Origin of the sequence: Microbacterium sp. Cr-K20 (assembly GCF_000708325.1) — a bacterium.
Taxonomy (GTDB): domain Bacteria; phylum Actinomycetota; class Actinomycetes; order Actinomycetales; family Microbacteriaceae; genus Microbacterium.
Genome location: NZ_JARE01000059.1, coordinates 1 through 56,392 on the forward strand (window position 1 = coordinate 1; position 56,392 = coordinate 56,392).

The following is a 56,392-nucleotide window of genomic DNA, read 5'->3' on the forward strand; positions in this document are numbered from 1 at the left end:
CCGACTCGGCCTCGGCGAGTCCGGCGCGGAAGCCCTCCGCGTGTCCCTCGGCGTAGCCCCGCATCCGGGCGCGCGCATGCTCCGCGCCGTCCGCGCGTCCGTCGAGACGAGGGAACAGCACCGGAGAGAACGCGTCAGTAGACATACTCGTCCTCGTCGGTGCGCTGCACCGTGATGTCGCCCGCCGCCTCCAGGGCGCGGATGGTGCGGACGATCTCGGCTCTGGCCTCCTCGACCTGTGAGACGCGCACCGGACCGAGGGTCCGTGCCTCCTCATCGAGGTTCTCCCGGTTGCGCTCGGAGACGTTGCGGCGGATGAGATCGGCGATCGCCTGGTTGGCGCCCTTCAGCGCCAGAGCCAGCGAGCGGATGTCCATGCCGCGCAGCACCCGCTGCGTGTCGCGGTCGTCGAGCTTGACGATGTCGGCGAAGGTGAACATGCGCGAGCGGATGTCTTCGGCGAGGGCGCTGTCGCGGTCCTCGATGCTCGCGAGCAGTGCCTTCTCGACGGTCGCCCCGGAGCGGGCGATGATCTCGACGAGCGGTTCGACGCCGCCGAGGGTCTCCGGGGCGTCGCGGCTCGCGAAGCTCCCGGTGCGGGTCTTCAACGCGTCGGCCACGATCGCGATCGCCTCCTGCGACGCGGTGCCCATGGTCGCGATCGCGTGGGCGACATCGGTGCGGGTCGGGTCGGGGAGCGCTGCCAGCACGGCCGCCGCGCGGTCGGTGGGCAGGTGTGCGAGCACGAGGGCGACGGTCTGCGGAAGCTCGCCGTCGAGCAGGGTCGCCAGCTGTGCCGGGTCGGCGGAGCCGAGGAACTCGAACGACGAATTCATCGACGTCGAACCCACCCGGCCGAGCACTGCCGCGGCACGTTCCGCGCCGAACGATGCCTCCAGCAGACCGGCCGCGAGGTCACGACCACCGCGGGCGGGCGGCAGGTGTCCGGTCGCGATCCGGTGGAACTGTCCGAGCGCCTGGGCGGTGGTGGCGGCGTCCAGGTCCTGCAGCTCGATGATCTCGGCGGCGACGGCCTCGGCCTCCGACTCCGAGAGGTGCTTCATCACCTCGATCGCCTGCGCGCGGTCGAGGTTCATCAGCACGACGGCCGCCGTCTGCCGGTCGGTCAACCCGCTCATACGTGCTGCCTGTCGTCGATGAGGGTCCGCAGCAGCTCGGCTGTGCGCTTCGGGTCCTGCCGCGTGAGGGAGTCGATCTCCGCGCGGCGGCGCTCGAGGCTCACCTGCGCGGGCTCGGGGTCGGGCTCCGGCTCGGGATCGGGTGTCGTCTCGAGGAAGGCCAGCGGGGTCGTGGCCGCCTGGTCGATGGCGACGGTGGCCGCACCGGGGCCGAGGGCCGCCGACAGCGGAGCCGGCCGGTCGCCGAACAACTGGTCGAACTCGGTCGCCGAGTTGGCGCGGCGCCGCATCCGCACGAGGGCGGCGATGACAGCTAGCAGCAGGGGCAGTGCGATCGCGGCGGCGATGATGGCGGTGTTCAGGAGCACGGCCTGACGCTCGGCCGCCTCCGCGTCCTTGGCGGCCTGGAGGGCGGCCTGTGCGGCTTCGGCATCCGTCTGACTGAACGAGACGAGTTCGACGGCGATGGAGTCGCCGCGTGCGGTGTCGATCCCGGCGGCGGTCTCGACCAGCTCGGTCAGCTGCGCGGTGCTCAGGTCGCCACCGGCACCCGCGTCGACCGCGACCGAGACCGACTGGCGCAGCACGTTGCCGGCGGGGGTCGAGGTGCTCTGCGTGCTCTTGTTGACGGCGTTGGTCTTCGAGGTCTCCGTGGATTCGGAGGTGCCGTCCGCGCCGGCCGACGGCACCGCGATGTTGTCGGGTCCGAGCACACCGGCGTTGGAGCTCGAGCCGTTCTGCGTGTCCGTTCGGGACTGCTCGGTCAGCGGAGGCGCGCCCTCCGCCGGGGTGTAGGTCTCTTCGACACGCTCGTTGACCGAGCGGTCGATCTCGGCGACCACCGTCACGGTCGCATTGCCGGGGCCGACGACGGTGTCGAGCATCTGCTGCACGCTCGCGGTCACCCGTGCCTCGTAGTCGCCGGCCTGCTGGTCGACGCCGCCGATCGCCCCGACGCCGGCGGCCGAGAGGGTCTGGCCGCTCTGGTCCACGACGGCGACGTTCTCGGGCTTCATGCCGCTGACCGCGGCGGAGGTCAGGTGCACGATCGCCTCGACCTGCTTCGAGGTGAGCGACGCACTGCCCGACGTCTCCACGAACACCGATGCGGTGGCGTCGACGGTCTCCGAGACGAAGACGCTCTCCTCCGGGATGGCGAGCTGCACCGAGGCCGCCGTGACGCCCTCGATCGACGAGATGGTCGCGGCGAGCTCACCCTCGATGGCGCGCTTGTAGGTCACGGACTGCTGGAACTCCGAGGTGGTCACGCCCATGTCGTCGAGCAGTGAGTACCCGCCGGAGCTCGCACCGGGGAGACCTGCGGAGGCGGCGGCGAGCCGCTGGTCGTAGACGTCCTTCTCCGGCACGAGCACGGTGGCACCGCCGTCGGCGAGCTCGTAGGGGACGGAAGACGATCGCAGCTGCTCGACGACGGCGTTCGCATCGGAGGCGCTCATCCCCGAGAACAGCGGGGTGTAGGTCGGGCGGGTCAGCCAGCTGGAGAGCGCGACGATCCCGAGCGCGAGCACGGCCACGCCGATGATCGCGATGGTGCGCTGCGCGAGCGTGAAGCCCGCGATCACGCGTCCGATCCGCTGGAAGACGTTGGTGACGGCCTGGGGCATCAGGCTTGCATCCGCATGATCTCGTTGAACGCGTCGACGCCCTTGTTGCGCACGGCGGCGACGAGTTCGAGGGTGACCGACGCGCGCGAGGAGGCGATCATGGCCGAGTGGATGTCGTCGAGGTCACCCGTGACGGCGGCGACCTTGAGCGCGTCGGATTCGGACTGCAGGGAGCGCAGCTCGTCGATCGCCCCGGTGACGCTGTTCGCGAAGGCGGTGTCGTCGGCCGCCTTCGCCGGAGCGGTGGGCGGGGCGAGGGTGAACGCCGAGGAGATGCCCTCGACGCCGGAGAGGGGATCCATCAGCTGCGTCCGATCTGGAGGGCGGATTCGTAGGCGTTGCGGGCACGGTCCACGATCGCGGCACTGGCCTGGTAGCCGCGCTGCGCGAGGATGAGCTGGCTCATCTGGTCGCCGAGGTCGATGTCGGGGTAGCGGACGTAGCCGTCGGCGTCGGCGAGCGGGTGGTCGGGCTGATGCACGAGCCGCCCCTCCGCACTGCCCTGCACGGCGCCGGCGACATACACACCCGGCGACTGGTCGCTGGTCTGGGCGGTGATGTACCGCGCACGGAAGGCGGCGCCGTCGGTCGCCGTCACGGTGTTGATGTTCGCGATGTTGTCGCTGATGGCGTCGAGCCACTTGCGGTGCACGGTCAGGCCGGTGCTCGCGATGCCGATCGCGTCGAAGGTCATGAGGTCCTCATCGCCGCGCGCATCGACGCGAACGAGCCGTTCACGGCCTGCGTGGCGAACTGGTAGCGCAGCATCGTGTCGACACTGGACAGGGTCTCGGTGTCGAGGTTGACGTTGTTGCCGTTCAGGCGCGTGGGCTCGAGCGAGGTGCCGACCGTCGAGCCGACCCGTCCGTCACCCGCCTGGACCGAGTCCGCGAGCGCCTCTTCGAAGCGCACCCGCTTGGCGTGATAGTCGGGGGTGTTGATGTTGGCGATGTTGTCGGCGATCGCCCGCTGGCGCAGCGCGAGGCCGTCGAGCGCGCTCGTCAGCGCGTTGATGGTCACAGAATCGAACACGACCGCTCCCCGTGTGTGGTGGTGTGGCCGATCCATGGCCGAGTCTTGCGAGCCATCCGTGCTCTCCCTGTCCTATCGGCAGGGTCGCGCACGACGTTAGGGAGCGGTCTCAGCCGTCCACGTCGAGGAACGCGGGAGCATCGGGGCGACGGGTCCCCGGGATCCGGTCCACCGCGCCGAGGTGCTGTCGGAGGTCGTCGAGATCGGTGCGGGCGCGCTCCATCGCGAGGCGCTGACGCTCGACCACCCGGCGGGCGCGATCGGCGAGATGCATGGGCAGGGGAGTGGAGGGCGGCGTCCACGGTTCGATGACGGCCGTGTCGGCGGTTCCGGGGGTAGCCGTGAGGATGCGGTCGGCGTCGAGCTCGAGGCGATCCAGCAGTTCGGTCCACTCCGCCGTCACGTCGTCGGCGCTCACGACCGGGTCTCCGCGACGGTCCTGGCGGCTTCGTGCCAGGCGTCCCGCAGCGGGGCGACGATCCCGTGGCACGCACGGGTGCGCTCGGGATCGCGGCCGATGTTGGCGCCGATCAGGGTCTGCGACAGGAAGACGTACACCGAGCGGAGGCCCGCGCTGCCGTTCCAGTCGTCGGTCAACGACGAGGTCAGCTCCGACACGATGGCCTGCGCGTGCTGCAGTTGGGCATTCGCCTCGGTCCAGTCCTCGGCTCGCTGTGCGGCCTCGCCGCGCTCGATGTCGAGCAGCAGCCGGTCGTACAGCAGCGTCACGAGACGCTCGGGCGGTGCCGACAGCACGGCATCGTCACGGTAGCGCTGCTGCGCACGCAGGGCGGCGTTCATGCTCACTTCCCCGAGCTCGAGGTCGGAAGGGCGGCGATCTGCGACGACAGGTAGGTCGACTGCGACTGCAGTTGCGACAGCATCACCTCGAGGCGGGCGTAGGTGCGCTCGAGCGTCGCCTTCCGCTGGGCGAGGCGCACGTCCCAGCGCTCCATCTGCTCGCCGAGGCTCTTGACCTCGCTCTCCTGGCCGGTGATGCGGGAGGTGAGCAGGCCGTCGTACTTGTCGGAGTACACCTTCGCGGTGTCCTGCACGCGCGAGGCGACGTCGGAGAATAGTCCGGCGACCGCATCCGGGTCCTTCGCGAGGGCTTCGGCGAACTTCTCCTCGTCGAAGCTCAGCACGCCGTACATGTCGGTCTCGATGCCGATCGACGAGGGAGACACGCCGTCGACCGGATGCTGGATGGCATCGGCGATCGCCGTCCGCAGCGATCGGACGGTGCTGTCGCCCGTGAAGACGCCCAGGGTGGTCTTGTCGCCCTGGTTCGCGGCGACGGTGGCCTTCGACCCGTTGTCGATGCGCGTCAGGATGTCTTTGACTGCGGCGATGAACTCCGCGGAGGCCTTGGTGCGGGCCTCGGTGTCGATGGTCACGCCGATCGTGATCGGGTCGGCGGATGCCGCGGACACCGTCACATCGACGCCGTCGAACAGATCGGTGAAGGTGTTGCTCGACGAGGTCAGCACCTGTTCGGCGCTGGTGCCCGCCCACAGCCGCAACTGTGCGTCGGCGCCCACCGCGATCACGGCCGCCCCGGCTTCGGTGGCGATGTCGGATGCGGTGCCGGCCTCGACGGCGGCGACGTCACCGCGATAGGCGCGGAACTGGCCGCCCTCGCCCGAGTCGGCCGCGCGCAGCTGCAGGCGGTGCAGCGGGTTGCCGTCGGCGTCGCGGCCCGCGGGCACTGCTGACGCGACGACTCCGAAGCCCGCTTCGTTGATGGCCTGGGCGACCTCCTGCATCGAGGCGCCGTCGGCCTCGATCTGCAGACGCTCGCCTTTGGCGTTCTCGAGGGTGATCACCGGCGGGTCGACGGGCCATCCGTTCGACGCGGCCGAGACGATGGTGTGGTTCTTGGCGACCTTGTCGACGACGATCTCCGCCGAGACCGGGGCGGCGCCGGTGCGGGTGGCGACCGTGACGGTGTTCGACGACGACGATGTCGTGAACCGGGCGAGCCCGTCGCGCGACGCGGCCTTCTCGGCGGCGGTGGCGAGGTTCTGGATCGCGGTGTTCAGCGTCTGCAGTTGGGTGACGATGCCGTTCTTGTCATCCATCTTCGCCTTGAGCAGAGAGCGCGGGATGGCGTGCACGTCCATCAGGGCCTTGATGACCTCTGTGGTCTTCAGGCCGGAGACGAGGCCGTCGAGCGAGAGAGACATGATCGCCTTTGCAGGTCGGGAGCGGACAGGGTCCGGGCGACGGTCGCAGCCGCCGCCCGGACCCTATGGCGTGGTTCAGCGCAGGAGCTGGAGAACGCCCTGGTTGGACTGGTTCGCCTGGGCCAGCATGGCCGTGCCCGCCTGCGACAGGATGTTCGCCGAGGTGAACTTGACCATCTCGGACGCCATGTCGGTGTCGCGGATACGGCTCTCGGCGGCGGACAGGTTCTCCGCCGACACGTTGAGGCTGTTGATGGTCGACTCGAAGCGGTTCTGCAGCGCACCGTAACCGGCACGTGCGGTCGAGACCGCCTGGATCTCCGTGTCGATGTCAGCGAGCGCGGCACCGTAGGTGGCCGCATCCGTCATCGTCGCCGCGTAGTCCTTGATGTCTGCTCCGAGGGTGGCGAAGTTGGTCAGGCCGACCGAGATCTGGTCCTCGGCGGCGACCGCGCCCGCACCGACCTGGAACGTCAGCGTCGTGCCACCCGAGAGCAGCTTGATGCCGTTGAAGTTCGTGCTCTCGGCGATCCGGGTGAGCTCATCACCCAGGGTGTTGATCTCCTTCTGGATCGCTTCGCGCGACTTCGCGTTGTTCGAGTCGTTCGCGCCCTGAGCGGTCAGGTCGCGAACGCGCTGCAGGATCGAGTGGACCTCGGTCAGGGCGCCTTCCGCGGTCTGGATGACCGAGATGCCGTCCTGGGCGTTGCGCGCCGCCACGTTCAGGCCGTTGACCTGCGAGCGCAGGCCCTCGGAGATCGCGAGGCCGGCGGCGTCGTCCGCTGCACGGTTGATCCGCAGACCGCTCGAGAGCTTCTCGAGCGACTTCGACAGGTCGTTCTGCGTGCTGGACAGGTTGCGGTAGGCGTTGAGCGCCGACACGTTGGTGTTGATCTGCATACCCATAAGGGTTCTCCTCCGTGAATTTCGTTGTGCGGGAGACCATCCGTGGTCTCCCGCACACACCTATCGGCGGAGGCGGCGCCGGCGTTAGCCGGGCGCGTCGGGGAAAGCAGGCTAGGCGGGGGCCGATTCGCGGAAGACGCCGGCGATCCGCGCGCTGGCCGCGTCGGCGATCCGTGTGAAGTAGGCGTCCCGCGCTCCGGCCGACACCCGGGTCGTCGTGGCGGGGGCGGCGCCTTCGGCGAAGTACCGGTCCAGGGCGTCGCGCAGCAGGCGGATGGCCTCCGACCTCTGCTGCGACACGGCGGAATGGGTCACGCCGAGCTCTTCGGCGATCTCCTTGACGGGGCGTTCTTCGAAGTAGACGCCCTGCACGATCCGGCGCATGCGCTCCGGCAGCGCGGCGACGGCCTGCTCGAGCACCTCGCGGCGCTCACCGACGAGCGCCGATTCCTCGGGCAGCAGGATGTCGGCGGTCACATCGCGGGCGGCGGGGTCTTCCAGTGTGGTGACGGTGCGGGCGGCATCGCCGAGGGCTTCGAGGACGATGTCCTTCGCGACGCCCATCGTGGTGGCGACCTCGGCCGCCGTCGCCGTTCTGCCGAGTCCTGCGGTGAGGGTCTCGCGCACGGCGACCGTCTCTTTGATGCGCTTGCGGATGCCGCGGGAGGCCCAGTCCATGGAACGCATCTCATCGGCGAATGCCCCGAGGATGCGGCGGCGCGCGTAAGCGCCGAAGGGGACGCCCAGCGACGGGTCGAACGCGTCCGCGGCGGTCACGAGCGCGAGCGCTCCGACGGCCGCGAGCTCGTCGCGGGGGATATGGGTTGCTCGGGCGTGTGTTTCGGAGGCGAGGTAGCCGACCAGGGGGAGGTTGCTCTCGATGAGCAGATTGCGCTCAGCGCGCGACGACATGGGGGATGATCCACCTCTCTGGATTCACTCCGGAAGCTCCAAGGAGACGAGTAGATGCACGTATCACACTTCTTGTGATCTGTACATGGGGAGAACTACCCATCGCCGTTCCACATAGTAACCTTAGGGGCGCGGCAGCCGATAGTGACCTTTGGCCGCGTTAACAGGCGTGGCGATCACTGGGGAAAAGGGGATCATGGGAGCCAACGAACTATCGATACAGCTGTGGCGCGAGCGTGAACTGCTCGAGATGCTGCTCTTCAAACTAGACGAACAGCAGCTGCTGCTCGCAGCCGGGCGATCCCAATGGATTCAGTTCGCCGCGCGTGAGATCGATCAGGTCCTCGATCGCCTGCGTGGCGCGGGACTCGCGCGCACGGTCGAGGTCGCCGCGGTCGCCGAGGAGTGGGGGGCTCCGGAGGGCGCGACGATCCGCGAACTGGTCGCACACGCGCCGGAGGGCGCGTGGCAAGAGGTGTTCGCTGACCACATGCGCGCGCTGACGAAGCTCGCCGCCGAGGTCGAGCAGCTGCGCGACGCGAACACGGAGCAGCTCAGCGGCGTGCTCCGTGCCACTCAGGAGACGCTCGCCGCGCTGGGGCACGAGACGGGCGAATACACGACGAACGGTGACCGCGCGCGCGACGACGCCGCGCGCATCATCGATACCGAGATGTGACCGGAAGGGGATCATGTCGACCTTCAGCGGATTGAACACTGCGGCCAGCGGACTCGCGGCCGCCCGACGCGGCATGGACGTGGTCGGGCAGAACATCGCCAACCAGAAGACCGAGGGGTATACGCGCCAGCGGGTCCAGACCTCGGCCATCGCCGCGATCGCCCAGACCGGCCGATTCAGCGTCGGCGCTCTGCCGGGACACGGCGTCTCGATCGACGGCGTCGCCCGTCTCGGCGATGCCCTGCTCGACGCCCGCGTCCGCGATTCGCTCGCCGCATCGGGCTTCTGGTCCACGCGCGCGGTCGCCGCGACCACGATCGAGGCCTCGCTCGCCGAGCCCACCGAGAACGGACTGGCAGCGCGACTGTCGAAGTTCTGGTCCGGCTGGCAAGATCTCGCCAACACACCGGACTCCGGTGCAGCGGCATCCACCATCCTCGAATCCGCCAAAGAGCTCGCCTCCCACATCGCCGGCGGCTACCGCACCGTGGCCACCCAGTGGAGCGACGCGCGGGCCACCGCCGAGCGCACCGTCACGCAGGTCAATGCCGCCGCCGACCAGATCGCGGTGCTCAACGGCGAGATCCGCGACGCCCTCGCCTCCGGGCGCTCGGCGAACGAGCTCATGGATCAGCGCAGCGTGCTCGCACAGAACGTCGCCCGCATGTCCGGGGCGGCGGCCACCATCGAGAGCGACGGGTCGATGACCCTCCGCGTCGGCGGCAACGCACTGGTCTCCGGATCCGATTCCCGCCATCTCGTCCTCAACGGCCCGGCCACGATCGACGCGGGGCAGCGCTTCACCGTCTCGTGGGAATCCGCCCCCGATCTCCCGGCCTCGATCGACGGCGGCGAGCTCGGCGGCTCGCTCGCCGTGCTCGCACCTGCAGCCGACGGCGGCATGCTCGCGCAGCTCGCGTCGACCTACGACGCGGTGGCGACAGCCCTGGCCGGTGCGCTGAACGCGCAGCACCGCGCGGGTGTCACCTCGTCCGGGCAGCCGGGCGGCGACTTCTTCACCCTTCCGACGACCGGGTCGGCCGCGCTCGGCCTGCGGGTCGCCGTGACGACCCCGTCCGAGCTGGCGCTCGCCGCACCGGGTGCCGGTGCGCTGGATGCGACCAACGCCGACCTGATCTCGCAGATCGGGCGCGGCGCCACCTCGCCCGACGCCCTCTGGTCCGACCACGTCACGCGCTTCGGGGTGGCGACGGCCGCCGATGTGCAGCGGGCGAAGGTCTCCGATTCGGCGGCGGTCGCCGCGGTCGGGGCGCAGCAGTCCGTCGCCGCCGTCGACGGCGACGAGGAGACGATCAGCCTGCTCACCTACCAGACCGCCTACCAGGCCGCAGCCCGCGTGATGACGGCGGTGGACGAGGCGCTCGACGTCCTCATCAACCGCACGGGTCTCGTCGGACGCTGATAAAGGAGCACCGTGATCTCTCGAGTGACATCGTCATCCATGACGCAGACGGCGATGCGCCAGCTGCAGTCCAACCTCACCGAGCTGGCGCGTCTGCAGGAGCAGGCGACCTCGCAGCGCGCTTTCGCCACTCCGTCCGAAGACCCGGCAGCCGCGGCCGCGGCCCTCGCCCTGCATGCGGAGCAGCGCCGCAACGACCAGTACGCACGCAACATCGACGACGGGCTCGCGTGGGTCACGGCGGCGGATGTCGCGATCACCGCGAGCACCTCGCTGCTGGGCCGGGTCCGCGACCTCACCGCCCAGGGGGCGAACGACGGTGCGTTGGATGCCACCGCCAAGGAGGCCCTGGCCGTCGAGCTCGAGGGCATCCGCAAGGAGCTCCTGTCCCAGGCCAACACCCGACTCCTCGGTCGCTCGGTGTTCGCCGGCACCTCGGACACGGCGGCGTTCGCCGCGGACTACTCGTACAGCGGCGTGGCGGGCTCCGAAGTCAGCCGCCGCGTCTCCGACGCGGCATCCGTCCGCGTCGACACCGACGGCGCCGCGGTCTTCGGCACCGGCGACGACTCGGTGTTCGCCCTCGTCGACAAGATCGTCGCCGACCTCCGTTCCGGTACGAACGTCGGCCCCCGTCTCGCGGAGATCGACGATCGACGCACCGCCATGCTCGGAGTGCAGGGCTCCGTCGGAACCCGCCAGTCTCAGATCGAACGCGCCAAGGAGGCGGCAGTGCAGAATTCCGTGTCCCTCGAGTCCCGCCGCACGGCGGTCGAGGACGTCGATTCGATCGAGGTGCTCGTGCGGTTGCAGGCGCAGGAGCTCGTGTACCGCTCCGCGCTCGCGGTGAACGCGCGCGTTCTCCAGCCCTCGCTGATGGACTTCCTGCGATGACCGCGGCACTCAGCTTCCTCACGCCCCCTCCGGGACTCGCGCCGCACGTCGACTTCGCTCTCGCACCGGTCGACGGTGCGGACGGTCTGTTCTCGATGCGAGCCGTGGACGACGCGGATCTGCGCCTGTACCTCGTCGACCCGAGCACCGTGCTCGGCGAGTATGCGCCGATCCTCACCGACGACCAGGCCGAGAGCCTCGCGCTCGCCTCGGCCGACGATGCACTGGTCCTCGTGGTCGCCCACCCCTCCACGGAAGGCGTGAGCGTGAACCTGATGGCGCCCGTGATCGTCAATCGCACCACGGGAGCCGCGTCGCAGGTGATCCTCGAGGATCAGGACTACCCGCTCCGCGCTCCGCTGGGCTGAGGCGCGAGCCGCGGGCACTCCGGGCCTCTCTCACAGCGCGACCACGGCTACCCTGGAGACGTGATCCTTGCCGTCGACACCTCCCTGGGCACCGCTGTCGCCCTCATCGATGCCGACGGGGCGCGACGCGCCGAAGCCGCCGCCACCGACCCGCTGGGCCACGCCGAGGTGATCGGCGACCTGCTCGTCGCAGCGCTCAGCGATGCGGGTGACGGCGAGGTGACGCATGTCGTGGCAGGCATGGGCCCCGGACCCTTCACCGGGCTCCGCATCGGCATCGCCGCGGCCCGCACCTTCGCCCTCGGACGCGGCATCCCGATCGTCCCGGTCCCCAGCCATCTCGCCGCCGCGCTCACCGCGCTCGAGACCGAGTCGCAGCCGTTCGCGATCGTCACCGATGCCCGCCGACGAGAGGTCGCGATCACCGTCTTCGACGGGCTGGATGCCGATGGGATCCCGCACATCGTCGCCGACACCGTCCTGGTGCGGGCGGCCGATGCCGACGCGCACCTCGACGGCATCCGCCGCATCGATGTCGCCACCCTGTCGGCGGCGGACCTGGCGCGCGTCGGAACACGCGCCCTGGCAGCCGGTCGCACGCTCACGGGTGACGAGCCGCTCTACATGCGCCACCCCGACGTGACGGTGCCCGGTGCACCGAAGAAGGTCGGCTCATGACCCTGCGCGACGCCACCGCGGACGACCTCGACGCGATCATGGCGATCGAGGAGCGGTCCTTCCCGACCGACGCGTGGAGCCGCGAGACGATGGCCGCCGAGCTCGCGAGCGTCCACGGCCGCTACCTCGTCGACGACCACGACGGCGCGGTCATCGGCTACGGCGGCGTGCGCGCGCTGCGTGGCAGTGCCGACGCCGACATCCAGACCATCGCGCTCCTCGCTGAGCACCGCGGGCAGGGTCGGGGCCGCGCGCTCCTGCGTGCTCTCCTGGCCGCCGCGGCCGAGCGCGGTGCCCGTGAGGTGTTCCTCGAGGTCAGGGCCGACAACCCCGCGGCGGAAGGCCTGTACCTCGCGGAGGGGTTCGAGGAGATCGGCCGTCGCCCCCGCTACTATCAGCCGGACGACGTGGACGCGATCGTGATGCGTCTGGAACTGCGCCGCCACCCGGCATCGCACGACACGACCGAGGAGGCGAAGGCATGAGCGAACCGCTGGTCCTCGGCATCGAGACGAGCTGCGACGAGACCGGGATCGGCATCGTCCGCGGGCGCACCCTGCTCTCCAACACCATCGCGTCGAGCATGGACGAGCACGCCCGATACGGCGGCGTCGTGCCCGAGGTCGCCGCGCGGGCGCACCTCGAGGCGATGCAGCCCGCGATCGACGCGGCACTCGCCGAAGCGGGCGTGGGTCTCGACGACCTCGACGCGGTCGCCGTCACGAGCGGCCCCGGCCTCGCGGGCGCGCTCATGGTCGGAGTGGGCGCCGCCAAGGGCCTGGCCGTATCGATCGACAAGCCGCTGTACGCCGTCAACCACCTCGTCGGCCACATCGCCGCCGACATCCTCACGGCCGATTCCGCGCCGCTCGAGTACCCGACCATCGCGCTGCTCGTCTCCGGTGGTCACACCTCGCTGCTGCACGTCCGCGACCTCACCACCGACGTCGAGCTGCTCGGCGAGACGATGGACGACGCCGCCGGCGAAGCCTTCGACAAGGTCGCCCGGCTCCTGTCGCTGCCGTACCCCGGCGGTCCCGAGATCGACCGGGCGGCGGCCGACGGCGACCCGGACGCGATCCGGTTCCCGCGCGGTCTCTCCCGGGCATCGGATCTGGCGAAGCATCGGTACGACTTCTCGTTCTCGGGTCTGAAGACCGCCGTCGCGCGGTGGGTCGAGCGCTGCGAGGCCGACGGGATCGAGGTGCCGGTGGCCGATGTCGCCGCGAGCTTCCGCGAGGCGGTCGTCGACGTGCTGGTGACCAAGGCACTCGCGGCCTGCGCCGACCTCGGGGTGCCGCGCCTGCTGCTGGGCGGCGGCGTGATCGCGAACCGTCGGCTGCGCGAGGTCGCCCTCCGGCGTGCCGATGAGGCGGGAGTCACGGTGCGTATCCCGCCCCTCTCGCTGTGCACCGACAACGGCGCGATGATCGCCGCGCTGGCCGCCGAGCTGATCTCCTCGGGCCGGCGCCCCTCGACTCTGGCGTTCGGGGCGGACTCCACCCTTCCGGTCACCGAGATCCAGATCGCCGAGGCGGTGCCCGCATGAGCGACGTCTCCGGCTCGTCCGACGCGAAGACCCCCCGGACTCCGCCGGCGCGCGTCGAACGCGCCAGTGACGAGGTCGAGCAGCATCCCGGGGCGGCGCCGCGGCTTCCCGGCGCCCGTCGCGAGGGCTACACGAAACTGCCCACCGGCCCCGTCGGCATCGAGCCCGTGGTGGTGAGCGGGCCCGACATCGATGCCCCGGGTGAGGCGGAGTGGGAGCCGACGACCGGGGCCATCCCGGTCGACGACACCCGCCTCGCGCCGTGGGCCCTGCTCGCCGCGATCGTCGCCCTCGGAGCATCGTTCTTCGTCGGCTGGGGGATCCCCGTCGCGGTCGTCGCGGTGATCGCCGCGATCATGTCGCTGCGTCGTCCGCTCGAGAGCCGTTCCATCGCGCTGTGGGCGCTCGTGCTGGGCCTCTGCGCGACCGCGTACAGCCTGGGCTGGTTGGTCTGGGCAGGCATGCAGTTCGAGAAGCTCGGCTGACCGGATGCTCGAGCCGGAGGAGTCGGAGGAGCTGCGTTCCCTGCAGGCGCGGGCGTATGGTCGCGATTCCTCGCTGACATCGGCCGAAGCCGAACGCCTCCGCGAGCTGGAGGACCTCAGGCTCGCACCGGTCGCCGAGGCTGCCCCCGCCGCACACCCGGGCGAAGTGGAGCGGAGCGCCGCCGCCGAGCCCGATACCGCGGTCGCCGTCTCCGAAGCCGCGCCCGCCGACGAGGGCCGAGTGTCCGCGGGGGAAGACGCGGCAGACGACGCGGTCGACGCCCTCTCGCCCGCATCGTCGTCCTGGCGCTCCCTTTTCTCGCTGCTCCGCACGCGCTGGCGGCCGGTCGCCCTGGTGGCCGTCGCGGTGCTCGCGATCGGGGTGGGGGTCGGCTGGCTCGCGTTCGGCCGATCCGGAGCCGCGGCGGTGGAGCTGACCGCCGACCAGCAGGGATGGCAGAACGATCTCGTCGCGGCCGGCGTGTACGATCCCGGTTCGATACGCGCGCTCAGCGTCGAGGAGGACGTGGTCATCTGGACGGCGACGAAGGACACGAAGGAGCGCACCTGCCTGATCCTCGGCACGGGTGAGGCGACGGTTCCGTCCTGTGACCGTACGGAGATGATCGCCGAAACCGGGATCTACGGCTCGATCTCGGTCAAGGGTCACAAGGGCCTGCAGCGCGAGGTCAGCGCGCAGATGCTGTTCACCGCATCGGGCGAACCCGCTGTCGCGGTGAGCGTCTACGACTACGACCCGACGGAGAGCGGCATCACCTACGCGAACGAGGCCGAATCGGAGACGGCGGCCCGGTTGGCGGAGAACGGCTTCGACGCCGGCTCGCTCTGGGTCGTCGGCTACGACGGCGACGTGCCGATCTGGATGGCCTCGCAGACCGAGTCGCAGAACCAGTGCCTCATCTACGACGGATCGACCGATGAGGCTCCGGTCACCTGCGCCGACCCGCAGACCATGCAGGAGCAGGCCTCGAGCCTCGTGCTCAACGTCGTCGACACGGAGACGGGCGGCGTGACGCACCTGGAGATGATGTCGAATCGGGGGCCCGGGTATCTGACCATCACCCGGGAGGGAGATGCCTCGGGTGCCGTCGGAGACTGAGGCCGAAGAGTTACGGGCACTGCAGCGGAAGGCCTACGGCCGAGGAGGGCTGCTGACCGCAACGGAATCGCAGCGGCTGCGCGCGCTCGAGGATTCGCGTCGCTCGCACGCCGCGGCCGCGTCCCCGGAGCGGTCGGAGGCCGGCCACGGTACCGACGGCGGTGGCGGATCCATGAGGCGGGACCAGACGGAGGTGGCGATCGGGCCCGTCGACGAAGCGTTCGCGGCGAACACGGCCTCTGACGCGGCCGAGGTTCCCTCCGCAGCGCTCACGCAGCGTGCTCCGGATGCGCAGGCATCGCCGACGCCGCAGCCGACGCCCCCGACCCCGGCTCGAGGCTCGATGCGCCGGCAGGTGGTGGCGACGCTGGTCGCCGTGTCCGCCGTCCTGCTCGCGCTCGGCGTCGGCATCGGCTGGGGGCTGTTCGCGCCGCGAGCCGGCGGCATCCCGCTGACGGCGGAGCAGCAGCAGCGCCTCGGAGAGCTGGTCACCGAGGCGTTCGATCCCGGTTCGGTCCGCGCGGTCGCGCAGGATGGTGATGCCCTCGTCTGGTACGCGACGAAGGACGAGGGATCGGCCGCCTGCCTGGTCCTCGACGTCGGCGTGCAGTCGCAGACGAACTGTCTCGCCGCGGAGGAGTCGGAGCGCGGACTGTCGGCGTCATTGTCGCTCCCGGGGGAGACGGGCTCCGACATCATCCAGGCCACGATGCTCCTCTCGACAGCGGGGGAGCCGCTGGTCGCGATCCAACGGTGGGGCGGGGTCGATTCGCTCCTGGCCCAGTTCCCCGAAGACGTGCGCGACCGGGCGGAATCACTGACCACGGAGGGGTTCGAGCTCGGTCTCTCGCTCGTCGGTGTCTTCCGGGACGCGCCGGTGTGGCTGGGGGATCGGCTATCGGAACAGGGCGCCACCGAGCGGTGCCTGATCGTGGATGCCGCCGGGCCGGTCGTCTGCAAGGGCTTCGAGACCGCGTTCGCGGAGGGCCTCACCGTGAAACTCGAGACCGTCGACCCCTCGGGTGCGCGGGTCGCGACCGCGGCGTTGGACCTGCAGTTCACGAACCAGCAGACGCCGTACCTGACTGTCTCCGTCGACTCCGCAGCGCCCGGCGTCGAGAACGACCCCGTCGTGATCCCGGTGTCGCCGGGTGAGCAGATCGAGGTCGAGGACCCGAGCGACGGCGGCTGATCCCGGCGGGGCTCGGCGACGGTCAGCCGGCGGCAGGAACCCGATCGGCGAGGATCGCCCGCCGCTGATCGCCGATACGCGCGAGGATCAGCGTGGCCTCCTGATCACCGCGCAGCGTGAGCTTCTTCCGGAACGCCGCAGGGTCGATGTCGACACCGCGCTTCTTGATCTCGATGCGACCGACGCAGTGCGCCTGGAGAGCGGCGTTGATCGCCTTGGGGTTGGCGGGCAGGGTCTCGCGCACGCGGAACGACTGCACGAACGGGCTCGTCAGCGCGGCATCCGAGGTGAGATAGGCGATGTGCTCGTCGAGCATCCCGGCATCGAGGCTCCGGGCCACATCGCCGATCAGGCGGGCGCGGATCACGGCGCCGTCCGGCTCGTGCACGAAGGCGCCGAGCTCGCGCACGGGCTCATCGGCCACGTCGGCCGGTGCGGTCATCTCGTGCGATCGGTCGCCGCGGATCACGAGCGCCGAGCGTCGCACGCCTTCTCGGGCGAGGGCGCCGCTCCACACGACCAGCTCGACGACGCTGCCGTCGGCGCTCACCCACTGCGCCTCGGCGTCGGCGGGAAGAGCGTCGCGGTCGTGCGCGGGGCCGAGCTTGATGCCCGTCGGCACGCGCGCCGCGACGTCGAAGGCCCAGTCCAGCGAGGGGGAGTAGTCGTCTGCAGAGACGCGGCGGGTCTCACTGTGCCCGGAGGTGCGCCGGGCGGGATCCATCCAGATCGCGCGTGCGTTCGAAGCATCCGAGCCCTCGAAGGCGTCTTCCGCCGTGCTGTGCCGAACCACCGCGCCCTCTCCGAAGGGCGCGAGGTTGTAGGCCGCGATGGCGGCGGTGACCTCGTCGGCATCGACGGCGAGCACATCGAGTCCGGCTCCGGCGAACGCGAGGGCGTCGCCGCCGATCCCGCAGCCGAGGTCGGCAACGGTGGTGAACCCCGCGCTGCGGATCCGCTGGGCGTGTCGTGCGGCCACACCGAGCCGCGTCGCCTGCTCGAGCCCGGCTCGGGTGAACAGCATCCGCGCGGCGAAGGGGCCGAACTTCGCCGACGCCTTGGACCGCAGGTGCGCCTGGCCGACCACCGCCGAGACCAGCTCGGGGGAGTGCCCGGCGGCACGCAGCCGTGACACGGCGCGGGCGACGTCGGCGGTCGACCCGATCGTCCCGACCGTGTCGAGCAGTTCGAGACCGGCGGGGGTCAGCAGGGCACGCAGCTCGGACATCTCCACGTCCTCAGCCTAATTCCCGCTCGCATCACTGAATCACGGCGTGCGTTGGCACTCGCATTGCATGAGTGCCAGCCCAGCGCATAGACTGGATTAGCACTCTCGGGTTGAGAGTGCGAACAAGTCTTTCGTGTCAGTGTCAAGAAAGAAGAGGTAGACCGTGTCGGTTTCCATCAAGCCGCTCGAAGACCGCATCGTCATCCAGCAGGTCGAGGCCGAGCAGACCACCGCGAGTGGCCTGGTCATCCCCGACACCGCCAAGGAGAAGCCCCAGGAGGGCGAGGTCGTGGCCGTCGGCCCCGGCCGCATCGACGACAACGGCAACCGCGTTCCGATCGACGTCGCTGTCGGCGACCGTGTCCTGTACAGCAAGTACGGCGGCACCGAGGTCAAGTTCGGCGCAGACGAGTACCTCGTCCTGTCCGCTCGCGACGTCCTGGCGGTCGTCGTCCGCTGATCTGCGGAACCGGGTTCCGCCCCTCTCGAAGAGTGGTGCCCAGGTCCTCGAAGGGGGCTCGGATGCTTCGGCATCCGAGCCCCCTTCTGCATCCCGCCATCAGGCATCCGATTCCTGCCGATCTCCGCGCGGCGACGGGCCGCCGCTCTCCGGGCCGCCGGTGCGGGCATAGTGTTGTGCGGTGACCCCCGAGACGACCCGCGCAACGCAGACGGCCGGAGTCGCCTACGCCGGATCCGCTTACCTCCTCTGGGGCGTGCTCCCGCTCTACTTCCTCCTCCTGGTGCCGACCGGTCCGTGGGAGGTCGTCGCGTGGCGGGTGCTGCTGTCGTTCGTCTTCTGCATCCTGCTGCTCACGGTCACGCGCGGCTGGGCGCCGTTCGGTGTGATCCTGCGGCAGCCGAAGCTGCTGGGCTGGACCGCGCTCGCCGGTCTCCTGATCTACGTCAACTGGCAGGTGTTCCTCATCGGAACCCTCAGCGACAACGTGGTCGAGACGAGTCTGGGCTACTTCATCAACCCCATCACCACCGTGCTGCTGGGCGTCTTCGTCTTGAAGGAGCGCATCCGGAAGCTGCAGTGGGCCGCGATCGCCATCGCCACGATCGCGGTCGTCGTGATCATCGTGGCCTACCGTGCCTTCCCGTGGATCGCGCTCTCGCTGACCGCGTCGTTCGGTGTCTACGGGCTCATCAAGAAGAAGATCGGTCCGGCGGTGGACGCCGTCAGCGGTCTCACCCTCGAATCGTTCTGGCTGATCCCGATCGCCGTCGTGCAGCTGATCGTGGTCGCGACGACTCCCGCGGGCATCACGATGGGAGGGAACGGGTGGGTGCACGCCGTGCTGCTGGCCTTCGCCGGTGTGGCGACGGCCGTGCCCCTGCTGCTGTTCGCGGCGGGAACCCGCCGGATCAACCTCACGGTGATCGGGATGATCCAGTTCATCACCCCGGTGATGCAGTTCCTCATCGGCGTCGCGATCCTGCACGAGCCCATGCCGCCGGAGCGCTGGGCCGGGTTCGTCATCGTGTGGATCGCGATCGGGGTCTTCGTCGTCGACCTGCTGATCGCCGCCCGCCGAGGGCGCCGGATCGCCCCGCCCGAACTCGTCTGAACCCGCGGTTCTCCGGCCCGGAATCCCGGTATCGGATCGTTAACGCACCGAGATACTTGCACCCCCTGCGGACGGGTATCACGCCCTAGTGTTAGAGCACCCGCCCGTGGTCACAATCCACGTTCAGTTACGCAAGGGAGCACCATGAACGCAATGAAGGGTTCGCGCACCGCGAAGGTCTTCGCAGGGATCGCTTTGATCAGCGCATCCGCCATCGTCATCGCCGGCTGCAGCAGCACGCCGAACGCTGAGCCCAGCGAAGGTGGTGAGAAGCCGGCCGTCGATCTGACGCTCAAGCTCGGCTCGCTGCTTCCCGCGACCGGCTCGCTCGCCTTCCTCGGCGCTCCGATGGAAGCCGGCGTCCAGCTGGCTGTCAACGAGATCAACGAGGCCGACGCCGGCGTGACCATCGACCTCACCACCGCCGACGAGGGTGACCTCGACAACAAGGCGTACGAGACCTCGATCACCAACCTCCAGAACGAGGGCATCACCGCGATGGTCGGCGCCGCGTCGTCGAGCGTCACCAAGCTCATCCTCGACGGCAACGCCGGCGCGGGCATCCTCACCGTCTCGCCGTCGAACACGTCGCCGGACTTCTCGGGCATCAACCCGCTGTACTTCCGCACGGCACCGAGCGACAACCTGCAGGGCGAGGTCCTCGGCAACCAGATCGCTGAAGACGGTCACAAGACCCTCGGCATCATCTACCAGAACGACCCCTACGGCACGGGCCTGTTCGAAGCCATCAAGTCGACGTTCGAGGGCACCGGCGGCGAGGTCGTCGCGGATGCATCGTTCAACCAGGGCGACGGCCAGTTCAACGCTCAGGTCTCCGAGATCGCGGCCGCCAAGCCCGACGCGGTCGCGGTCGTCTCGTACGACCAGTTCGCGACCATCGCGCCGCTGCTCGGCAACGCGGGCGTCGACACGGGCTCGCTGTACCTCGTCGACGGCAACCTGAAGGACTGGGGCACCGACGTCTCGGTCAACCTCGAGGGCTCGAAGGGCACCCGCGCCGGCGCTGAGCTGCCGCAGGACTTCCTCGACCAGCTCAACGAGGTCTGGACCGCCGACGGCAACGACCCGATCGACGCCGTGACCTACTCGGCTGAGGCCTACGACGCCGTCATCCTCATGGCGCTGTCGGCTCTGGCTGCCGGCTCCGTCGAGGGCGCCGACATGGCCGAGCAGATGGGCACCGTGTCCGGCGGTGGCGACGAGGGCGAGAAGTGCACCACGTACGCCGAGTGCGCCGACATCATCAACGGCGGCGGCACGGCGGACTACGACGGCCTCTCCGGCGAGATCACGTTCGACGAGAACAACGACCCGAAGGGCGCCGCGATCGGCGTCTACGAGTTCGGCGCCGACAACACCACCACGCGCCTCAAGTAAGCGCACAGACGAGGCCCCGGATGCTCAGCATCCGGGGCCTTCGTCGTCCCCGCCCCGCCCCGTCCCGTCCCGGTTCATCCGTCGGGAGCTCGCACGGATGTCGGGAGAAACGCCGGGCGAGGACCCGACGGATGCACGAACTCCCGACGGATGCCCGCGCCGAGAGCCGACGGATGCCCGCCATGCACGCAGGAGGGGAATGCCGCGTGGCATCCCCCTCCTGCGTGAACGCGTTCAGGCGGCGTCGGTGCCGAGCGTGCCGAGGTAGAGGCCGATGACCTTGGGGTCGTTCAGCAGCTCGCGCCCGGTGCCCTCATAGGCGTCCTTGCCCTGATCGAGCACATAGCCGCGGTCGCAGATCTGCAGGCAGCGGCGCGCGTTCTGCTCGACCATGATCGTCGTCACGCCCGCCTTGTTGATGTCGGAGACACGGATGAAGGCATCGTCCTGACGCACGGGGGAGAGGCCAGCCGACGGCTCGTCGAGCAGCAGCACCGACGGATCCATCATCAGCGCGCGCGACATCGCGACCATCTGCCGCTCACCGCCGGAGAGGGAACCTGCGCGCTGCTTGAGGCGCTTGCCCAGCTCACCGAAGATGCTGCTGACGAACTCCAGGCGCTCGGCGAAGATCTTGGGGTTCTGGTAGAGCCCCATCTCCAGGTTCTCCTGGATCGTGAGCGACGGGAACACGTTGTTCGTCTGCGGCACGAAGGCCACGCCGCGGCGCACGAGCTTGTCGGCCTTGAGCCCGACGATACTCTCGCCCTTCACCGTGACATCGCCCGAGCGGATCTCGACCATGCCGAAGATCGCCTTGAGCAGCGTCGACTTGCCGGCGCCGTTCGGGCCGATGATGCCGATCAGCTCACCCTTGTGGGCCACGAGGTTCGCGCCGTTGAGGATGTTCACCCCGGGCAGGTATCCGGCGTGCACATCGGTCAGCTCGACGATCACGTCGTCGTTCTTGATCTCGTTGCGCTCCGCGGGAGCGGGCGCGGGCGTGGGGGCGGATGCGTCGGTCATGCCTTCTCCTCCTCGACGTCTTCGGCCTCGACTTCGGCCTCGACCTCGGTCTCGATCTGCTCCCGGATGCGGACCGCGTCCTCTTCCGAGATCACCGGAAGACGACCGGTGACGGCCCCGAGGTCGACGTCCTGGTGTGCACCGAGGTAGGCGTCCACGACGGCCGGATCCTCCATGACCTGGTCGGGCGGACCCTCGGCGACCACACGCCCCTCCGCCATCACGACCACCCAGTCGGCGATGTGGCGGACCATGTGCATGTCGTGCTCGACGAACAGCACCGTCATCCCCAGATCCTTGAGGTCGAGGATGTGCTCGAGCAGCGACTGCGTGAGCGCGGGGTTCACGCCGGCCATGGGCTCGTCGAGCATCACCAGGGTCGGATCGCTCATGAGCGCGCGGGCCATCTCGAGGAGCTTGCGCTGACCGCCCGAGAGCGATGCGGCGAAGTCCTGCTCCTTGGCGTCGAGCTTGAAGCGGGTGAGCAGCTCGTGCGCGCGCGCCTCGATCTCCTGATCCTGCTTGCGCCAGAGGAAGGGGAACAGCCCCGCCCAGAAGCCTTCGCCGCGCTGGTCCTTCGCGCCGAGCTTCATGTTCTCGAGCACGGTCAGCAGCGACAGCGACTTCGTGAGCTGGAACGTGCGCACCTGTCCCATCCGTGCGACCTTGAACGAGGGGATGCCGGAGAGGTTCTTCCCGTCGAACGACCAGGTGCCGGCGTTCGGCTTGTCGAAGCCGCACAGCAGGTTGAACAGGGTCGTCTTGCCGGCGCCGTTCGGGCCGATCAGAGCGGTGATGGCTCCGCGCGGGATCTCCAGGTGGTCGACATCGACCGCGGTGAGACCGCCGAAACGGCGCTCCACCGCATCGACGATGAGGATCGGGTCGACCTTCTTGACGCCGGGCGCGGCGGGACCGGCGGCCAGGCCCCCGGTCTTGGCGCGGGGCGTGCTCTTCGCGGGCGTGACCACCGCGTCGTCATTACTTGACAAAGGTCATCTCCCTCTTGTTTCCGAGGATGCCCTGCGGGCGGAAAATGACGATCAGCATCAGCACGACGCCGATCACGATGTACCGCACGACGTCGGCCTGTGCGCCGGACATGGGCAGGTAGCCGGCGTTCGCCATGGCAGGGAGGAGCGCACCGAGGAAGGCGAACACCACCCAGAACAGCACCGCGCCGAGCGTCGGGCCGAGCACGGTGGCCGCGCCGCCGAGCAGGAGGATCGTCCACAGGAAGAACGTCAGCGACGTGGAGTAGCTGCCGGGGATCACCGCGGACGGCAGGATGAAGACGATGCCGCCGACTGCGCCGATCACACCACCGACCACGAGCGCCTGCATCTTGTAGGCGAAGACGTTCTTGCCGAGCGAGCGCACCGCATCCTCGTCCTCACGGATGCCCTTGAGCACCCGACCCCATGGGCTGCGCATGAGCGCCCAGACCACGAGCACGGCGATCACGAGGGCGATCAGTCCGACGACCCGCACCCACAGATCGGTCGCGTTGTAGGTCCACGGGCCGAAGCCGTAGGTGCCCGGTGGGAAGGGATTCGAGTCGCGGAAGCTCTGGTGGTACCCGGAGAGTCCGCCGGCGGAGTTCGTCCAGTCCTTGAAGAGCTCGGTGACGAACATGAGCCGCACCACCTCGGCGGCGGCGATGGTCGCGATGGCGAGGTAGTCAGCACGAAGACGCAGGGTCGGAATGCCCAGGATCAGAGCGAATGCCGCGCCGCCCAGCATGCCGACGAGGACGCCGGCCCACCACGGGAACCCGAAGGTCAGGATCGAGATCGCATAGCCGTAGCCGCCGATGGCCATGAACGCGGCCATGCCGAAGTTGAGCAGGCCGGTGTAGCCGAAGTGCACGGCGAGGCCGGTCGCCGCCAGGGCGTAGGCGATCGTCGTCGGGCTGAAGAGATAGGAGGCGGTGTTGCCGAAGATGCTTCCGAAGTCCATGCGTCAGCCCAACCTTTCCTTGCGTCCGAGGATGCCTTGCGGTCGCACCAGCAGAATGATGATCAGCGCGACGAGTGCCGTGGCGTACTTGAGGTCGGACGGCACACCCAGCAGGGTCGACACCTCGACGGCGAGGCCGACGATGATCGAGCCGATCAGGGCGCCGATCGCGGAGCCGAGGCCACCGAGGGTGATCGCGCAGAACATCAGCAGCAGCATCTGCATACCCATGTCCCACTTCACACCGGGGCGGAAGTACGCCCACAGGATGCCGGAGATCGCGGCGAGAGCGCCCGCGAGGATCCACACCGTGCGGATGACCTTGTCGACGTCGATGCCGGATGCCGCGGCCAGCTGCGGGTTGTCCGAGATGGCCCTGGTCGCCTTTCCGGTGCGGGTCCTGGTGAGGAAGAACGCGACACCGAGGATCACGACGATGCTCGTCCCCATCGCGATCATGTCGATGTACGACAGCGAGATGGGTCCGAGGCGGATGGGCTCGGGGCTCGCTCCCGGAAGCTGGTACGTGTTGCCGCCGATGAAGTACTGCATGCCGTACCGGAGCGCGAGGGAGAGCCCGATGCTCACGATCATGAGCTGGACCACCCCGAGGCCTCTTCGCCGCAGGGGTTTCCAGATCCCGGCATCCAGCGCCCACCCGAGCGCGGCTCCGCCGATGACGGCGGCGATGATGCCGAGCCAGAGCGGCAGGTGCCAGAACGTCGTGCACAGCAGCGCGACGACCGCGCCCCAGGTGACCATCTCGCCGTGGGCGAAGTTGGACAGGCGGGTGGTGCCGTAGATGAGCGCGGCGCCCATGGAGGCGAGTCCGAGGAGGAGCCCGAAGTTCAGGCCGCCGACGATGCGCGACAGGAGTTGATCGAGGAACGACACGGTGACCCGCTCGCCCGCTCCGAGGAAGAAGTTGACGATCTTGGTGCCGGTGAGGCCGAATTCGAGCTCGAACGACGCGGTGGTCCCCGAGACGGGCTGGATGCCCTCGGGGAGCTGGGTCGCGTCGACGATGACGCCCTTCGGCAGCGTGGACTCGTCCACCGTGAGGGTGTACGTCTCCATCTCCGGCACGTAGAGGCGCCACTTGCCTTCGGCGTCGGTCTCGGTCTCGGCTTCGAAGCCGTTGCCCTCGATGGACATGACGACGCCTTCGACCGGCTCATCCGCATTGGTGACGACACCGGCGAAGTAGAAGTCCGTGACCTCCTGCCCGTCGTCCGTCGTCTCGGCCGAGGCCGATGAGGGGGGCAGGAACAGGAACGCCATGAGCGCCATGAGGATACCGAGGCAGATGACGGCCCAGGGGCGCCTTCGCTGCACGGCGATTGTTGTGGGTCCCACGCAACCTCCACTGTGAGTGCTGTCACTGCGGCATCGGGTATGAACCGCAGGGATGGACGACGCATTTGAGCGTAGTGTGCGATCCCCGAATCACCTACCGTCGCGGTCAACGGTCCGGTAACGGCGGGCTCCGGGAATGTTCTCGGGTGCGTCGCGCTTAGAATCTTCATACGGGCCGTGGCCCCGCAAAGGCCGACGTCGACCACCCCCTCGCACTCGGACATGCGCGACTCGCGCAGAAGGAGAATCCATGGAACAGCACGATCCCTTCGGCTTCGTCGGACTGACGTACGACGATGTGCTGCTCCTGCCGGGGCACACCGACGTCATCCCCAGCGAAGCGGACACCTCGTCGCGGATCACCCGCCGCATCTCGGTCGCCACCCCGCTGCTGTCGAGCGCGATGGACACGGTCACCGAATCCCGCATGGCGATCGCCATGGCGCGCGAGGGCGGCATCGGCATCCTGCACCGCAACCTGTCCATCGCCGACCAGGCCGCGCACGTCGACCGCGTCAAGCGCAGCGAGTCCGGCATGATCACCGACCCGATCACCACGACCCAGGACGCGACCGTCGAAGAGGTCGACAACCTGTGCGCCAAGTACCGCATCTCGGGGCTGCCCGTGGTCGACGACGACGGCAAGCTGGTCGGCATCATCACCAACCGCGACATGCGCTTCGTGTCGGGCTTCGAGCGTCAGAGCACTTTCGTGAAAGACGTCATGACGAGCGAGAACCTCGTCACCGCGCCGGTCGGGGTGGCCGCCGGAGAGGTCATCGCGCTGTTCGCGAAGCACCGCGTCGAGAAGCTGCCGCTCATCGATGACAACGGCAAGCTCGCAGGCCTCATCACCATCAAGGACTTCGACAAGAGCGAGAAGTACCCCCTCGCCACCAAGGACGACCAGGGCCGCCTGCGCGTCGGTGCCGCGATCGGCTTCTTCGGAGACGCGTGGGAGCGTGCCGAGGCGCTGCGCGACGCCGGTGTCGACGTGCTCGTCGTCGACACCGCCAACGGGCAGTCCCAGGGCGTCATCGACCTCGTCCGCCGCCTGAAGGCCGACGCGTCGTTCGAGCACATCGACATCGTCGGCGGCAACGTCGCGACCCGCGAGGGCGCCCAGGCTCTGGTCGATGCGGGCGTCGACGCGGTCAAGGTCGGCGTGGGTCCCGGGTCGATCTGCACCACACGCGTCGTCGCAGGTGTGGGTGTACCCCAGGTCACGGCCGTCTACGAGGCTTCGCTGGCGGCCCGTCCGGCGGGCGTGCCCGTGATCGCCGACGGGGGACTGCAGTACTCCGGTGACATCGCCAAGGCTCTCGTCGCCGGTGCCGACGCCGTCATGCTCGGCTCGCTCCTGGCCGGAACCGACGAGTCCCCGGGCGAGATCGTCTTCCAGTCCGGTAAGCAGTTCAAGCAGTACCGCGGAATGGGTTCGCTCGGCGCGATGCAGACCCGCGGCAAGCAGACCTCGTATTCCAAGGACCGCTACTTCCAGGCCGACGTCCCCAGCGACGACAAGCTGATCCCTGAGGGCATCGAGGGGCAGGTGCCGTATCGCGGCCCGCTCGCCGCCGTCGCCTATCAGCTGGTCGGCGGTCTCCGTCAGTCGATGTTCTACGTCGGAGCGCGCACGATCGAAGAGCTCAAGACGCGCGGCAAGTTCGTGCGCATCACCTCGGCGGGGCTCAAGGAGTCGCACCCGCACGACGTGCAGATCGTCGTGGAAGCACCGAACTACAAGAAGTGACGTCGGATCCCGACGGGATCTTCGCAGAGGGGCCGGATGCCGTGCGCATCCGGCCCCTTCCGTCTGTCGACGGCCCGGCGTACCGTGCCGGTATGTGCCGAAACATCGTTCCGCTGAACAACCTCGAGCCCGCCGCGACCGACGACGAGTGCCACGAGGCGGCCCTCCAGTTCGTCCGGAAGATCTCCGGAGCGAACGCGCCGTCGCGTGCCAATCGGGCTGTGTTCGACCGCGCGGTCGCCGAGATCGCGCAGGCGACCCGTGCCCTGTTGGATGAACTGGTCACGACCGCCCCGCCGAAGAATCGCGACGACGAGGCGGCCAAGCGCCGCGCCCGCTCGGCCGACCGCTACGAGGCCATCCGCGTCTTCCAGCAGGAGAAGAAGGCCGCTGCCGCGAGGTCGTGATCCGCGCGGGCCCGGGTGGCGAACGGGCTATGCCAGAATCGACATACCCCGCTCGACTTTCCCTGCGGTCCCGGTGTTGAAGGCGCCGAGATCGCACTCGCCGATCCCCATCGGTCAGGGAACCTCCCCAAGGAGAGCTGTACACATGCCTGAGGATGCTCCCAGAGTCCTCGTCGTCGACGACGACGCCGACGTCGCCCTGCTCGTGAAGACCGTGCTCGAGAGGCGGGCCGGCTGCATCGTCGACGTCGCCGAAGACGGGCGGGCCGCTGTCGAACGCGTGGCGCAGGTGCGCCCTGACGTCGTCGTGACCGACATCGAGATGCCCGGACTCAACGGACTCGAGCTCCTCGCCGAACTCCGCCGCACGGTGCCCACCGTGCCCGTCGTGGTGATGACCGCCCACGTGTCGGTCGAGTACGCGGTCTCGGCCTTGCGCGCACAGGCGGATGAGTTCCTCACCAAGCCGCTCGACAACGCCAAGCTCGTCGAGTCGGTCACCCGACTGGTCGAAGAAGGACGCCGTCGCCGGGAGGACGCGCGCCCGACGGAGCGCGTGCTCGCGATCGGCGCCCATCCCGACGACGTCGAGATCGGTGTCGGCGGGCTTCTCGCCGCTCACTCCCGGGCGCAGGACGAGATCACGATCCTCACCCTCTCCCGCGGGGCGCGCGGCGGTGATGCCGCGAGCCGACAGGACGAGTCGCTGGCCTCGGCGGAGATGCTCGGTGCCCGGCTGTTCCTGAAGGATCTCGTGGACACCGAGATCTCGGGCGGCGGATCGACGGTGCGCCTCATCGAAGAGGTCGTGCAGGAGATCCAGCCGACCATCGTCTACACGCACTCGAGCAACGACCGGCACCAGGACCACCGCGCCGTGAGCGAGGCCACGATCGTGGCGACCCGCCGTGTCGGCACGGTCGCCTGCTATCAGAGCCCGTCGTCGACGATCGACTTCCGTCCCACCCGGTTCGTGCGCATCGATCAGTACCTCGACGACAAGCTCCGGCTGCTGGAGCGTTTCGGATCGCAGACGGCGAATCGCGACTACCTGGCTCCCGAGTTCGTCACCGCGACCGCGCGGTACTGGTCGCGGTTCGGTGGCGGAACAGCCGTGGAACCCCTCGAAGTGGTGCGCGAGACGGCCGAGTTCATCGGCGCCCACGAACTCAGCCGACGGGAGAGCTGATGACCAAGCGTGTGCTGGTGACCGGAGCGGGTGGACCGGCCGGAGTCGCCGTGATCCGATCCCTCCTCCGTCGATCCGACCTGACGGTGTTCGCCGCCGACATGGACGGCTGGGCGAGCGGCATCTATCTGGTGCCTCCGGCCCAGCGTCGCCTGGTCCCCCCGGGAAGGGACGACGACTTCGTGCCGGCGATCGCGCGGATGGTCGAGGCCGATCGGCTCGATCTCGTGATCTCCACGGTCGACGTCGAGCTCATCGCTCTGGCCGAGCGACGGGACGAACTGGCACCCGCCGTGCTCGCCGCACCGTCGGCGGACACGCTGAACACCGCGCTGGACAAGCTCGCGCTCGCCGAACGGTGCGCTCCCACCGGTCTCACTCCCCGCACGGTCCTCGCCGGACCCGACGCGCAGGCCGTCGACTGGGAGTTCCCGGTCTTCGCCAAGCCCCGCCAGGGCGCCGGCAGCCGGGGCGTGCGTCTCGTGCCCGATCGGACGGCACTCGAGGCACTCCCCACGGATGAGGGGCTGATCGTGCAGGACTTCCTTCCGGGGGAGGAGTACTCGGTCGACGTCATCGCGGATGCGACGGGTCACGTGGTCGCCGCGGTGCCCCGCACCCGTGCCCGGGTCGATTCCGGGGTCGCCATCGCCGGACGCACCGTGCAGGACCCGGAGCTGGAGGAGGCGGCGGCATCGATCGCCCGCGCCATCGGACTCGTCGGCGTCGCGAACGTGCAGCTGCGCCGGGACCGCGCCGGCCGGGCCGTGCTGCTCGAGGTCAATCCGCGCTTCCCCGGCGCGCTGCCGCTGACGATCGCGGCCGGTGTCGACATCCCGTCACTCGTGGCCGACCTGTTCCTCGGACGCGAGCTGCCGGTGCACGTCCCGTTCCGGGAGGTCGCGTCGGTGCGTTTCCTGGAGGACGTGATCGTCGAGGTGGATGACCTGCTGGCCTCCGAGCACGCGGGTCATCAGGAGGAGCTGTGACCCACGCCGTACTGCGCGGCGACCATCACGTGCACTCGACCTTCTCGGACGATGCCGTCTCGACGCTGGCCCAGAACGTCGATGCCGCGGTCGCGGCCGGGTTGACCACGCTGCGTCTCGTCGACCACGTGCGTCAGAGCACCACGTGGGTGCCCGAGTACCTGGCCGCCGTGCGCGCGCTGCGGGTGCCCGATGGACTCACCGTGCTCTCGGGCGTCGAGGCCAAGATCCTCGATGCCGCGGGGGCGCTCGACATCCCGGTGCTGCCGGAGGGCATCGACCGGATCCTGATCGCCGATCACCAGTTCCCGGGAACGGACGGCCCCCTCGGCCCCTCGACCGTGCGCGATCGGATCGCCGCGGGTTGGGCCCCGGACGACGTGCTGGATCAGTTCGTCGACGCGCTCATCGCGACGATGCGTCGGCATCCCGGGAATCAGCTCGCGCACTGCTTCTCGATCCTCCCCAAGATCGGTCTGTCCGAGTTCGATCTCGGCCCGGAGCGCACGCAGGCGTGGGCGCTCGCCGCGGCGCAGACCGACACCCTGGTCGAGGTCAATGAGAAGTGGGGGTGCCCCGGCGTCGAAGCGCTGTCGGCCCTCCGCCGCGCCGGGGGAGTGATCGTCGCCTCCACGGACAGCCACGACGCCGCCGAGGTCGGCCGCTACTCGCGGGTGATTCCGCTGCTCGATGCGGTGGAGGCCGCCTGATGGCCGATCTGACCTGGCTGCAGACCGTGTTCGTGGTCATCCTCCTGCTGTGCGTTCTGGTCGGCACGCTGCCGGTGATCAACACGGGACTGCAGTTCCTCATGCTGCCGGTGCATGCGTTCCGCAACCACTACGGCAAGGCCGCGCCGTACCATCCGAACGTCGCCGTCATCATCCCGGCGTGGAACGAGGGGGCTGTCATCGGCCCGGCGATCGAGCGGCTGCTCCAGCTGGAGTACCCCGCCGATCGCCTGCGCGTGTTCGTCGTCGACGACGCGTCCACCGACGACACCCCCGCCATCGTCGGGGCCAAGGCCGATGCCCACCCCGGACGGGTCGTGCACCTGCGGCGCGAGAAGGGTGGCGAGGGCAAGGCTCACACGCTCAACCACGGCCTGGATGTGGTGCTCGCCGACGTCTGGACCGAAGCCGTGCTCATCATGGACGCCGACGTGATCTTCGCGCGCGACTCCCTGCGCAAACTCAGCCGGCATCTCGCCGACGACAAGGTCGGGGCGGTGACCGCCTACATCGCCGAGGGCAGCCGCGACCGCAACTACCTCACGCGGTTCATCGCGATCGAGTACGTGATCGGCCAGCTCTCCGCCCGTCGGGTGCAGAACGTCGGCGGCGCGATCGCCTGTCTCGCCGGCGGCGCCCAGCTGCATTCGCGGGCCAACCTCGAGGCGATCGGCGGGCGGATCCCGACGGGGACTCTCGCCGAAGACACGATGACCACGTTCGAGGGCCAGCTCAAGGGTCGCCGGATGGTCTTCGAGCCGCACGCCGTCGTGCTCGCCGAAGAGCCGCGGACGATCGACAGCCTCTGGAAGCAGCGACTGCGCTGGGCCCGCGGCAACGTGCAGCTGACGTCGATCTACCGCAAGCTGTGGTTCCGTCCGAGCCGCGAGCACAACCTGGGCAGCTTCTCGTTCGGACTGGCCTGGTTCACCATCCTCCTGCTGCCCGCGTTCATGCTGCTCGCCGCGGCGGGAATGCTCGCTCTGCTCGTGCTGCACAGCGACATCGCGGAGTTCGTCTTCCGCTTCATGTGGATCTCGGCGGCCTGCATCTACCTGTACTCGATGCTGTACGCGGTGCAGCTCGATCCCCGTACGGGCCGGCACTCCTGGCGCGAGGCGATCATGTTCCCGGGGCTGGGTGCGCTCCTCCTGATGGCGATCGCCCTCTTCCCGTGGGCATTCGAATCGGGTCTCGAGGCCGTCGGACTGGATCTCACCGACGAGACGCGCATCCTCTGGGCCGTGATCTTCTACCTCTGGGGCCCGATCTCGATGCTCGGGATCTGGCTCGCGCGCGCGGTCGAGAAGCTTCCGGGCGGGCGTTTCTTCGCCGGGCTCCTGCTCTACATCTGCGGCTACGGCTCCCTGCTGTGCGCGATCACCGTGGACTCATACATCAAAGAGTGGCGTCGTGCCGACGCCTCCTGGATCAAGACCGAGAAGATCGGACGCGTCGACTCATGAACGCTGCACCGTCACCCGAAGCCGAGCGGGAGGAGATCGTCGCGGATGCCCGGCGCGAGCGACGACTGATCCCGCAGGCTGTTCTCGCGCTCGTCGTCGTCGTCGTGGTCGTCGTCGTGCGAGAGCTGTTCCTTCGATGACCGGGAGGCCGTTGGCCCTCGTCGTCGAGGACGCTCCCGACCAGGCTGCGCTCCTGCGGCGTTATCTCGATCGTGAGGGCTTCGATGTCTTCATCGCGCACGACGCCGAGTCGGCGATCGCGGCCTTCCCGGACATCGATCCGGTGGTCGCCGTGCTCGATCTGCTGCTCCCGGGGATCTCCGGGCAGGCCTGCGCGCGCCTGGTGCAGGAGCGATTCCCCGACTGCTTCCTCGTGATCAGCTCGGTGCTCGATGCCGCTGACTACCCGCCGGCGGATGCCGCGCTGCCGAAACCGATCACGGGCGCCGACCTGCATCGCATCGTGGAGCAGGTGAAGCGGTGAGGGCGACCCCGATCGACCGGGCCGAGAGCCGGTGGTACCGGATGTTCGACAACCCGAGCCCGCTGGTCAAGCAGCTGCCGTCGGCGGCCGCGATTGTCATCGCGGCGCTGCTGTCATGGGGGAACGCGGACCTGCCTTTCACGAACCTCGGCGTCGCCCTCCTCGGCATCGGCCTTCTCCTCGCTGCGACGCTGCAGGCTGCGGTGCTCAGCGCCCGTCACGTCTATGACGGCTGGGTCGTGCTGCTCGTCCCGATGATCGACATCATCGGGTTCGGTTTCTTCCGGGCCGGCACGGGAGGCGCCTCGTCCATCTTCGGTTCGCTGGTCATCCTGCCTGTGGTGTGGATCGCGGCCGCCCCCGGCATCCGCTGGGTCTTCGTGGTCGGCGGACTCACCTCCATCGCCCTGCTCCTGCCGTACTTCGCCGATCCGCCCTCGACGTCGGTGGAGTGGCTGCGCGGGGTCATCGGGCCGCTGGTGTTCTCCGCGGTCGCGGCCGTCGTCAATGAGCTGTCCCGACAGCAGCGCATGCGCGTCGACCAGGCGGAGGAGCTCGTCGTCGAACGCACGCGAGCGTTGTCGGAGAACGTCGCGATGATCGTGCAGCTCCGCGACAAGGAACGTCAGTACCGCGAGCTGCTGGACTCGTTCGAGAGCCTGTGGGCGTCGATCACGGCGCAGGCGGTGATCGCGACGGACTGTAGCGGGAAGATCACGGCCTGGAATCCCGGAGCGGAACGCCTGCTGGGACTCTCGGCGGAGGAGGCCCGCGACGACGTGCGCATCGACCGCTTCTTCTCGACGGCGGTCCTGTCGATGCTGGCCGCCGACAACGTCGACCGTCCCGGCTCGGAGCACGAGCTTCTGCCCGGCTACGCGGAGCTCTCGCCCGGAATCCAGGCGCTGTTCTCGCAGGCTGACGCCGGGCTCCCGGTCGACGGGGACGTTGAGGTGACGACGGCGGGCGGTACGACGGTTCCCGCCCGGGTCACCGTCACCCCGCACAAGGACGGCGCCGGCGCGCAGCAGGGATACCTGTTCGTGCTCACCGACGAGACCAGGGCGGTCGAGGTCGCGCGCATGAAGGACGAGTTCGTGGGGATGATCTCCCACGAGCTGCGCACGCCGCTGAGCGCGATCATCGGCTTCCTCGATCTGCTGCAGAACGATCCAGGCCAGCCTCTCACCGAGGACCAGCAGGAGTTCGTCGGCATCATCGAGCGCAATGCGAAGCGTCTGCTCAACCTCGTCGGCGATCTGCTCTTCACCGCGCAGGTCGAGTCCGGGCGGTTCCCGCTCGAGCGCGAAGAGGTCGATATCGCCGAGCTCGTCCGATCGGCGGTTGTCTCGGCGGGTCCGCACGCGCAGCGCGAGGGCATAGAGATCGCGGCGGAGGTCGGTGCTGACGCCATTCCTCTCCTGATCGACTCCGGGCGGATCGGTCAGGCTCTCGACAATCTGCTGTCCAACGCGATCAAGTTCACCCCGCGTGGCGGGCGCGTCAACGCCCGCGTCCGTCCGGTCGACGGGGGAGTGGAGCTGGCCGTGCAGGACACGGGCGTCGGGATCCCGGAAGACGAACAGGGGATGCTGTTCACCCGGTTCTTCCGTGCGTCGACCGCGACGCGCAATGCCGTGCCGGGTGTCGGGCTCGGGCTCACGATCACCCGGGCGATCGTCCTGGCACACGGCGGGAGCATGGACGTGACGAGTCAGGAGGGCGTGGGCACCGAGTTCCGCTTCGTCCTCCCGTCGGCACCCCGCACCGAGGTGCTGACGAGCCTGAGCCGCGCCGACTGACATCCCACTGCGTGCGCATGAGTGGTACCGTGGATCCATGGATACCACCTTCGTCGCGCCGATGGGTGATCGCGGTCGGCTGGTCATCCCCGCTGAGCTCCGCAGCCGCCAGCATTGGGAGCAGGGCGTGCCGCTGCTGATGATCGAGACTGTGGGTGGGGTCATCCTGGTCACCCGCGAGCAGGCCAAGGCCCTTGTCAGGTCTCAGCTCGAAGGCAAAGACGTTCTGAAATCGCTCCTCGCCGAACGTCGGGCGGCCGCGAGCTCCGAGGACGCCGCTGCGTGATCGTCCTGGATGCGTCCGCACTCCTCGCATTCCTGCAGGGCGAACCCGGAGCCGATCGCGTGGAGGAGGTTCTCGACGATGCGGTGGTCGGAGCGGCGAACTGGTCCGAGGTCGCGCAGAAGGTGCGCGCATCCGGTGCCGACTGGGGCGTGGCGTCCGGACTGCTGCTCAGCTATCGATTGCGCGTCGAGCCGGTGTCGCACCGTGACGCCGAGGAGGCGGCCCGGCTGTGGAAGCGTGGGAGCGGCCTCTCGCTCGGCGATCGGCTGTGCCTCGCGGTGGCGGCGCGTCTCGACGCGGTCGCGCTCACGGCGGATCGCGCCTGGGGCGAATCTGAACGCGTCGAGCAGCTCCGGCGGTGATCTGAACGGCGGAGCGTCGCATCCGTGACGCTCCGTTTCCGGGTGTGAAGCCGGATGACGGTCCTCATGCCGCCCGAGCGCAGGGATCGCTACCGTCGGGCCATGACTCTCCTCCAGGACCAGCTCGCCGGTATCGCCGATGTCACTCCCGCCGAACGCGCTCGGCGACTCACCGACGCCGGAACCGCGTGGAACGAGCGGATCGCCGCGGACGCCGCGAACGCACAGCTCACCTACCGCGTGAGCGGGCGGGGCATCGGCTCCGTCGCCACCGAGATCCGCGCAGGGAAGCACCGCTTCCTGGTCGACGAGCCCGGCGCGCTGGCCGGAGACGACGTGGCGGCGAGCCCCGTCGAGTACGCGCTGGGGGCGCTCATCTCCTGTCAGGTGGTCGTGTACCGTCTCTACGCGCAGGCGCTCGGTCTCACGATCGATGAAATCGAGATCACCGCGGAGGGCGACCTCGATGTGCGCACGCTCTTCGGCATCGACGAGTCGGGGAGGGCGGGCTTCCATGATGTCCGGGTCTCGGTCGACATCACGGGCCCGGACAGCGCCGAGCAGTACGAGAACCTGCGCACCGTCGTCGATGCGCACTGCCCCGTGTTCGATCTCTTCGCGGCGCCGGTGCCGACATCGAGCGCTCTCGGCTGAGCGCGGTTCGGTGCGCGGCACCCGCGCCTGATAGCCTGGTCGGCTCGGCATGCGCGGGCGGAAGGACGGCCACGCACCGTGGGCTACATCGATGTCTCCAGCGTCTCACTGACGCTCCCCGACGGCAGACCGCTTCTCGACGAGGCGACGTTCCGGGTGGGTGCAGGCTCCACCAGCGCCCTGATCGGACCGAACGGGGCGGGCAAGACCACTCTGCTGCGCATCATCCGCGGTGATCAGCCCGCCGATGACGGCGTGGTCACGATCGATGGCGGTCTCGGTGTCATGGACCAGTTCGTCGGTCACGGCGAGGCGGGCGAGACCGTGCACCAGCTGCTGGTGCGCGTCGCGCCGGCTCGCATCCGCGCGGCGGCCGAGGCTCTCGAGGCCGCCGAGAACGCGCTGATCGAACGCGACGAGCACGACACGCAGATGGCCTACGCCACGGCGATCGCCGAGTACGCGGATGCCGGTGGATACGAACACGAGACCGTCTGGGATCAGTGCACGGTCGCGGCGCTCGGCGTGCCGTTCGAGCGGGCGCGGTATCGCGAGCTCACCACCCTCTCGGGGGGTGAGCAGAAGCGGCTCGCGCTCGAAGCCCTGCTGCGCGGACCCGATGAGGTGCTGCTGCTCGACGAGCCGGACAACTACCTCGACGTGCCGACGAAGCGGTGGCTGGAGGAGCAGCTGCGTCAGACGCCGAAGACCGTGCTGCTTGTGTCGCACGACCGCGAGTTGCTCGCACGCGCCGTCGACCGGCTGATCACACTGGAGCCCGGCGGCGCCGGTGCCACGGCATGGGTGCACGGCGGAGGCTTCTCGACGTATCAGCAGGCGCGGACCGACCGGATGGACCGACTGGACGAGCTGCGTCGGCGCTGGGACGAGCAGCACGAGAAGCTGCGCACCCTCGTCGCGAACCTCAAAGTCAAGGCGTCGGCGAACGACGGGTTCGCGTCGCGCTATCAGGCGGCACAGACGCGCCTGCGCAAGTTCGAGGAGGCGGGCCCGCCCGAGGAGCGACCGCCCGCGCAGGACTTCGACATGCGTCTGCGCGGCGCACGCACCGGCAAGCGGGCCGTGGTCGCACAGCGTCTCGAGCTGACCGGGCTCATGCGTCCCTTCGACGCGGAGGTCTGGTACGGCGACCGGGTCGCGGTGCTCGGTTCCAACGGATCGGGCAAGTCGCACTTCCTGCGGTTGCTCGCCCGTGGCGGCAGCGACCCTGATGCCACGCTCGGTCACGTCACGTCGACAGGAGAGCAGGTGACCACGGTGGCGCACACCGGCACGGCGACTCTCGGCGCACGCGTCGTGCCCGGACTGTTCGCCCAGACTCACGCGCATCCGGAGTTCGTCGGGCGCACGTTGCTGGAGATCCTGCACCGCGGCGATGACCGTCGGGCGGGGATGCCGCGGGATGCCGCGAGTTCGGCGCTCGATCGGTACGGCCTCGTGCGGCAGGCGCAGCAGACGTTCGACTCGCTGTCGGGCGGGCAGCAGGCGCGGTTCCAGGTGCTGCTGCTCGAGCTCTCCGGGGCGACGCTGCTGCTGCTGGACGAACCCACCGACAACCTCGACCTGGAATCGGCCGAGGCGCTGGAGCACGCCCTGGCGCGATTCGAGGGGACCGTGCTGGCGGTGACGCACGACCGCTGGTTCGCCCGGTCGTTCGACCGTTTCCTGGTCTTCGGGTCGGATGGCGACGTCTACGAATCGGACGAGCCCGTGTGGGACGAGAAGCGGGTCGCTCGGACGCGCTGACGAGAGCAGAACCACGACCGACGCGAGTCCGCGGGTAAAGGGTGAAATAATACCGAGATGATAGATCTCGGGGACATCACTCACGCACGCGGATCAGTGGTTGCGCTCCTGCAACGGAGCGGCCTGGTCGACCGACCTCGGTTGCGGCGGATCTTCGACGCCTTCGAGCGTGAGATCAGGGTCGTGGGTATCTGGGCTCCCGCCGGCTCGGGCAAGTCCGTGCTTCTCCGGCAGTGGATGGCCACCGTCGACGGCCTGGTGTGTTTCGCAGATGCCGCCGATGAGGCGCAGGTGTTCGACGCGATCCAGCGGAGCAGGGCGGCAGGTGCCTCCCGGGTGTATCTCGTGATCGACCAGCTGGATCGGTCGTCGGCGCAAGCGCGGGAGGCCATCGCGGCGGCGGTCGACAGCGGCGGTGTCCGCCTTCGGGTGGTTCTCGCCGGCAGATTCGATGCACTTCCGGTGTCGCCCGCCAGGTGGGCGCGAACCAGCGAGATCTCCGGTGCCGATCTCGCCTTCACCGCCGACGAGGCGACCAGCCTTCTCGCGGATGTGACAGCCCCCACCGGGAAGCAGCTCCGCGGTCTCCTCGCCCGCACCGGTGGGTGGGCGACCGCACTCGTGCTCGTGCGCCGTCTGCGGGAGACGGGCGACGGCTCGGTGGTGGATCGGTTCGACGGCGACAGTCGCCCTGTCGCCGACTATCTCGTCACCGAGGTGCTGTCCGCTCTCGATCCGGAGCAGGAAGAAGTGCTCGTCTGGTCGGCTGTCGCGCCGACGGTGTCGGCAGCACTCGCCGTCACGGTGACGGGGAGTCCCGACGCCGGTCGTGTTCTCGAGCAGCTCGCCTGTGCCAACTCGCTCGTGATGCGACAGGACGCGGATTCCTATCGGTTCCATCCCATCCTCTGGGCGTTTCTCGCCGCAGAGCAGCGACGACGCGATCTCCCACGGGCGAACAGCGCCCACGCAGCAGCGGCGCGGTGGTTCTCGGCGAGGGGCGATCTGCGCAGCGCCCTCGCTCAGACGGTCCGGGCCGCAGACGCGGCCGCGCTCGCCGCCTTCCTCGATCAGCACGGCTACGAGTTGATCTTCCAAGGCGAATCCGGCCCGGTGATGCGTGCCGTTCGCGCGGTCGCGCCCCGGGACCGCGAGAGGCTGGAGGCGGATATGGGGCTGCTTCTCGCGATTCCGCACTTCCCCGATCGCCCAGGGGCAGCGCAGCTCCTCCGTGTCCGCACCCACGCCCAGCGGAGGGCTGAGCGGACCGCCGTGGACGAGATCGTGGACGCGCTGTGGGCGCACGCGAATCGGCGGCGGGGCGACATGCGGGACCGGCCGCCACTAGCCGTCGACGCGTCCTGCTCCCGCGGAACCGCACTCCTTCTCGAGTATGTGCAGGTGTGGACCACGGGCGGGGTGGATGGCGAGATGAACGACAACATGAGCGCGGCGCTCGTGCACCTCGGCTCGCCGACCGCCGACACCTCGGAACTGCGGTGGTTGCGGATGCTCATCCTGGAGAGTGCGCTGTCGATCGTCTCCCGGGCGCCGAGTCGGGTCGACATGGAGCCTGTCCTCCTCCAGATCGAACGTGACTGGCTCAGTGGCGCCGATGAGCGGGATACCGTGGCTGCGCGCGCCGTCTGCCTCCAGGCGACGCGTGCCTATCACCGGGCCGACCCTCTCTCGACGAGCGTGCTGGAGCACTGGAGTCCTCGTGCCGGCGCACGCCTCGACCACTTGACGCAGATGCTCCTCGCGCTCGACGAGCTCACCCGCCGTGGAGGCGGCGCCGCGCTCGCGCGGGTGGTGGCTCTGATCGAGAACGACCTCTCCGACACGGTCTCCAGCCTCGCCTATGCCGTGGTTCCTGCGATCGGGTCCGCCATCCGCCAGGGTGACGTGCCGCTGGCAGACCGGCTCCTGGCGCGCTGTCGTCGTGTTCTCGGCGAATACAGCGTCGAATCGGCGACAGCCGCTTTCCTCCGGCATCCGAACCGTGAGGGCGATCACGTCCTCCGTGAGGCCTTGGCGGGCGGTGCTCCACGATTCACCCCGCTGGCTCTGGCCTCTGCCTGGGTGGCTCTTGCCGTTCACGCGCACCGCCACAGACGCGACGCGTCGGCGACCGCGGCGATCCTGAACGCGCTGATGTGCGCGGCGCCGCTGGGGGCCGTGCGGCCGTTCCTCCAGGAGGGGAACGAGCCGTCGGTCGTGCTGCGTGCACGCATCCAACGGTTGGGGGCGTGGCGGCCTGTGGCAGAGGAGATCCTCGCGCATCCGGACATGGCGATGCCGGAGAAGGCCGCGACCGTCACGATCGCGAAGCTCACGGCGCGGGAACAGGAGTTGCTGCGGGAGCTTCCCGCCCACCAGAGCATCGCCGAGATCGCAGGGCGTCGGTACGTCAGCGCCAACACGGTCAAGTCACAGCTGCGAAGCATCTACAGCAAGCTCCAGGTCAACGGACGTGCCGAGGCGGTCGAGGCTGCTCGCCGTGTCGGTCTGCTCTGACCGGATCGACACGGGGAGGGGCTCGCCGTCGCGTGAGACCACGAGCCCCTGCTTCGCCTCGGATCAGCCCGCGAGCACGCGCGTCTTGATCTGCTCGTACTCCGCAGCGGTGATGGTGCCGCCGTCGAGGAGGGCCTTCGCCTTCGCGATCTCGTCGCTCGGGCTGCTGCCGGCCACGGACTTGATGTAGTCGGCGGCGGCGGATTGCGCGGCCTGCGTTTCGCGGACGCCGCGTTCCGCCATCCCTCCACCGCGGGCGATCAGGTAGATCAGCGCGGTGAGGAACGGGAAGAAGACAAGGAAGTACGGGACCCGCTCGGATCCCGCAGGCCAACGATCGCTGGCGATGGGAAGGTCGGTCATCCCCCCATCCGGGTGAAAGGCGGTGCACCCGGTGCTCGATGTCTTCGAGCACCGACGCCGTTCCGCGACGCTTCGAGCTCTGCCCGAGTCGACCGCCGCGCCCGGGTAGGCTGGAGGGGTGACCATGGAGATCGAGCTCGGCCGAGGAAAGCGCGCACGTCGCGCGTACACGTTCGATGACATCGCGGTGGTGCCGTCTCGGCGCACGCGCAACCCGGAGGACGTGTCGACCGCCTGGACGATCGACGCCTTCGGCTTCGGCATCCCGGTGCTCGGAGCCCCCATGGATTCCGTCGTCAGCCCGCAGACCGCGATCATGCTGGGCCAGCTGGGCGGACTGGGTGTGCTCGACCTCGAGGGTCTGTGGACCCGGTACGAGAACCCGGAGCCGCTGCTCGCCGAGATCGCCGGTCTCGACGAGGGCACGGCCACGGTCCGCATGCAGGAGCTGTACGCCGAGCCGATCAAGCCCGAGCTCATCACCCGTCGCCTCGCGGAGATCCGCGAGGCCGGCGTCACGGTGGCGGGCTCGCTCACGCCGCAGCGCACGCAGGAGTTCTACGACACCGTCGCCCGCGCCGGCGTCGACCTGTTCGTCATCCGCGGCACCACGGTCTCCGCCGAGCACGTGTCCAGCGTCGCCGAGCCCCTCAACCTCAAGAAGTTCATCTACGACCTCGACGTCCCCGTCATCGTCGGCGGAGCCGCCACCTACACCGCGGCACTGCATCTCATGCGCACCGGAGCAGCCGGCGTCCTCGTCGGCTTCGGCGGGGGAGCGGCGTCCACGACCCGCGCGACCCTCGGCATCCATGCGCCGATGGCGACCGCGGTCTCCGACGTCGCCGCCGCGCGCCGTGACTACCTCGACGAATCCGGTGGCCGCTACGTGCACGTGATCGCCGACGGCGGCGTCGGCACCTCGGGCGACATCGTCAAGGCGCTCGCCATGGGGGCGGACGCCGTCATGCTCGGCGTCGCGCTGGCCCGCGCCACCGATGCGCCCGGCCGTGGATTCCACTGGGGTCCCGAAGCCCACCACCCGAAGCTCCCGCGTGGTCGTCGGGTCGAGGTCGGCGGCATCGGCACGCTCGAAGAGATCCTCTACGGTCCCGCGCCGGTCGCCGACGGCACCGCGAACCTGATCGGTGCGCTGCGCAAGTCGATGGCGACCACCGGATACTCCGACCTCAAGGAGTTCCAGCGGGTCGAGGTCGTGCTCGCACCGTACGAGGCCTGAGGTTCAGCGCACCACCGTGACGACTCCTGCTCTGTTCCCCCCGACCCTGCGTGAGGTCATGCTCCGGGGACGCTGGATCGGCATGCTGCTGCTCTGCCTCCTCGTCGCCGGCGTGTTCGCCTGGCTCGGGCAGTGGCAGCTCGAGCGTGCGATCGAGACGGATCCGCCCGACCCCGGCGCCACCGAGCAGGTGCAGCAGCTCACCGAGGTCCTCGAACCGGGCCAGTATCTTCCCGAGCCGCTCGTGGGGCAGCGTGTGGAGACCTCCGGTGTCTGGGTTCCCGAGGACTTCATCGTCGTGTCGAGCCGGTTCAACGACGACGTCCAGGGCTACTGGGTCACCGGGCAGCTGCGCGTCGACGAGCGCACCTCCATCGCGGTCGCGATCGGTTGGGCGCCGGACCGGGCCACCGCGGACGCTGCGGTGAAGGAGCTCGAGGCGGGTGCCGACGGCTCTCCTGTCGATATCACCGGGCGCATCATCTCGGACGAGGGCCCCCAGGTCCCGCCGCATTCCGATCCCGAGCAACTGGATCGGATGTCGCCCGCGGCCCTCCTCAGCCGTTGGCACGACATCGAGCAGCTCGACGTCTACCGCCCCTACCTGGCCTCGACGACGGCGACGGCCGGTCTGGTCGACATCTCGTCGCCGGCCCCCGAGGAGATGTCGCCGGTGAACTGGCTCAACGTCTTCTACGCGGTGGAGTGGGCGATCTTCGCGGGGTTCGCGTTCTACCTCTGGTATCGCCTCGCGAAGGATGCCTGGGAGCGCGAGGTCGAAGAGTTCGAAGACGCGGCCGCGGCGGAAACCGTCTGATGGATCCGCGCATCCGCGCGCGTCACGCTGCGCAGTTGCGTGCTGCAGCCTCGCGATAGCGACCTTCGTCAGGGGTCATCGAGGCCATCCGGTGAGCGCTCGATGACGAATCGGAAAACTCCGTTGAGGATGTCCGGACCGCTACGTATGCTCGCACCATGTGAGCATGCTGGGAGTTTCCCCTGTGTGCAGCGTCAGTCCTGAGAAGTGTCGAACCCGACCGAGGAGACAGCACCGATGATGTCCGCTCCAGACGACGAGAACCGCATGGGTTCCGTCTCGCACCGTAGAAGTCGGGGGCGCATCGGCGCTCTCGCCGTGACCTGCGTCGCCGCGTTGAGCCTCGGCTCGCTGGCCGCTGTGCCCGCCACCGCTGACACCACCGGCACGGGGGTGGTGATCAACGAGGCGTATCTCTCCGGCGGCAGCGCGGGGGCGGCGTTCAAGAACAAGTTCGTCGAGCTCTACAACCCGACCTCGGCGCCGATCACCCTCGACGGCATGTCGCTGCAGTACCGCTCCGGCACCGGGACCGGCGCCGCCAACGGCGTCGCCACGCTCTCCGGCGTGATCCCGGCCGGCGGCCACTACCTCGTGCAGGGCAACAGCAACGGCGCGAACGGCGCCGAACTGCCCGCTCCGGACGCCACGAGCACACTGACCCCGAGCGGCACCACAGGAACGCTGGCGCTCGTCGAGGGCACGGCGGCGGTGACTCTCACTCCCGGTTCGGTCGTGGGCGTCGACGGCGTGGTCGACCTGCTCGGCTACGGCACCTCCAACACGTTCGAGACCAAGGCGGCTACCCCGCCCGCCGGCAACACCGACGTGAAGTCGCTGAACCGCACCGACGGCGTCGACACCGACGACAACAGCGCCGACTTCACACTCTCGGCCACGATCACCCCGCAGAACTCCGGCGACACCGACCCGGGCACGGACCCGGGCGGCGAGCCGACGAAGGCGACGATCGCCGAGGTGCAGGGCACGACCGACGTCTCTCCGCTGAGCGGCAAGACCGTGCAGGTCGAAGGCGTCGTCACGGCCGACTACCGCACCGGCGGCTACAAGGGCATCGTCATCCAGACGCAGGGCTCCGGCGGCGCGGCGGACGCGACTCCCGGTGCCTCCGACGGCGTGTTCGTCTTTCTGAACGCTCTGTCTCCGAGCCTCGAGATCGGAGACCTCGTCTCGGTCACCGGCTCCGTGAGCGAGTACTTCGGGCAGACACAGCTCAACCCGGCCGCAGCAGCCGACATCGAGGTGCTGACCGCCGGCGTCGGCGTTCCCGCCGTCACGCCGCTGCCCGCCACGGTGCAGGGTGCCGACCGCGAGCAGTACGAGAACATGTACGTGGCTCCCGAGGGCAGCTACCGTCTCGCCTCCAGCCACCAGCTCTTCAACTTCGGCACGCTGTGGCTGAACGCCGGAGCAGACCTCGCCGTGAAGAGCACGGAAACCACGCGTCCCGGCGGCGAGGCGGCGGCGATCGCCGCGGCCAACCGCGCCAACCGCATCCTGCTCGACGACGGCTGGTCCATCCAGGTGTCCAACAGCGGACACCCGGGCGAGCAGCCGTACTTCACGAAGGATGCCGTCGTCCGCAATGGCGACACGGTCGACTTCGGCGACAACGGCTACGTGCTGCAGTGGGGCTTCAACGACTGGCGTCTGCAGCCCGTCGTGCCGATCGACGACTCCTCGTCCGCCGACCTCAAGGTCGGCTTCGAGGCGACGAACCCGCGCACCGAGTCCGCGCCCGAGGTGGGCGGCGACGTGCAGGTCGCGTCCTTCAACGTCTACAACTACTTCACGACGCTGAAGAGTGAGAACTCGAACGCCCGCGGGGCCGCGAACGCGGCGCAGTTCGCGATCCAGAAGTCCAAGATCGTCGCGGCGATCAACGGACTCGACGCCGAGATCGTCTCCCTCATGGAGATCGAGAACTCGGTGAAGCTCGGCAAGCCCGTCGACACGGCCCTCAAGGATCTGGTCGCCGGCCTCAACGCCGACGCCGGCAGCGACGTGTGGGGCTACGTTCCCACGCCCGCCGCGCTGAACGACGCGGCGACGACCGACTTCATCACCAACGCGATCATCTACAAGAAAGACGCCGTCGAGACCGTGGGCGACAGTGCCACGGTCACCGACGAGACCGTGTGGGGCAATGCCCGCGAGCCGATCGCGCAGGCGTTCGACATCGACGGTCGCGTCGTGACCGTGGTGGCGAACCACCTGAAGTCGAAGTCGCCGCCCGAGGGGGCGGGCGCGGAGCCGGCCGACGGCCAGGGCTTCTTCAACGCCGACCGCGTGAAGCAGGCGAATGCGATCCTCGCCTTCACCGCTGAGCTCGAGGCGACGACCGGCAGCAGCGACATGCTGCTGATCGGCGACTTCAACGCCTACGGCAAGGAAGACCCGATCAATGTGTTCACGTCGAACGGGTGGAGCGACCTCGTCGCCGACAAGACCGATGGCCAGTACACGTACACGTTCGACGGCGAGCTCGGCTCGCTGGACCACGTGATCGCGTCGCCGTCGCTCGTGTCGTCGATCACTGGCGCGGGCGTCTGGGGCATCAACTCGCCGGAGTGGAGCGACCGCGGCTACGCGTACGGCGCCACCGAGGAGGGCACGCCCTACCGCTCCAGCGACCATGACCCGATCATCGTCGGCGTCTCCTCGGAGATCCCGCCGGTGAGCATCGACGTCGTCACGGTCAACGACTTCCACGGCCGGGTCGAGGCCGACGGTGCCGCCGCCGGTGCCGCCGTCCTCGCGGGAGCAGTGAAGCAGTTCCGCGACGCGAACCCGAACACGATCTTCGCCGGTGCCGGCGACCTGATCGGTGCGTCGACGTTCACCTCGTTCATCAACGACGACAACCCGACGATCGACGCGCTGAACGCGGCCGGTCTCGATGTCAGCGCTGCGGGCAACCACGAGTTCGACCAGGGCTGGGAAGATCTGCGCGACCGCGTGCAGGAGCGCGCGGACTGGGAGTACATCTCGTCGAACGTGTTCGTCACCGAGACCGGCGAGCCCGCGCTCGCACCGGCCTGGGTGAAGGAACTCGACGGCGTGAAGGTCGGCTTCGTCGGAGCGGTGACCGAAGACCTCGACTCGCTCGTCTCGCCCGAGGGCATCAAGGATCTCGAGGTCCGCAGCATCGTCGATTCCGTGAACGCGGTGGCTGACGATCTGCGCGACGGCGACGAGTCCAACGGGGAGGCGGATGTCGTCATCCTGCTCGTGCACGAGGGCGCATCCAGCGTCGAGCTGTCGAGCATCACCCCGGATTCGCCCCTCGGCGAGATCGTCTACGGCGTCGACGACGATGTGGACGCGATCGTGTCGGCGCACACCCACCTCGCGTACAACCACGTGATCGACGGCCGCCCGGTCGTCTCCGCGGGGCAGTACGGCGAGAACCTGGGCCTGATGAACATCAAGGTCGACCCGGAGACGTCGGACCTGCTCTCGATCACCAACGAGATCAAGCCTCTCACCGCTGCCGGCAAGCCGCTGTACCCGGCGGTGCCCGAGGTGCAGGCGATCGTCGACCAGGCCAAGGCCGAGGCTGACATCCTGGGCGCGATCAAGGTCGGCGACATCACCGCCGACTTCAACCGGGCGCGCCAGGGCGACGGCAAGACGGAGAACCGCGGCGGCGAGTCCACCATCGGCAACTTCGTCGCCGACGTGCAGCAGTGGTCCACGGGCGCCGACCTGGCGCTCATGAACCCCGGCGGCATCCGCGCGAACCTCACCTACGCCTCGTCCAACGCGAACGATCCCGCAGGCAACGTCACCTATCGCGAGGCGGCGACGGTACAGCCGTTCGCCAACACGCTGGTGACGCTGACGCTCACCGGTGCGCAGCTGAAGGGCGTGCTCGAGGAGCAGTGGCAGCCGGCGGGTTCGGCGCGTCCGTTCCTGAAGCTCGGAGTCTCGGAGGGTCTGCTCTACACCTACGACCCCGCCGCGGCACAGGGCTCGCGGATCACGTCGATCACGCTCAACGGCACGCCGGTCGACCCGGCGGCGAACTACGCGGTCGCCGCCAACTCGTTCCTCGCCGCGGGTGGAGACAACTTCTTCACCTTCAAGGAGGGCGCGGGCAAGCGCGACACCGGCAAGATCGACCTGCAGTCGATGGTCGACTGGTTCGACGCGAACAAGACCGCGAGCCCGGACTACGCCCAGCGGGCAGTCGGTGTCGCCGTCAGCGCGGCGGATGCCGACGGCTACAGCGCCGGCGACCAGGTGACGGTGTCGCTCTCCTCGCTGGCCTTCAGCGCGGGTGAGCCGGCACCGGGCGAGGTGACGCTCTCGCTGGGCGACACGGTGCTCGCCACCGGAGCCGTCGACCCGGCCGTGGTCGACACCACCGATGAGGGCGGGCGCGCGAGCCTCACCTTCACTGTTCCCTCGGGCGTCTTCGGTGAGCAGTCGCTCACCGTCGCGGTCGCCGGAACCGGAACGACCGTGCAGGTGCCGTTCGCGATCGCCGGTGAGGAGGAGTTCGCCGGCACGATCGCCCTCGGATCGTCCAAGGTGGCGGCGGGCAAGAACCTCAAGGTCACCGGCGAAGGCTACGTGCCCGGCGAGACGGTGAACATCGAGTTGCGTCCGAAGAAGGGCAAGCCGGTCCAGGTCGGCACCGTCCAGGTGGCGGCGGACGGCACGTTCAGCACCCAGGTCACCGTGCCGAAGAGCGCGCCGTCGGGGAAGTACACCGTGGCGGCGTCTCAGGCCGACGGGGATGCGGCGACCGCCACGGTCACCGTCAACCGCGCCGGCGGCATCATCGGTGCGATCCTCGACTGGCTCTGGGAGCTGCTCACCCGGTGGTTCTGATCGGGGAAGAGCGGTTCTGATCCGCTAGTCGGATGACACAGACGAAGGCCGTCGGGAGCGATCCTGGCGGCCTTCGTCGTCGCTGTCGCGACTCGGCGAGCGTGACGGCTCGGGCGCGGGCAGGCCTCGGGCCCTAGGGCGTGAGCACCTGGACGTCGGCCTGCGCGAGAGCGGCGGCGATGCGGGGCGGAGGGGGAGCGTCCGTGATCAGGTAGTCCGCCCGCTCGAGGAGCGCGATCTGGGCGAAGAACCGACGGCCGAGCTTGGTGGAGTCCGCGAGGATGGCCGTGCGCTCTGCTCGCTGGATCATCTCGGACATCATGGCGGCATCGCCGAGGTTCGAGGTCGAATACCCGGCTTCGTCCACCGCGCCGACGGCGATCAGGGCGAGGTCGCAGCGGATGTCGACCTCGGGTCCGCCCGGGGTCATCGTGAACGTCACGGGGCCTGTCGTCGCCTGCGTGATGGATCGCACCGCACCGCCGAACACGTACAGGTCGCGGAAGGCCGACGGCGACAGCTCGCCGGGGATGCGCAGGTTGTTCGTGGCGATCGTCAGATCGTGATGATTGCGCAGCGCGCGGGCGACGGCGAGCGTCGTCGTCCCGGCATTGAGCATCACGACGGAGCCGTCTTCGACGAGGCCCGCGGCGATGCGCGCGATGCGCTCCTTCTCCTCCGTCTGCATGCGCAGGCGCACGTCGAGGGCGCGGTCCTTGAGCTGTCCGCTGGCCGCGCTGACCGCACCGCCGTGCGTGCGGATCAGTACGCCCTCTCGATCGAGTTGATCGAGGTCTCGACGGATCGTGTCGATCGAGACGGAGAAGTGCTCGGCCAGGTCGCTCACCGTCACCTGTCCCGTCTGTTCGACGTAGGTGGCGAGGTCGGCCTTCCGACCTGCCGGAAGGCGGCGTCGCTGTCCGGTCGCTGAAGCATCCATGCACCCATATCTAGCACAGGAGCGGCACGAACGCGGCATAGTCGTGCAGAAAACCGCAGATGGCTGATTCGGGTGCTGCTCGCAGATGCGCGGGGAAAATCAGCGCCACAACGCGATGCAGGCGAAAGAACAGGGTTGACGAATCGGCAGGCAACGGCATAACATGGCTCAAAACCGCATGAACAAGCATTGAAGCGCGTGATGCGGCACGATCTCAACGAGGAGAAGTGATGAGCACAGTCGGAAGAGGGCAGCGGCGAACCCGAATCATCGTCGGCGCCGGAACCGCGGCGGTTACCCTTCTGGCCCTGGCGGGTTGCACGCCCGGCACGGATGGCGACAGCGGCGGTGACGGGAATGTCACCATCGAGTTCGCGCAGTGGTGGGAGCCGGAACTGCCCGACGGCGAGTTCCGCGCACTCATCGACCAGTTCGAGGAGGCGAATCCCGACATCACGGTCGAGCTGGTCAGCGGGCCGTACGCGTCCACCAAGGAGCAGCTCTTCGCCGGTGCGGCATCCGGCACCATGCCCGACGTGGTCGGCCTCGACGGCGCGTGGGTGAACGACTTCGCCTCTCAAGGCGTCATCGCCGACCTGAGCGCGCTCATGGAGGAGTACGACTACGACGACAGCGAGCTGGCCAGCCAGATCCAGGTCGACGGCAGCACGTACATGATCCCGGTCGTGAACTTCGTCTACCCGATGTTCACGAACGACGACCTGCTCGCGCAGGCCGGGGTCACCGCACCGCCCCAGACCCGCACCGAGTTCGCGGACGCGGCGGCCAAGGTCTCGGCGCTCGGCGGCGACGTCTCGGGCTGGGTGCTCCCGCTGTCCCTCGAATCGCCGAACGGCGTGCAGAACGACGTCATGTCGTGGGTCTGGGCGTCCGGGGGCTCGATGCTCAAGGACGGTCAGCCCGACCTCACGAACGACGACGTCACCTCCGCGGTCGAGTACATCGGGGGGCTGTGGGACGACGGCGTCATCGCCTCGGGCTCCTTCACCATGAAGGAGCAGGACAAGGTCGAGGAGTTCACCAACGGTCGCGCCGGCATGATGATCGACTCGCTCGCGCACATCAACCTGATCCGCGAGACGAACCCCGATCTGAACTTCTCGATCTCGGCGATCCCCGCCGAGGACGGGTACGACGGTGAACGCGGCATTCCCTACGCCTCCTGGGGCATCGGCGTCGCCGAGAACTCCGAGCACAAGGAAGCGGCGTTCAAGCTGGTGTCGTTCCTGATGAGCGAGCAGACGAACTCCGAGCTCTCCACGATGGCCAAGGCCTTCCCCGGAAACGCGAAGTCGGTCCCGGACTTCGTGAACGACGACGAGCTCTTCAAGACGGCGTTCGACATCTACCAGGCCGGCTACCCGGCGAACGAGTTCACGGGTCTCCCGGTCGCCGAGGACCTCATGCGCCAGTTCGGTGAGCAGCTCCAGGCCGCGCTCGACGGGCAGCAGTCGATCCCCGACGCGCTCAAGAAGGCGCAGGCCTCGTGGGAGGCGGAGTTCTGACCTCCCGCCTCCCCGCCTGAACGGGGTGCCGCATCGCGGTCGCGATGCGGCACCCGACCAACCAAGGAGCTCGAGTTCCCATGAGTCTCAGAACATCCGACGACACCGAGGTGATCGTCACCGGGGTCGCACTCTCGCGGCGCCGACGGCAGCTGCGCAAGACCACCGAGTCGTACGCCTTCCTCTCGCCGACGGTCATCCTGCTGTTCGTGCTGATGATCGTGCCGATCGTCATGGTGATCGGCTACTCGTTCCAGGACAACGTGATCCTGAACAAGTCACCCGAGTTCGTCGGCATCGCGAACTACGTCGAGATCCTCTCCGACCCGCGCTTCTGGAAGGCGACGGGCAACACCATCCTCTTCACGGTGACGAGCGTCGCCGCCCACCTCGTACTGGGCCTCGCCTTCGCGATGATGCTGAACAGCCCGCTCCTCGGCCGGTTCTCGCGGTCGCTCTTCCGGGCCCTCTATGTGCTGCCGTGGCTGTTCACGGTCGCGGTCATCGCGGTCCTCTGGCGCATGCTGCTCGCCCCGAACGGCGTGGTCAACTTCCTGCTCAACACCGACATCGAGTGGCTGGCCTCACCCCAGCTCGCCCTGGGCACGATCATCTTCATCAACATCTGGGCGGGGTACCCCTTCTTCATGGTGAGCCTGCTCGCCGGGCTCCAGGGGGTTCCCGCCGAACTCCACGAGGCGGCCACGGTCGACGGTGCGAGCGCCACGCAGCGCTTCTGGAACGTGACGATCCCGCAGCTGCGTCCCATCATCGTGAGCCTCGTGCTGCTCGATCTGATCTGGACCTCGCAGCAGTTCGCCCTCATCTGGATGACCACCGGCGGCGGTCCGATCGATGTGACCGAGGTGCTCAGCACCTTCACCTACAAGCTCGCCTTCGCCAAGTACGACTTCTCGCTCGCGTCGACCTCGGCCGTGCTCGTGCTGCTGATGTCGATGGTGCTCGCCGTGTTCTACGTCCGTCATCAGAAAGCGAGGGACTGACCATGGCTCTCACCGCCCAGAACCAGCGTCGGGTCGGCAAGACCGGACTCATGATCGGACTCCTCATCGGCGCGGTCTTCGCCGCGGGGCCCGTGCTGTGGATGCTGTCCAGCTCGTTCAAGTCGAACACGCAGATCTTCGAACTGCCGCCGCGGCTGCTGACCGACACGTTCTCGTTCGACGCCTACATCGCGATCTTCACGAACGCCGAGACGATGCGGTTCTTCCTGAACAGCTACATCGTGGCCGGCTCTGTCACGGTGCTCACGCTGATCGTCGCGATCCAGGCCGCCTATGCGTTCAGCCGCTTCGACTTCCGGGGCAAGCGGATCCTCAACGTCGTGATCGTGAGCGTGCAGGCCGTGCCGCCCATCACCCTGCTCATCCCGTACTTCGGGCTCATGGTCGGGCTGGGTCTCTACAACTCCTACGCGGGGCTGATCCTCACCTACATGGTGTTCACCCTGCCCTACGCGATCATCATGATGACCGGCTACTTCAACACCCTGCCGAAAGAGCTCGACGAGGCCGTGCGGGTCGACGGTGCCGGCTCCATGACGGCCCTCTGGCGCATCCTGGTGCCGATCTCCGTGCCCGGCATCGTCTCGGTCGGCATCTACACGTTCATGATCGCGTGGAACGAGTACCTGTTCGCGCTGACGCTCACGCGCACGATCGACATGCGCACCGTGCCGATCGGCATCCAGCTCCTCATGGGCCAGCACTCCTACGAGTGGAACCAGATCATGGCCATGAGCGTGCTCGGGTCGATCCCCGTGCTCATCCTCTTCCTCTTCTTCCAGCGGTACTTCATCAGCGGCCTCACGGCCGGGTCCGTGAAGAGCTGAACGACGTCCCGTCCGGGGCCCAGACCACCACGAAACAGGAGATACAAGTGCTCTACACCGGCAAATCCATCCTCGATGTCGCCAACGCGAACAACTTCGCGATCCCCGCGTTCAACATCAGCGACTGGGCGATGTTCAACGGCGTCATGGACATCAGCGAGGAGAAGGCCGCCCCGGTCATCATCGCGATCCACCCCGACGAGGTCTCGCACATCACCACCGACCTGATCGCCGCGATGCACTCCCGTGCGCACCGTTCGAGCGTCCCCGTCGCCATCCACTGGGACCACGGTGGCAGCTACGAGCAGATGATCACCGCGATCAAGGCGGGCTTCACCTCGGTCATGATCGACGCCTCCCTGCTGCCGTTCGACGAGAACGTCGCCCTCACCCGGAAGGTCGTCGATGCCGCCCACGCGGTCGGCATCCAGGTCGAGGGCGAGCTCGGCACGATCGGCGCCAACGACAGCTACGGCGAGTCGGGCGCCGCCGAGATCATCTACACGAACCCGGCCGACGCCGTGCGTTTCGTGGCGGAGACCGGCGTCGACAGCCTCGCCATCGCGATCGGCACCTCGCACGGGCTGTACCCGGCCGAGAAGAACCCGGAGCTCCGCCACGACCTCCTGCAGGAGATCAAGGCCGCGGTCGGCATCCCCCTCGTGCTCCACGGCGGGTCGGCGAACCCCGACTCCGAGCTTCGCCGCGCCGTCGAGCTCGGTATCAACAAGATCAACATCTCCAGCGACATCAAGGTCTCGTACCACAACCGCATGCGTGAGATCCTCGGCACCGACGAGCGCCTGCGCGAGCCGAACGCGATCCAGCCCGAGCCGATCGCCGCGCTGAAGGCCACGGCGGCTGAGAAGATCGAGCTGTTCGGCGCCGACGGCAAGGCCGACCTGTACTGACCGGACGGCGGATCTCGAAGGGGAGGGAGATCGGCGCATGAGCGCTGGCGAGGACAGGCGGCTCGTACTCGGGCTCGGGGGAACGGTCGACTACGAACTGCGGTGGGATGCCGCGGTGCTCGAGCGGCTGGCCTCCGTGCACCGCGTGCGGCGGCAGGAGCTGACCTCGACCGCGCCCATCGTCGACGAGCGATCGCTCCTGGTCGCCGTCCTCGCCCTCGTCGATGACGGTACGGGCGCGGAGCGCTTCGTCGCATCATCCGATGTGATCGAGGCGTTCTCCTCGCACTTCGAGTACGCCGTGACCCTGGGCGGCACCGGCGTGCGGGCCGGGCTCGTCCTGGACAGTCTGGGGATCCCCAGCATCCAGCATCTGGTGAGCATCGACGACAACGTGCGTCGGCTGCTGCCTCCCGGGGTGTCCTTCGTGTGCTCGGCGACGCAGGACACCCTGGATCCGCACCTGATCGTGCAGTATCCGGCCGGCGCACGCATACGGCTGCACGACGGGGATGTCTTCTCGCCGGGACCCAATCGGCTGATCTTCGCCAACGATCCGCCGAACCGTGAGATGCGTCTCGCTGCCGAGCTGGGGGAGACGCTGGCCACCGCGTCCGTGCTCCTCGTCTCCGGCTTCAACACCATGCAGGACCATGCCCTGCTCGAGCAGCGCCTGGAGCAGCTCCACGAAGCGATGCTCCGACTGCCCGACGATGCTCTCGTCTACTACGAGGACGCCGGCTTCTACACGCGCGCCTTCGCGGAAACGGTACGCATCCGGCTGCTCCCCGGCATCGACGTGTACGGCATGAACGAGGACGAACTGCAGGAATACGTCGGGCGGTCGGTGGACCTGCTCGATCCGGCGGATGTCGTCCGCGCCCTGGCAGACATCCGCCGGATCATCCCCGTCCCCGCGCTGGTCGTGCATACGCGGTACTGGGCGCTCGCCATCGGCGCCGAGGCCTTCAGGCACGGTGCGGCGCTCGAGAGTGCCGTGCGCGTGGCGGCCACCCGCTATCGGCTCGGTGACGGATTCACGGCGGCACAGGCGGCCGAGACGGCGCGCATGCCCCGACATGCGGGCGGGACGGCACTCGTCGCCGCTGTCATGGCGGCCGTGCCGGATGCCGTCGGCGTCCCGGCATTCGCCCTCGAGGTCGAACACCCGACCACGATCGGCCTGGGTGACACCTTCGTCGGCGGGTTCCTCGCCGCCCATGCTCAGGACGGAGGGCACCCGTGAAACCGATCCGGCTCGCGTCGAACCGTCCGGCCGAACGCTTCTACCGCGGCGGTGCCCGCATCGCCGCTTTCCGCGGGGAACGCGAGTCCGCACCCCGTGAACCGGAGGACTGGGTCGGATCGACCACGACGATCCGCGGCGAGCAGGTACTCGGGCTGACGACGCTCCCGGACGGGCGGATGCTGCGCGACGCGGTCGCCGAGGATCCCGTGTCGTGGCTCGGTCCCGTGCATGCCGAGCGGTGGGGATCCGACACGCGTCTGCTGGTGAAGCTCCTCGACGCGGGGCAGCGGCTGCCCGTGCACGCGCACCCGCACGACGACTTCGCCGCCTCGCATCTCGGCCGCACGCACGGCAAGGCGGAGGCCTGGTACATCCTCGAGGGAGGAGTCGTGCACGTCGGGCTGCGCGAGGAGACGAGCGTCGAAGCGCTCGCCGACCTGGTCTCGCGCCAGGATGTGACGGCGCTCCTCGGCCTGCTGCACGAGGTCGAGGTCCGCCCCGGCGACGTCGTCTGGGTGCCACCGGGCGAGCTCCATGCGATCGGTGCCGGCGTGCTGCTGCTCGAACTGCAGCAGCCGGAGGACCTGTCGATCCTGCTGGAGTGGGAGGGCTTCGCCATCGACGGTCCCGGCGAGGGGCACCTGGGGCTGGGCTTCGATCTCGCACTCGCCGCCGTCACGACCGCCGCGCGAGGCCCGGCGGAGCTCGCCGCCCTCGTGCGTGCCGCGCCTCTGTCGGGTTCGGTCTTCCCTCGCGCGGCGGATCGGTATTTCCGACTCGAGCGGCGTCCGGTGCGCGGAGCGTCGGTGATCGAACCCGGGTTCGCGATCATGATCATCGCCGACGGCACCGCCGACCTCGACGGCGAAGCGCTGCCGACCGGTGCCACGGTCCTCATCCCGGCCGCCGCCGGCGGGATCGAGGTCAGCGGTGACGCCGAGCTCCTGATCGCGCGGCCCCCGGCGCCGTGAGGGCGATCGCGGGGGATCGAGCGGCGGATCCCGGCGGCTAGACTGGACACATGCCCGAACCGAAAGTCGCCAGCTTTCCGGCGATCCGCGGTGCGCTGAAGTTCTACCAGATCGCGTCGATCATCACAGGAGTCATGCTGCTCCTGCTGCTGACCGAGATGGTGCTGAAGTACACGCCGATCCACCTCGAGCTCTTCCTGGGAGGCTCCGGAGGACCACTGTGGTTCGCCGGCGTGCTCGCCGGACCCGACTGCCAGTGGTGGTCGCTGTTCGCCCCGATGACCAACTCCTGCGAGATGACCTCGCTGGGCGACGGGTTCAACCTCTCGCTGTTCATCCTGGTGGCGCACGGCTGGTTCTACGTCGTCTACCTGTTCGCGTGCTTCCGCATGTGGAGCCTGATGCGCTGGCGCTTCCCGCGCTTCATCCTCCTCGCGCTCGGCGGTGTCATCCCGCTGCTGTCGTTCTTCATGGAGGCGGTCGTCGCCCGTGAGGTCAAGACCTATCTCGCCACCCGAGAGGCCGCCGAGGCCTCCACCCCCGCCCCGGAAGGTGTCCGTTGACCGAACAGTCCGAGACCCAGCAGCGTCCTGCGCTCGTCGTCGACTTCGGCGCGCAGTACGCGCAGCTGATCGCCCGTCGAGTCCGCGAAGCGGGTGTGTACAGCGAGATCGTGCCGCACACCGCCACGGCCGAGGAGATCGCCGCCAAGAACCCCGTCGCGATCATCCTCTCCGGCGGGCCCTCGTCCGTGTACGAAGAGGGCGCGCCGAAGCTCGACCCGGCGGTCTTCGACCTCGGCGTCCCGACGCTCGGCATCTGCTACGGCTTCCAGTACATGGCTCAGACGCTCGGCGGCGAGGTCGCGCACACCGGACTGCGCGAGTACGGCGCGACGGATGCCGCGATCTCCGGCGACGGCGGCACGCTGCTCGGCGGTCAGCCGGCGGAGCAGAACGTGTGGATGAGTCACGGTGACCAGGTCGCCACGGCGCCGGAGGGCTTCGACGTGCTCGCCACGACCGAGGCCACGAAGGTCGCGGCGTTCGCGAACGAGGAGCGCGGGTTCTACGGCGTGCAGTGGCACCCGGAGGTCAAGCACTCCGACCACGGCCAGCGCGTGATCGAGAACTTCCTGCACAAGGGTGCCGGTCTCGCCTCCGACTGGAACAGCGGCAACGTGATCGCGGAGCAGATCGAGCGCATCCGCGAGCAGGTCGGTGACGCCCGCGTCATCTCCGCTCTCTCGGGTGGGGTCGATTCCGCGGTCTCCACGGCTCTCGTGCACAAGGCGATCGGTGACCAGCTGACCGCCGTCTTCGTCGACCACGGCCTCCTCCGCAAGGGCGAGCGCGAGCAGGTCGAGAACGACTACGTCGAGTCCACCGGTGTGCGTCTCATCACCGTCGACGCGGCAGAGACCTTCCTCGGCCACCTCGAGGGAGTGACCGACCCGGAGGAGAAGCGCAAGATCATCGGCCGCGAGTTCATCCGCGCGTTCGAGAAGGTGCAGCTCGACCTCGTCGCCGAGGCGAAGGCTTCGGGCGGCGCTCCGGTGAAGTTCCTCGTGCAGGGCACGCTCTACCCCGACGTCGTCGAGTCCGGCGGCGGTGCGGGCACCGCGAACATCAAGTCGCACCACAACGTGGGTGGCCTTCCCGACGACCTCGACTTCGAGCTGATCGAGCCGCTGCGCGCGCTGTTCAAGGACGAGGTGCGAGCGATCGGCCGCGAGCTGGGAATCCCCGAGACGATCGTCGGACGTCAGCCGTTTCCGGGGCCCGGTCTCGGCATCCGGATCATCGGTGAGGTCACCGCTGACCGTCTTGAGATTCTGCGTGAGGCCGACGCCATCGCCCGTGAAGAGCTGACGAAGGCGGGTCTCGACCAGGAGATCTGGCAGTGCCCCGTCGTGCTGCTGGCCGACGTGCGCTCGGTGGGCGTGCAGGGCGACGGCCGCACCTACGGTCACCCGATCGTGCTGCGCCCCGTGTCGAGCGAAGACGCCATGACGGCGGACTGGACGCGTCTGCCGTACGACGTGCTGTCGAAGATCTCGAACCGCATCACGAACGGCGTCCGTGACGTCAACCGCGTCGTGCTCGACGTCACGTCGAAGCCGCCGGGGACGATCGAGTGGGAGTAGGGAGCACCATGCTCCCCGATGCGGCGCCGGCTCTGCCCGACGCCGAGTACCTGGTGCTGTCCAGCCGGTTGATCCCGGGTCTGGACGGCGGGTACACGATCGCTACGCTCGCGCGCGCCCGGCAGCTGGCCGATGCCGGCGTCGCGAAGGGTGCCGGCCCGCAGCTCCTGACGTTCGACCCGGGAACCGCGGCCGATCACGCTGCCCACCGCAGGACGTTCGCGGAACAGGGGGCGCTCACCGACCCGTCCCGGATGCGCAACCTCTTCGATGAAGCGGTCGCGTCCGACGGGGGAGCGGCCGGATGGCTGCGTGCGGCAGCGGATGCCGCCGTCACCGCCGACCCCGACGTCGAGTACCGTGTGCTGACCGATGCCGACG

The 56,392-nt window shown here is 68.8% G+C and carries 56 protein-coding genes (1 of these 56 cut by a window edge); 39 read left to right on the forward strand and 17 right to left on the reverse strand.

What is annotated here, in order from left to right:
• Positions 1-134: 134 nt before the first annotated feature.
• From fliG to GZ67_RS0114090, 10 genes are all read right to left on the reverse strand, one after another.
• Entirely contained in the window at positions 135-1,139 is a 1,005-nt protein-coding gene (gene fliG / locus GZ67_RS0114045) for a flagellar motor switch protein FliG (RefSeq protein WP_029262220.1), read from the reverse strand.
• Positions 1,136-2,764: a flagellar basal-body MS-ring/collar protein FliF gene (gene fliF / locus GZ67_RS0114050; protein ID WP_029262221.1), complete on the reverse strand. Its 1,629-nt coding sequence runs from the start codon at positions 2,762-2,764 to the stop codon at positions 1,136-1,138. Before fliF ends, fliG begins: the two co-directional genes overlap by 4 nt.
• Positions 2,764-3,066: a flagellar hook-basal body complex protein FliE gene (gene fliE / locus GZ67_RS0114055; protein WP_029262222.1), complete on the reverse strand. Its 303-nt coding sequence runs from the start codon at positions 3,064-3,066 to the stop codon at positions 2,764-2,766. The genes fliF and fliE overlap by 1 nt, the downstream gene beginning before the upstream one ends.
• Complete coding sequence (locus GZ67_RS0114060) at positions 3,066-3,458, reverse strand: flagellar basal body rod protein FlgC (protein ID WP_029262223.1); 393 nt, start codon at positions 3,456-3,458, stop codon at positions 3,066-3,068. The genes fliE and GZ67_RS0114060 overlap by 1 nt, the downstream gene beginning before the upstream one ends.
• Positions 3,455-3,796: a flagellar basal body rod protein FlgB gene (locus GZ67_RS0114065; protein ID WP_029262224.1), complete on the reverse strand. Its 342-nt coding sequence runs from the start codon at positions 3,794-3,796 to the stop codon at positions 3,455-3,457. The genes GZ67_RS0114060 and GZ67_RS0114065 overlap by 4 nt, the downstream gene beginning before the upstream one ends.
• 109 nt (positions 3,797-3,905) lie before the next feature.
• On the reverse strand, positions 3,906-4,214 hold the full coding sequence (locus GZ67_RS0114070) for a hypothetical protein (RefSeq protein WP_231481817.1): 309 nt from the start codon (positions 4,212-4,214) through the stop codon (positions 3,906-3,908).
• On the reverse strand, positions 4,211-4,597 hold the full coding sequence (gene fliS, locus GZ67_RS0114075) for a flagellar export chaperone FliS (RefSeq protein ID WP_029262226.1): 387 nt from the start codon (positions 4,595-4,597) through the stop codon (positions 4,211-4,213). The genes GZ67_RS0114070 and fliS overlap by 4 nt, the downstream gene beginning before the upstream one ends.
• Before the next feature lie 2 nt (positions 4,598-4,599).
• Positions 4,600-5,982, reverse strand: a complete 1,383-nt coding sequence (fliD, locus tag GZ67_RS0114080; RefSeq protein WP_029262227.1) for a flagellar filament capping protein FliD — start codon at positions 5,980-5,982, stop codon at positions 4,600-4,602.
• A 75-nt stretch (positions 5,983-6,057) separates the two neighbouring features.
• The gene (locus tag GZ67_RS0114085; RefSeq protein ID WP_029262228.1) at positions 6,058-6,888 is read right to left on the reverse strand and encodes a flagellin N-terminal helical domain-containing protein; all 831 of its coding nucleotides are present in this window, start codon (positions 6,886-6,888) and stop codon (positions 6,058-6,060) included.
• A 111-nt stretch (positions 6,889-6,999) separates the two neighbouring features.
• Positions 7,000-7,800: a sigma-70 family RNA polymerase sigma factor gene (locus GZ67_RS0114090; protein WP_029262229.1), complete on the reverse strand. Its 801-nt coding sequence runs from the start codon at positions 7,798-7,800 to the stop codon at positions 7,000-7,002.
• A 196-nt stretch (positions 7,801-7,996) separates the two neighbouring features.
• Here GZ67_RS0114090 and flgN point away from each other — a divergent pair, with 196 nt between their 5' ends.
• From flgN to GZ67_RS0114140, 10 genes are read left to right on the forward strand one after another with little or no spacing between them, the layout of a single operon-like run.
• The gene (gene flgN, locus GZ67_RS0114095; RefSeq protein WP_029262230.1) at positions 7,997-8,479 is read left to right on the forward strand and encodes a flagellar export chaperone FlgN; all 483 of its coding nucleotides are present in this window, start codon (positions 7,997-7,999) and stop codon (positions 8,477-8,479) included.
• A 13-nt stretch (positions 8,480-8,492) separates the two neighbouring features.
• Entirely contained in the window at positions 8,493-9,902 is a 1,410-nt protein-coding gene (gene flgK, locus GZ67_RS0114100; RefSeq protein WP_029262231.1) for a flagellar hook-associated protein FlgK, read from the forward strand.
• Positions 9,903-9,914: 12 nt separating this feature from the next.
• The gene (gene flgL, locus GZ67_RS0114105; RefSeq protein WP_029262232.1) at positions 9,915-10,796 is read left to right on the forward strand and encodes a flagellar hook-associated protein FlgL; all 882 of its coding nucleotides are present in this window, start codon (positions 9,915-9,917) and stop codon (positions 10,794-10,796) included.
• The gene (locus GZ67_RS0114110; RefSeq protein ID WP_029262233.1) at positions 10,793-11,164 is read left to right on the forward strand and encodes a flagellar assembly protein FliW; all 372 of its coding nucleotides are present in this window, start codon (positions 10,793-10,795) and stop codon (positions 11,162-11,164) included. The genes flgL and GZ67_RS0114110 overlap by 4 nt, the downstream gene beginning before the upstream one ends.
• A gap of 60 nt (positions 11,165-11,224) precedes the next feature.
• On the forward strand, positions 11,225-11,842 hold the full coding sequence (gene tsaB, locus GZ67_RS0114115; protein WP_029262234.1) for a tRNA (adenosine(37)-N6)-threonylcarbamoyltransferase complex dimerization subunit type 1 TsaB: 618 nt from the start codon (positions 11,225-11,227) through the stop codon (positions 11,840-11,842).
• The gene (gene rimI / locus GZ67_RS0114120) at positions 11,839-12,327 is read left to right on the forward strand and encodes a ribosomal protein S18-alanine N-acetyltransferase (protein WP_029262235.1); all 489 of its coding nucleotides are present in this window, start codon (positions 11,839-11,841) and stop codon (positions 12,325-12,327) included. The genes tsaB and rimI overlap by 4 nt, the downstream gene beginning before the upstream one ends.
• Entirely contained in the window at positions 12,324-13,391 is a 1,068-nt protein-coding gene (gene tsaD / locus GZ67_RS0114125; protein WP_029262236.1) for a tRNA (adenosine(37)-N6)-threonylcarbamoyltransferase complex transferase subunit TsaD, read from the forward strand. The genes rimI and tsaD overlap by 4 nt, the downstream gene beginning before the upstream one ends.
• Positions 13,388-13,876 carry a hypothetical protein gene (locus GZ67_RS0114130; protein WP_029262237.1) on the forward strand — a complete coding sequence of 163 codons (489 nt, stop codon included), beginning with the start codon at positions 13,388-13,390 and terminating at the stop codon, positions 13,874-13,876. Before tsaD ends, GZ67_RS0114130 begins: the two co-directional genes overlap by 4 nt.
• A gap of 4 nt (positions 13,877-13,880) precedes the next feature.
• Positions 13,881-14,996 (forward strand): hypothetical protein, encoded by a 1,116-nt coding sequence (locus GZ67_RS0114135; protein ID WP_029262238.1) that lies wholly within the window; start codon positions 13,881-13,883, stop codon positions 14,994-14,996.
• Positions 14,980-16,188: a hypothetical protein gene (locus tag GZ67_RS0114140; protein ID WP_029262239.1), complete on the forward strand. Its 1,209-nt coding sequence runs from the start codon at positions 14,980-14,982 to the stop codon at positions 16,186-16,188. The genes GZ67_RS0114135 and GZ67_RS0114140 overlap by 17 nt, the downstream gene beginning before the upstream one ends.
• 22 nt (positions 16,189-16,210) lie before the next feature.
• Here the strand turns inward: GZ67_RS0114140 and GZ67_RS0114145 are convergent, their stop codons facing one another.
• Positions 16,211-17,422 (reverse strand): class I SAM-dependent methyltransferase, encoded by a 1,212-nt coding sequence (locus tag GZ67_RS0114145; RefSeq protein ID WP_029262240.1) that lies wholly within the window; start codon positions 17,420-17,422, stop codon positions 16,211-16,213.
• A gap of 157 nt (positions 17,423-17,579) precedes the next feature.
• Between GZ67_RS0114145 and groES the strand changes: the two genes are divergently transcribed.
• The 3 genes from groES to GZ67_RS0114160 all read left to right on the forward strand — a co-directional run bounded on the left by groES (position 17,580) and on the right by GZ67_RS0114160 (position 20,388).
• Positions 17,580-17,876: a co-chaperone GroES gene (groES, locus tag GZ67_RS0114150; RefSeq protein ID WP_028502311.1), complete on the forward strand. Its 297-nt coding sequence runs from the start codon at positions 17,580-17,582 to the stop codon at positions 17,874-17,876.
• Between the two features lie 181 nt (positions 17,877-18,057).
• Positions 18,058-18,990 (forward strand): EamA family transporter RarD, encoded by a 933-nt coding sequence (rarD, locus tag GZ67_RS0114155; protein WP_029262241.1) that lies wholly within the window; start codon positions 18,058-18,060, stop codon positions 18,988-18,990.
• A gap of 144 nt (positions 18,991-19,134) precedes the next feature.
• Positions 19,135-20,388 carry an ABC transporter substrate-binding protein gene (locus GZ67_RS0114160; RefSeq protein ID WP_029262242.1) on the forward strand — a complete coding sequence of 418 codons (1,254 nt, stop codon included), beginning with the start codon at positions 19,135-19,137 and terminating at the stop codon, positions 20,386-20,388.
• Positions 20,389-20,622: 234 nt separating this feature from the next.
• Here the strand turns inward: GZ67_RS0114160 and GZ67_RS0114165 are convergent, their stop codons facing one another.
• From GZ67_RS0114165 to GZ67_RS0114180, 4 genes are read right to left on the reverse strand one after another with little or no spacing between them, the layout of a single operon-like run.
• Positions 20,623-21,414: an ABC transporter ATP-binding protein gene (locus GZ67_RS0114165; RefSeq protein WP_051662550.1), complete on the reverse strand. Its 792-nt coding sequence runs from the start codon at positions 21,412-21,414 to the stop codon at positions 20,623-20,625.
• Positions 21,411-22,406, reverse strand: coding sequence for an ABC transporter ATP-binding protein (locus GZ67_RS0114170; protein WP_197021048.1), 996 nt, complete (start codon positions 22,404-22,406; stop codon positions 21,411-21,413). The genes GZ67_RS0114165 and GZ67_RS0114170 overlap by 4 nt, the downstream gene beginning before the upstream one ends.
• A complete protein-coding gene (locus tag GZ67_RS0114175) occupies positions 22,396-23,373 on the reverse strand; it encodes a branched-chain amino acid ABC transporter permease (protein ID WP_029262245.1) in 978 nt (325 codons plus the stop codon). The genes GZ67_RS0114170 and GZ67_RS0114175 overlap by 11 nt, the downstream gene beginning before the upstream one ends.
• A 3-nt stretch (positions 23,374-23,376) precedes the next feature.
• Complete coding sequence (locus GZ67_RS0114180) at positions 23,377-24,729, reverse strand: branched-chain amino acid ABC transporter permease (RefSeq protein WP_029262246.1); 1,353 nt, start codon at positions 24,727-24,729, stop codon at positions 23,377-23,379.
• Between the two features lie 250 nt (positions 24,730-24,979).
• On the opposite strand from GZ67_RS0114180, the gene guaB reads away from it, so the two are divergent.
• From guaB to GZ67_RS21045, 14 genes are all read left to right on the forward strand, one after another.
• Positions 24,980-26,482 (forward strand): IMP dehydrogenase, encoded by a 1,503-nt coding sequence (guaB, locus tag GZ67_RS0114185; RefSeq protein WP_029262247.1) that lies wholly within the window; start codon positions 24,980-24,982, stop codon positions 26,480-26,482.
• Between the two features lie 92 nt (positions 26,483-26,574).
• On the forward strand, positions 26,575-26,889 hold the full coding sequence (locus tag GZ67_RS0114190) for a DUF2277 domain-containing protein (protein WP_029262248.1): 315 nt from the start codon (positions 26,575-26,577) through the stop codon (positions 26,887-26,889).
• Positions 26,890-27,034: 145 nt separating this feature from the next.
• Positions 27,035-28,078 carry a response regulator gene (locus tag GZ67_RS0114195; protein WP_029262249.1) on the forward strand — a complete coding sequence of 348 codons (1,044 nt, stop codon included), beginning with the start codon at positions 27,035-27,037 and terminating at the stop codon, positions 28,076-28,078.
• The gene (locus GZ67_RS0114200; RefSeq protein WP_029262250.1) at positions 28,078-29,067 is read left to right on the forward strand and encodes an ATP-grasp domain-containing protein; all 990 of its coding nucleotides are present in this window, start codon (positions 28,078-28,080) and stop codon (positions 29,065-29,067) included. The genes GZ67_RS0114195 and GZ67_RS0114200 overlap by 1 nt, the downstream gene beginning before the upstream one ends.
• Positions 29,064-29,777, forward strand: coding sequence for a PHP domain-containing protein (locus tag GZ67_RS0114205; protein WP_029262251.1), 714 nt, complete (start codon positions 29,064-29,066; stop codon positions 29,775-29,777). The genes GZ67_RS0114200 and GZ67_RS0114205 overlap by 4 nt, the downstream gene beginning before the upstream one ends.
• Positions 29,777-31,264, forward strand: a complete 1,488-nt coding sequence (locus tag GZ67_RS0114210) for a glycosyltransferase family 2 protein (RefSeq protein WP_029262252.1) — start codon at positions 29,777-29,779, stop codon at positions 31,262-31,264. The genes GZ67_RS0114205 and GZ67_RS0114210 overlap by 1 nt, the downstream gene beginning before the upstream one ends.
• Positions 31,261-31,404: a hypothetical protein gene (locus GZ67_RS20840; protein ID WP_167381624.1), complete on the forward strand. Its 144-nt coding sequence runs from the start codon at positions 31,261-31,263 to the stop codon at positions 31,402-31,404. The genes GZ67_RS0114210 and GZ67_RS20840 overlap by 4 nt, the downstream gene beginning before the upstream one ends.
• Complete coding sequence (locus GZ67_RS0114220) at positions 31,401-31,748, forward strand: response regulator (protein WP_029262253.1); 348 nt, start codon at positions 31,401-31,403, stop codon at positions 31,746-31,748. Before GZ67_RS20840 ends, GZ67_RS0114220 begins: the two co-directional genes overlap by 4 nt.
• Positions 31,745-33,550 carry a sensor histidine kinase gene (locus GZ67_RS0114225; protein ID WP_029262254.1) on the forward strand — a complete coding sequence of 602 codons (1,806 nt, stop codon included), beginning with the start codon at positions 31,745-31,747 and terminating at the stop codon, positions 33,548-33,550. Before GZ67_RS0114220 ends, GZ67_RS0114225 begins: the two co-directional genes overlap by 4 nt.
• Before the next feature lie 37 nt (positions 33,551-33,587).
• Entirely contained in the window at positions 33,588-33,836 is a 249-nt protein-coding gene (locus GZ67_RS0114230; protein WP_029262255.1) for an AbrB/MazE/SpoVT family DNA-binding domain-containing protein, read from the forward strand.
• A complete protein-coding gene (locus GZ67_RS0114235; RefSeq protein WP_029262256.1) occupies positions 33,833-34,198 on the forward strand; it encodes a type II toxin-antitoxin system VapC family toxin in 366 nt (121 codons plus the stop codon). The genes GZ67_RS0114230 and GZ67_RS0114235 overlap by 4 nt, the downstream gene beginning before the upstream one ends.
• A gap of 102 nt (positions 34,199-34,300) precedes the next feature.
• On the forward strand, positions 34,301-34,852 hold the full coding sequence (locus GZ67_RS0114240; RefSeq protein WP_029262257.1) for an OsmC family protein: 552 nt from the start codon (positions 34,301-34,303) through the stop codon (positions 34,850-34,852).
• Positions 34,853-34,930: 78 nt separating this feature from the next.
• Complete coding sequence (locus tag GZ67_RS0114245; protein WP_029262258.1) at positions 34,931-36,619, forward strand: ABC-F family ATP-binding cassette domain-containing protein; 1,689 nt, start codon at positions 34,931-34,933, stop codon at positions 36,617-36,619.
• Positions 36,620-36,715: 96 nt separating this feature from the next.
• Positions 36,716-39,136, forward strand: coding sequence for a helix-turn-helix transcriptional regulator (locus tag GZ67_RS21045; protein WP_168380818.1), 2,421 nt, complete (start codon positions 36,716-36,718; stop codon positions 39,134-39,136).
• Between the two features lie 63 nt (positions 39,137-39,199).
• Here the strand turns inward: GZ67_RS21045 and GZ67_RS0114255 are convergent, their stop codons facing one another.
• Positions 39,200-39,499, reverse strand: coding sequence for an SHOCT domain-containing protein (locus tag GZ67_RS0114255; RefSeq protein WP_051662551.1), 300 nt, complete (start codon positions 39,497-39,499; stop codon positions 39,200-39,202).
• A gap of 124 nt (positions 39,500-39,623) precedes the next feature.
• Between GZ67_RS0114255 and GZ67_RS0114260 the strand changes: the two genes are divergently transcribed.
• The 3 genes from GZ67_RS0114260 to GZ67_RS0114270 all read left to right on the forward strand — a co-directional run bounded on the left by GZ67_RS0114260 (position 39,624) and on the right by GZ67_RS0114270 (position 46,416).
• A complete protein-coding gene (locus GZ67_RS0114260; RefSeq protein WP_029262261.1) occupies positions 39,624-40,739 on the forward strand; it encodes a GuaB3 family IMP dehydrogenase-related protein in 1,116 nt (371 codons plus the stop codon).
• 58 nt (positions 40,740-40,797) lie between these two features.
• Entirely contained in the window at positions 40,798-41,556 is a 759-nt protein-coding gene (locus tag GZ67_RS0114265; RefSeq protein ID WP_051662555.1) for an SURF1 family protein, read from the forward strand.
• 237 nt (positions 41,557-41,793) lie between these two features.
• Positions 41,794-46,416: an ExeM/NucH family extracellular endonuclease gene (locus GZ67_RS0114270; protein WP_029262263.1), complete on the forward strand. Its 4,623-nt coding sequence runs from the start codon at positions 41,794-41,796 to the stop codon at positions 46,414-46,416.
• Between the two features lie 133 nt (positions 46,417-46,549).
• Here GZ67_RS0114270 and GZ67_RS0114275 read toward each other — a convergent pair whose 3' ends face one another.
• Positions 46,550-47,356 (reverse strand): DeoR/GlpR family DNA-binding transcription regulator, encoded by an 807-nt coding sequence (locus tag GZ67_RS0114275; RefSeq protein ID WP_029262264.1) that lies wholly within the window; start codon positions 47,354-47,356, stop codon positions 46,550-46,552.
• 230 nt (positions 47,357-47,586) lie between these two features.
• On the opposite strand from GZ67_RS0114275, the gene GZ67_RS0114280 reads away from it, so the two are divergent.
• The 9 genes from GZ67_RS0114280 to GZ67_RS0114320 all read left to right on the forward strand — a co-directional run.
• Positions 47,587-48,882 (forward strand): ABC transporter substrate-binding protein, encoded by a 1,296-nt coding sequence (locus GZ67_RS0114280; RefSeq protein ID WP_029262265.1) that lies wholly within the window; start codon positions 47,587-47,589, stop codon positions 48,880-48,882.
• Positions 48,883-48,962: 80 nt separating this feature from the next.
• Complete coding sequence (locus GZ67_RS0114285; RefSeq protein ID WP_029262266.1) at positions 48,963-49,886, forward strand: carbohydrate ABC transporter permease; 924 nt, start codon at positions 48,963-48,965, stop codon at positions 49,884-49,886.
• A 2-nt stretch (positions 49,887-49,888) separates the two neighbouring features.
• The gene (locus tag GZ67_RS0114290) at positions 49,889-50,734 is read left to right on the forward strand and encodes a carbohydrate ABC transporter permease (RefSeq protein WP_029262267.1); all 846 of its coding nucleotides are present in this window, start codon (positions 49,889-49,891) and stop codon (positions 50,732-50,734) included.
• A 47-nt stretch (positions 50,735-50,781) separates the two neighbouring features.
• The gene (locus tag GZ67_RS0114295) at positions 50,782-51,645 is read left to right on the forward strand and encodes a ketose-bisphosphate aldolase (RefSeq protein ID WP_029262268.1); all 864 of its coding nucleotides are present in this window, start codon (positions 50,782-50,784) and stop codon (positions 51,643-51,645) included.
• A gap of 37 nt (positions 51,646-51,682) precedes the next feature.
• Complete coding sequence (locus GZ67_RS0114300) at positions 51,683-52,891, forward strand: ADP-dependent glucokinase/phosphofructokinase (RefSeq protein ID WP_029262269.1); 1,209 nt, start codon at positions 51,683-51,685, stop codon at positions 52,889-52,891.
• Positions 52,888-53,865: a class I mannose-6-phosphate isomerase gene (locus tag GZ67_RS0114305; protein ID WP_029262270.1), complete on the forward strand. Its 978-nt coding sequence runs from the start codon at positions 52,888-52,890 to the stop codon at positions 53,863-53,865. The genes GZ67_RS0114300 and GZ67_RS0114305 overlap by 4 nt, the downstream gene beginning before the upstream one ends.
• Before the next feature lie 50 nt (positions 53,866-53,915).
• Entirely contained in the window at positions 53,916-54,428 is a 513-nt protein-coding gene (locus GZ67_RS0114310; RefSeq protein ID WP_029262271.1) for a DUF3817 domain-containing protein, read from the forward strand.
• Entirely contained in the window at positions 54,425-56,011 is a 1,587-nt protein-coding gene (gene guaA, locus GZ67_RS0114315; RefSeq protein WP_029262272.1) for a glutamine-hydrolyzing GMP synthase, read from the forward strand. Before GZ67_RS0114310 ends, guaA begins: the two co-directional genes overlap by 4 nt.
• 8 nt (positions 56,012-56,019) lie before the next feature.
• On the forward strand, positions 56,020-56,392 hold the beginning of the coding sequence (locus tag GZ67_RS0114320; RefSeq protein ID WP_029262273.1) for a glycosyltransferase. It continues 1,013 nt past the right edge of the window; the window shows 373 of its 1,386 coding nt (coding positions 1-373); it begins with the start codon at positions 56,020-56,022; the stop codon falls past the right edge of the window.

Excerpts from the sequence above, each read along its gene's own strand:
- fliG (WP_029262220.1), bottom strand. The coding sequence starts at position 1,139 with ATGAGCGGGTTGACCGACCGGCAGACGGCGGCCGTCGTGCTGATGAAC.
- fliF (WP_029262221.1), bottom strand. The coding sequence starts at position 2,764 with ATGCCCCAGGCCGTCACCAACGTCTTCCAGCGGATCGGACGCGTGATC.
- fliE (WP_029262222.1), bottom strand. The coding sequence starts at position 3,066 with ATGGATCCCCTCTCCGGCGTCGAGGGCATCTCCTCGGCGTTCACCCTC.
- GZ67_RS0114060 (WP_029262223.1), bottom strand. The coding sequence starts at position 3,458 with ATGACCTTCGACGCGATCGGCATCGCGAGCACCGGCCTGACCGTGCAC.
- fliS (WP_029262226.1), bottom strand. The coding sequence starts at position 4,597 with ATGAACGCCGCCCTGCGTGCGCAGCAGCGCTACCGTGACGATGCCGTG.
- fliD (WP_029262227.1), bottom strand. The coding sequence starts at position 5,982 with ATGTCTCTCTCGCTCGACGGCCTCGTCTCCGGCCTGAAGACCACAGAG.
- GZ67_RS0114085 (WP_029262228.1), bottom strand. The coding sequence starts at position 6,888 with ATGGGTATGCAGATCAACACCAACGTGTCGGCGCTCAACGCCTACCGC.
- GZ67_RS0114090 (WP_029262229.1), bottom strand. The coding sequence starts at position 7,800 with ATGTCGTCGCGCGCTGAGCGCAATCTGCTCATCGAGAGCAACCTCCCC.
- flgN (WP_029262230.1), top strand. The coding sequence starts at position 7,997 with ATGGGAGCCAACGAACTATCGATACAGCTGTGGCGCGAGCGTGAACTG.
- flgK (WP_029262231.1), top strand. The coding sequence starts at position 8,493 with ATGTCGACCTTCAGCGGATTGAACACTGCGGCCAGCGGACTCGCGGCC.
- GZ67_RS0114110 (WP_029262233.1), top strand. The coding sequence starts at position 10,793 with ATGACCGCGGCACTCAGCTTCCTCACGCCCCCTCCGGGACTCGCGCCG.
- rimI (WP_029262235.1), top strand. The coding sequence starts at position 11,839 with ATGACCCTGCGCGACGCCACCGCGGACGACCTCGACGCGATCATGGCG.
- tsaD (WP_029262236.1), top strand. The coding sequence starts at position 12,324 with ATGAGCGAACCGCTGGTCCTCGGCATCGAGACGAGCTGCGACGAGACC.
- GZ67_RS0114130 (WP_029262237.1), top strand. The coding sequence starts at position 13,388 with ATGAGCGACGTCTCCGGCTCGTCCGACGCGAAGACCCCCCGGACTCCG.
- GZ67_RS0114135 (WP_029262238.1), top strand. The coding sequence starts at position 13,881 with ATGCTCGAGCCGGAGGAGTCGGAGGAGCTGCGTTCCCTGCAGGCGCGG.
- GZ67_RS0114160 (WP_029262242.1), top strand. The coding sequence starts at position 19,135 with ATGAACGCAATGAAGGGTTCGCGCACCGCGAAGGTCTTCGCAGGGATC.
- GZ67_RS0114165 (WP_051662550.1), bottom strand. The coding sequence starts at position 21,414 with ATGACCGACGCATCCGCCCCCACGCCCGCGCCCGCTCCCGCGGAGCGC.
- GZ67_RS0114175 (WP_029262245.1), bottom strand. The coding sequence starts at position 23,373 with ATGGACTTCGGAAGCATCTTCGGCAACACCGCCTCCTATCTCTTCAGC.
- guaB (WP_029262247.1), top strand. The coding sequence starts at position 24,980 with ATGGAACAGCACGATCCCTTCGGCTTCGTCGGACTGACGTACGACGAT.
- GZ67_RS0114190 (WP_029262248.1), top strand. The coding sequence starts at position 26,575 with ATGTGCCGAAACATCGTTCCGCTGAACAACCTCGAGCCCGCCGCGACC.
- GZ67_RS0114195 (WP_029262249.1), top strand. The coding sequence starts at position 27,035 with ATGCCTGAGGATGCTCCCAGAGTCCTCGTCGTCGACGACGACGCCGAC.
- GZ67_RS0114200 (WP_029262250.1), top strand. The coding sequence starts at position 28,078 with ATGACCAAGCGTGTGCTGGTGACCGGAGCGGGTGGACCGGCCGGAGTC.
- GZ67_RS0114210 (WP_029262252.1), top strand. The coding sequence starts at position 29,777 with ATGGCCGATCTGACCTGGCTGCAGACCGTGTTCGTGGTCATCCTCCTG.
- GZ67_RS20840 (WP_167381624.1), top strand. The coding sequence starts at position 31,261 with ATGAACGCTGCACCGTCACCCGAAGCCGAGCGGGAGGAGATCGTCGCG.
- GZ67_RS0114220 (WP_029262253.1), top strand. The coding sequence starts at position 31,401 with ATGACCGGGAGGCCGTTGGCCCTCGTCGTCGAGGACGCTCCCGACCAG.
- GZ67_RS0114230 (WP_029262255.1), top strand. The coding sequence starts at position 33,588 with ATGGATACCACCTTCGTCGCGCCGATGGGTGATCGCGGTCGGCTGGTC.
- GZ67_RS0114240 (WP_029262257.1), top strand. The coding sequence starts at position 34,301 with ATGACTCTCCTCCAGGACCAGCTCGCCGGTATCGCCGATGTCACTCCC.
- GZ67_RS0114255 (WP_051662551.1), bottom strand. The coding sequence starts at position 39,499 with ATGACCGACCTTCCCATCGCCAGCGATCGTTGGCCTGCGGGATCCGAG.
- GZ67_RS0114260 (WP_029262261.1), top strand. The coding sequence starts at position 39,624 with ATGGAGATCGAGCTCGGCCGAGGAAAGCGCGCACGTCGCGCGTACACG.
- GZ67_RS0114265 (WP_051662555.1), top strand. The coding sequence starts at position 40,798 with ATGCTCCGGGGACGCTGGATCGGCATGCTGCTGCTCTGCCTCCTCGTC.
- GZ67_RS0114270 (WP_029262263.1), top strand. The coding sequence starts at position 41,794 with ATGATGTCCGCTCCAGACGACGAGAACCGCATGGGTTCCGTCTCGCAC.
- GZ67_RS0114275 (WP_029262264.1), bottom strand. The coding sequence starts at position 47,356 with ATGGATGCTTCAGCGACCGGACAGCGACGCCGCCTTCCGGCAGGTCGG.
- GZ67_RS0114280 (WP_029262265.1), top strand. The coding sequence starts at position 47,587 with ATGAGCACAGTCGGAAGAGGGCAGCGGCGAACCCGAATCATCGTCGGC.
- GZ67_RS0114285 (WP_029262266.1), top strand. The coding sequence starts at position 48,963 with ATGAGTCTCAGAACATCCGACGACACCGAGGTGATCGTCACCGGGGTC.
- GZ67_RS0114290 (WP_029262267.1), top strand. The coding sequence starts at position 49,889 with ATGGCTCTCACCGCCCAGAACCAGCGTCGGGTCGGCAAGACCGGACTC.
- GZ67_RS0114300 (WP_029262269.1), top strand. The coding sequence starts at position 51,683 with ATGAGCGCTGGCGAGGACAGGCGGCTCGTACTCGGGCTCGGGGGAACG.
- GZ67_RS0114310 (WP_029262271.1), top strand. The coding sequence starts at position 53,916 with ATGCCCGAACCGAAAGTCGCCAGCTTTCCGGCGATCCGCGGTGCGCTG.